This is a genomic window from Cupriavidus ulmosensis (assembly GCF_977008105.1).
Window position 1 is genome coordinate 1362169 of sequence record NZ_CDRMWP010000002.1, and the last position, 55633, is coordinate 1417801.

Below are 55633 nucleotides of genomic sequence, written 5' to 3' on the forward strand. Positions count from 1 at the left end.
CGGGCAGCAGGCCGCGCCAGGCGAGGTAGCCGGCGTAGGACGGCTGCGCGAGCGGCCACAGTTGCCGGCGGATGCGCGAGTTGCCGCCGTCCGCGCCGACCAGCAGGTCGGCGCTTGCCTGCGTGCCGTCCTCGAAGATCGCCATGACGCGCCGGTCGGCAAGCTGGCGGACCTCGGCCAGCGCGCGGCCCTGGTGATAGTGCGCCGCGCCGAACGCCTGGCGCAGCGTCGAATAGATCAGCGACCACGAGGTCTGCGTCTGCGGCGCGTCCCGGCGGCTCTGGACCGAGCCGTCGGGGCGCAGCACCACGCGCGCTTGCGAGCCCACGCCCAGCGCGCTGTCCGGCAGCGTCACGCCGGACAGCCGGAAGGCCTCGACGACCTCGGGCTGCAGCACGATGCCGCCGCCGCGGCTGTCGAGGTCGCGCGGGGAGCGTTCGTAGATGTCGGCCTCCCAGCCGGCGCGGCGCAGCAGGTTGCCGGCGAACAGGCCGCCGAGCGAGCCGCCGACGACGAGCGCGCGCCGCCGGGACGGGGTCTCGGGGCGGGGAGGCTGGGGGCGGGAGGCTGGCATGGTCGGCTCCGGGGTGCGGTGGTGGTGTTGACGCCCTCACTTTAGGCCGTAGCGACGGCGCTGATAATCGGGTAAGGTTCGGCAGGTGCGTTGCGCTGTACGCAACGATAAACCGGACCCCGTGCATGGACACATTCGCTGCCTTGAAGGCTTTCGTGGCGGTCATCGAGGAAGGCGGCTTCGCGCCCGCGGCGCGGCGCATGGGCGTGGCCACGTCGTCGGTCACGCGGCAGGTGGACGCGCTGGAGACCAGCCTCGGCACGCAGCTGCTGAACCGCTCGACGCGCAGCGTGACGCTGACCAGCGTGGGCGAGAGCTACTTGGAGCACGCGGTGCGCATCCTGGGCGACCTGGAGAGCGCCAACCTGGAGGCCGGCGAGGCCGCCGGGCCGCCGCGCGGGCTGCTGCGGGCGAGCCTGCCGGTGGCGTTCGCGCGCTTGCACATCGCGCCGGCGCTGCCCGAGTTTGCGCGCATGTATCCCGGCATCCGGCTCGATCTCACCATGACCGACGACGTGGTCGACCTGGTGGCGCAACGGCTCGACCTGGCGATCCGGCTGGGCAGCGTCGACGCCCCCAGCTTGGTGGCGCGCAGGATGGCGCCGCACCGGCGGCTGGTGTGCGCGAGCCCGGACTTCCTGGCCCGGCGCGGCGAGCCGCAGGCGCCCGCCGAACTGGCCGGGCACGACTGCCTGACCTTCTCCTACGCGCGCGGCAGCAGCATCTGGCGCTTCTCGGGGCGCTCGGACGAGGCGGTGCGCGTCGGCGGCAGCCTGCGCGCGAACAATTCGGAGATGCTGCGGGAGGCCGCCATCGGCGGCATGGGGCTGATCCTGATGCCGAGCTGGCTGGTCGGCGCCGACATCGAGGCCGGCCGGCTGCGCGCCGTGCTGCCGGGCTGGGAGGCGGGGCTGGGCGCGGGCGGGGCGATCCAGGCGGTCTACCTGCCGAACCGGCGCGCCTCGCAGAAGGTGCGCGCGTTCGTGGACTTCTTCATCGAGCGTTTCGGCGCGCCGCCGTACTGGGACCGGCAGGGCAACGCCTGAATGGCGCGGTGGCGGCCGGCTGCGCGCCGCCGCCACTGCGTGACATTCAGGCGCGCCGCGCGGCCGGCAGCCCGGTGTCTCCGCCGGCGCCTTCCTGCGCTTCCCGCACGACTTCCAGCAAGCGCTGCGCCGCCGTCTCCAGCCTGCCGCTGTTGTCGATTTCGGTGAAGCGGCATCCCGCCGGCACGGCAAACGGCTCGGCCGCGCGCGCCAGGCGCCGGGCGATGTCGGCTTCGTCCTCGCGGCCGCGCTGGCGCAGGCGCTGCGCCAGGACCTCGGGCCGCACGCCGACCTGCACCGCGTGCAGGCCGGGGTAGCGCGCGTGCGCCTGCGCGAGGTATTCGCGCGAGCCGTTGACGACCACGCACAGGCCCTGCGCCAGCCAGTGGTCGAGCTCGATGCCGATGCCGTAATGCAGGCCGTGGCTGTCCCACTGCAGCGCGAAGCAGCCCAGCGCCGCGCGGCGCGCGAACTCGGCCGGCGTGATGGCGACGCTGGCCTCGTCGGCGCCGCTGGCGCGCGTGATGTAGCGGTGCGCGATCACCACGCGCTCGCCGGGGCGCAGGCGCTCGTGCAGCGCGCGCAGCAGCGAGTCCTTGCCGCTGCCCGACGGGCCCATCAGGTAGACCAGCTGGCGGCCGGCGTCGCGCGTGACATCGCTCGTGACATCGCTGATGCCGCTGCTCATGCCGCCTCCTCCAGCAGGGCCGCGCCGGCGGCGTCGGCGGTGCTGCCGTCGAAGCCGTAGTGGCGCGCGGCCACGAACGGCGCGTCGGGCGCGGGCTGGACGAACAGGCTCACGTCGCGCACGGGCATCGGCGTGGCCAGCAGGTGGCCGGCGTGCGCCTGCAGCAGCGCGGTGGCGGCGGCCTGGTCGGCCGCGTCGAGCTGGCCGCTGAGCGTGATGTGGAAGATGAAGGTCTCGAACGCATAGGGGTAGCCCCAGGCTTCGAGCATGCGGCGCGCTTCGGGCTGCAGCGCGTCGGGCTCGCGGCGCGCGATTTCCGCGCTGGTGGGCTGGGCGCGGAATGCGTCGAGCTCGCGCACTGCGGCGTCCGCCAGCGCGTGCATGCGCGCGTTGGCGGCGTGGTCGTCGCCCAGGCACCAGGCCAGGAAGCCGCGCAGGTTGCGCAGCGCCAGCGGCACCGCGAACGGATGGCGGTCGAGCGCGAATGCGCGCAGGGCGGCGTCGAGCGCGGTGGGCGTGCGGCCGGGCGCGAGGCGGAACGGCGCCTTGAGCGTGGCGTGCAGGCCGTAGTGCGCGGGCGCCTCGGTCCAGCGCGCGAGGCGCGCATCGCCGGCGAGGCGCTCGACCGGGGCGCCGGTCTCGGCGCTGCGGCCGAGCCAGCGCGCGCCGAGGTCGCGCCACGGCGCCGCGGGAGTGAGGTAGATGGCGTAGCGGTAGGCGGGCGGCTGCATCGGGCTGGGCGGGCGTGGGGTCAAGCGGCGCGGCGCTCGCCGCCGGCTTGCTGCAGCGGGAAGGCGCGCGTGGCGTGGTGCAGGACGCCGCCGACGATGGTGGCGCAGACCTGGGGCAGGGCGGGGTTGCGGTCGTCGACCAGGATGGCGTCGGCGCGCAGGCCGGGGCCGAGCGTGCCGCGGTCGGTCAGGCCGGCGGCGCGGGCCGGGTTGCGCGAGACCAGGTCCCACGCGGCCGGCAGCGGCAGCACGCCGAGCTGGGCGACGCGGAAGGCGGCCTGCAGCGGCGCCGGGTAGTAGTAGTCGGAGGCGAGCACGTCGCACAGGCCCGCGGCGATCATCTCGGTGGCGTCGGGCGCGCCGGTGTGGCTGCCGCCGCGCACCACGTTGGGCGCGCCGAACACGGTCAGGTTGCGCAGCGCGCGCGCCGCGCGGGCCACGTCCACGGTCAGCGGGAACTCGGCGACGAGGCAGCCCTGCTGGTGGAAGCCCTGGCGCGTGGCGGCGTCGCCGTCGTCATGGGAGGCCACCTGCAGGCCGGCCGCGCGCGCCGCGGCGATCAGGCGGGCCACGGTGGCGGGCACCTCGCCGGCGCGCGCGGCGGCCTGCTCCAGGCGAGCGCGGAAGGTGGCCGTGTCGCACTCGGCGCGCTCGGCGTAGCCGGCGAGCTTGCGCGTGTCCTGCATGCGCCGGAGCATCATCGGCAGGTGATCGTTGATGGCCAGGAAGCGCACCTTGCCGCTGGCGATCCACGCCAGCGCGGTGTCCAGCCCGCCCACGTGGTGCGCCTCGAAGCGCAGGTGCACGTGGTGCTGCGCGCCCAGCGCGCCGCGCATGCGCTCCAGCCCGTCGAACATGCGCTCGGCATAGGCCTCGCCGCGCAGTCCGCCTTCCCACGACAGCGTGACGCCGTGCAGCTCGGTGGTGATGCCGTGCGACAGCAGCTGGCGGTCCACGTCGAACAGCGCGCCGGCGTACGGGAAGCTGACGCCGGGGCGCGGCATCACCGCGCGCTCGAAGGCGTCGCCGTGGATGTCGACGATGCCGGGCAGCACCAGCAGGTCGCCGGCGTCGAGCGTGGGGCCGGCGGCGCCGGGCGCGCCGATGCAGCCGTCGCGGAACGCCAGGCTGGCCGGCGCGATGCCGCCGGCGGTGAGGACGCGCCGGCCGCTGAGGCCGGCGAGAGTGGGATGAGGGGCGAGAGTGGTATCCATGCTGGCGACCTTAGCGTGGTCAGATGACAAGCGGATGTCTAGACCAATTTTGTTGCTCGGGCGGCCATCGCATGATGCCGCAATGGCCTGGAAAACGATGCGGCTGCCCGGCGCCCGCGGCGCCGGTTTTCCTGTGCGGGCCTCTCAGTCCTGGTCGGCCACGGTCAGTTGCACCCAGTCGCCGGCGAAGCGCACCACGCTGTAGTGCAGCGGCGTGCCGGCGGTATCGACGTTGAGCGCTTCCACCTGCAGGATGGGCCGCGTCTTGGGCTGGTTGAGCTGGCGCGCCACCGGCGCGGTCGGCATGGCCGCGGTGATGCGCGACCACTTGCGGGTGTAGTCGGCCACGCCGAAATGCGCGAGCGCCTTGGAGATCGACTGGCGCGCGCGCAACTGCGCCTCGAGCTCGGGGAAGCGCGCCGCGTCGAAGTAGTGCTCGGCCACGTCGATGGTGCGCGCCTCGGCCTTGCCGAGCATCTGCACGCGCAGGATCGGGGCGTTGCGCGCCAGGCCCAGGTGCTTGGCGATCTCGGGCGCGCGCAGGGTCTGCGACTCGATCACCTCGACGTGGCCGCGCACGCCCTGGCTGGCCAGGTTCTGCGAGAAGCGCGTGCGCCGCCCGATGGCGTAGTCGATCGCGTGCTCCTGCACGAAGGTGCCGCGGCCCTGCTCGATGCGCACCAGCCCGTTCTGCTCCAGCTCGCCCATCGCGCGGCGGATGGTGTGGCGGTTGACGGCGAAGCGGCTGGCCAGCTCCGGCTCCGGCGGCAGGCGCTCGCCGGGCTCGTAGAGCTTGTTGCGGATGTCGAGCGCAAGGGCCTCGCCGATCTGGCGCCACACCGCGACTCCCGAACCCCGTTCGACTTCCTGTTCCAGCATCGTTTCCCGTCCCTTCGTCATCCAGCGTTCATCATCGGCATGCTTCAATGGAATGCGATTGTGCCTCAACGGCGCGCCGCGTGCGTCGATCCGGACAAGCTGGCGGGCCGTCATGAAAGATTCATCTGCCTGTGGTCTAGTTCGGTCGGTGGATGGTATTCTACATCTAAACGTATAGACGTATAGGGGATGTACAGATGGATCGAACCGATACCGAAGATACCGAACGCACCGCCGGCGCCCCGCGCGGCCTCGCCGCGGAGCAGGCGGCGCGCGCCGCCTGGCTGCGTGAGCTGGCGCTGGCCGCGCCGGAGGCGCTCGAGCGGGCCTTCGGCGAGCTCGGCACGCTGCCCGCCCACCGGCTGCTGCGCAAGCCCGAGAGCGGCATGGCGATGGTGCGCGGCCGTGCCGGCGGCGCCGGAGCGCAGTTCAACCTGGGCGAAGTCAGCGTCACGCGCTGCGCGGTGACGATGGCGTCGGACGAGGGCGGCGTGGTCGGCGTGGGTTATGTGCAGGGCCGCACCCACCGCCAGGCGGAACAGATCGCGGTGCTGGACGCGCTGCTGCAGCTGCCCGGCTGGCACGAGCGCGTGCAGGCCGCGGTGGTCGCCCCGCTGGCGCAGGCGCGCGCGGCGCGCGACGCGCGGCAGGCGGCGGTGGCGGCACAGACCAAGGTGGAGTTTTTTACGATGGTGCGTGGAGAGGATTGAGATGCCAGGCCAAGCGATTGCCGCCCCGGCGGCAGGTAGTGACAACGCGGCCGCGGGCCGTGCCGGCGCGGCGATGCTGCTGCCCGGCTTCGACGACGCGGTGACGTCGGCGCAGCGCACCTTCCGCGCCGCGCTGGACGCGATGTCGCGTCCCGGCAGCGTGCGCGAGCTGCATGAGCCTTGCGGCGTGCCGCACGGCCTGTCGCCGGCGCTGAGCGCGCTGCTGCTGACGCTGGTGGACGCCGACACGCCGCTGTGGCTGCCGCCCGGCACGCCCGCGGCGGTGCGCGCCTTCCTGCGCTTCCATTGCGGCTGCCCGCTGGTGGACGAGGTGGCGCGGGCGGTCTTCGTGGCGGTGCCGGCGGGCCATACCGCGCCGGACCTCGCGGACTGCGCCCAGGGCGATCCGGCCTACCCGGACCGCTCCGCCACGCTGCTGCTGGAAGTGGCCTCGCTGGCTAACGGCCCGGCGGCGACGCTGCGCGGCCCCGGCATCGAGCACGAGGCCACGCTGCGCGCGCAGGGCCTGCCCGCCGCTTTCTGGACCCAGTGGCGGGACAACCACGCGCGTTTCCCGCTCGGCGTCGACGTGCTGCTGACCAGCGGCCACGCCCTGAGCGCGCTGCCGCGCACCACCCAGGTGGAGGCCTGACATGTACGTAGCCGTCAAAGGTGGCGAACGCGCCATCCTGAATTCCTATCGCATGCTCGACGACTACCGCCGCGGCGACCGCGCCGTGCCGGAGCTGACGCTGGCGCAGGTGCGCGAGCAGATGCCGCTGGCGGTGTCGCGCGTGATGGCCGAGGGCTCGCTGTACGACCCGCACCTCGCCGCGCTGGCCATCAAGCAGGCCGCGGGCGACCTGATCGAGGCCGTGTTCCTGCTGCGCGCCTACCGCACCACGCTGCCGCGCTTCGGCTATTGCGCGCCGCTCGATACCGGCACCATGCGCCTGCAGCGCCGGATCTCGTCGACCTTCAAGGACGTGCCGGGCGGGCAGGTGCTCGGGCCGACCTACGACTACACCCAGCGCCTGCTCGACTTCACGCTGGAGGCCGAGCGCGACTCCGCGCCGCTGCCGCCCGCGCAGGCGACGCTGGATGCGCGCATGCCGCGCGTGACCGACCTGCTGCGCCAGGAATCGCTGATCGAGCCGGAGACCGTGCCGGCCGGCGACCCCGCCCCGCCCGACCTGACGCGCGAGCCGCTGGCATTGCCGGCGGCGCGCCCCGCGCGCCTGCAGAACCTGGCGCGCGCCGACGAAGGCTTCCTGCTGTCGATGGGCTATTCCACCCAGCGCGGCTACGGCAACTCGCACCCGTTCGCGGCCGAGATCCGCTACGGCCAGGCGGAGGTGGAGCTGTTCGTGGAGGAGCTTGGCTTTGCCGTGACCATCGGCGAGGTCGAAGTCACCGAGTGCCAGATGGTCAGCCAGTTCGCCGGTAACGCGCAGGAGGGGCCGAGCTTCACGCGCGGCTACGGCCTGGTGTTCGGCTACGGCGAGCGCAAGGCCATGTCGATGGCGCTGGCCGACCGCGCCATGCGCGCCGCCGAACTGGGCGAGGCCGCCGACGCGCCCGCCAACGACATCGAGTTCATGCTCTACCACAGCGACAACGTGGAAGCGTCCGGCTTCACGCAGCATCTGAAGCTGCCGCACTACGTGGACTTCCAGACCAACCTCGAACTGCTGCGCCGGCTGCGCGCCGAGCGCGCCCAGGCCGCGCCGGCCGGGCCCGAAGCGGACGCCCGGCCCGCGCAGGACGGCCCGCAAGCGCAGGAGGCACTCGCATCATGACCAACGCCAGCACGACCCCCAACGAGAATGCCGCGCCCGACGCCGTGGCGCGCGACGAGCACTACAACTTCGGCTACCTCGACGAATCCACCAAGCGCATGCTGCGCCGCGCGCTGCTCAAGGCGGTGGCGATCCCCGGCTACCAGGTGCCGTTCGGCAGCCGCGAGATGCCGCTGCCCTACGGCTGGGGCACCGGCGGCATCCAGGTCACGGCCTCCGTCATCGGCGGCGACGACGTGCTCAAGGTGATCGACCAGGGCTCGGACGACACCACCAACGCCATCAACATCCGCCGCTTCTTCGGCCGCGTCACCGGCGTGCGCACCACCGAGCGCACCGCCGAGGCCAGCATCGTGCAGACCCGCCACCGCATCCCCGAGACGCCGCTGGCGGCCGGGCAGATCATGGTGTTCCAGGTGCCTATCCCTGAGCCGCTGCGCTGGCTGGAGCCGAGCGAGACCGAGACGCGCACCATGCACGCGCTGGCCGAATACGGCGCCATGCACGTCAAGCTGTACGAGGACATCGCGCGCCACGGCCGCATCGCCACCACCTACGACTACCCGGTGATGGTGAACCGGCGCTACATGATGCGGCCCTCGCCGATCCCCAAGTTCGACAACCCCAAGCTGGACCACAGCCCGGCGCTGATGCTGTTCGGCGCGGGGCGCGAGAAGCGCGTCTACGCGGTGCCGCCGTACACCAGCGTCAAGAGCCTGGACTTCGACGACCATCCGTTCGCGGTGGAGACCTGGGCCGGCTGCTGCGAGCTGTGCGGCTCGACCGACAGCTATCTCGACGAGATCATCATCGACGACGCGGGCGGGCGCATGTTCGTCTGCTCCGACACCGAATACTGCGCCACGCGCCAGGAGCAGGGTCTGACCGGCCCGGCCAACGCCGCGGACAGCGCCGGTATCACCAGCACCAGCACCAGCACCAGCAAGGAGCCAGCATGAGCCGCACCGACCAGCCGCTGTTGTCCGTGCGCGGCCTGACCCGCACCTGGGACGGCGTGCACGGCTGCCACGACGTGAGCTTCGACCTGTTCCCCGGCGAGGTGCTGTGCGTGGTGGGCGAATCCGGCTCGGGCAAGAGCACGCTGCTGCAGGCGGTGTCGTGGCAGGCCGCGCCCGAGGCGGGCAGCGTCAGCTACGACACCCGCGAGCAGGGCCTGACCGACCTCGCCACGCTGTCGGACGCGCGCCTGCGGCTGCTGGCGCGCACCGACTGGGGCTTCGTGCGGCAGAACGCGCGCGACGGCCTGCGCATGCGCGTGAGCGCCGGCGCCAACATCGCCGAGCGCCTGATGGCGGTGGGCGGGCGCCACTACGGCGAGCTGCGCCAGGTGGCCGGCACGTGGATAGAGCGCATGGAGCTGGACCTCGGCCGCCTGGACGACGCGCCGGCCAGCTTCTCGGGCGGCATGCAGCAGCGCCTGCAGATCGCCCGCAACCTGGTCACGCATCCGCGCCTGGTGTTCATGGACGAGCCCACCGCCTCGCTCGACGTGTCCGTGCAGGCGCGCCTGCTGGACCTGCTGCGCGGCCTGGTGGCCGACCTGGGACTGGCCGCCATCATCGTCACCCACGACCTCGCGGTGGCGCGCCTGCTGGCGCACCGCACGCTGGTGATGCAGGGCGGGCGCGTGGTGGAAAGCGGCCTGACCGACCAGATCCTCGACGACCCGCACCACCCGTACACCCAGTTGCTGGTGTCCTCCATCCTGCAGAGCTGAACATGACGCAAGACTTCGACACCAATCTCGCCGCCAACGCTGCCGATGCCGGCGACCCGCGCCGCATCGCGGTGCGCGGCCTGGGCAAGACCTTCGTGCTGCACAACCAGGGCGGCACGCGCCTGCCGGTGCTGCAGGCCATCGACTTCGACGCCGCCGCCGGCGAATGCGTGGTGCTGGCCGGCAGCTCCGGCGCGGGCAAGAGCACGCTGCTGCGCTGCCTGTACGGCAACTACCTGGCCACCGAAGGCAGCATCCGCATCCGCGACGACGCCGAGTGGGTGGAACTGACCCGCGCGCCCGAGCAGCGCATCCTGCGGCTGCGGCGCGAGGTGATCGGCTACGTCAGCCAGTTCCTGCGCGTGATTCCGCGCGTGAGCACGCTCGACGTGGTGGCCGAGCCGCTGCAGCAGCGCGGCGCCAGCTTCGAGGAAGCGCGCGAGCGCGCCGCCGTGCTGCTGGCGCGGCTGCAGGTGCCGGGCCGGCTGTGGGCGCTGCCGCCGGCCACCTTCTCGGGCGGCGAGCAGCAGCGCGTGAACATCGCGCGCGGGCTGATCGGCGGCCATCCGGTGCTGCTGCTGGACGAACCCACGGCCTCGCTCGACGCCGACAACCGCGCGGTGGTGGTGGCGCTGATCCGCGAGGCGCTGGCCGAGGGCCGCTGCCTGGTCGGCATCTTCCACGACGAGGCGGTGCGCGATGCCGTGGCCACGCGCCTGCTGCCGCTGCACCCGGTGGCGGGCGCCGACGCGCCGGCCGGCCGGCTGTCCGCCGTGCCGGCCTGAACCTCCCGTTTTTTCCGTGCCTGACCCGTACCCGGAACCGACCATGCTTCCTGCCTACCTGACCCGCGCGCGCATCGTGCTGCCCGACGGCGTGCTGAGCGACAGCGCGCTGCTGATCGAGGACGGCCGCATCGCGGCCATCGAACCCGACGCCGCCGACGTGCCGCGCGCCGCCCAGGTCATCGACCTGCGCGGCCAGACCCTGATGCCCGGCCTGATCGACCTGCACTGCGACGCCATCGAGAAAGAAGCCGAGCCGCGCTCGCGCGTGATGTTCCCGCTGGACTTCGCCGTGGCCCAGGTGGACCGCCGCAACGCCGCGGCCGGCATCACCACGCCGTACCACGCGCTGTCGTTCGCCAGCACGCAGTTCGGCGTGCGCAACAACGAGACCGCCTCGCAGATCGTGCGCACCGTGGCCGCCTTCCGCGCGCACAGCCTGGTGGACAACCGCATCCACTGCCGCTACGAAGTCACCGACGCCAGCGCGCTGCCGGTGCTGGAGACGCTGCTCGAAGCCGGCGTGGTGGACCTGATCTCGGTGATGGACCACTCGCCGGGCCAGGGCCAGTTCAAGACGCTCGAAGCCTACGTGGCCTACATGATCGGCAACCACGACATGAGCCGCGAGGAAGCCGTCGCCGCGGCCGACAGGAAGGCCGCCGCGCAGCAGGGCGCGCTCGCGCGCGTGGAGCATCTGCTGGCGCTGGCCGCGCGTCTGGGCGTGCCGGCCGCCAGCCATGACGACGACTCGGTGCAGCGCATCGCCACCATGCAGGCGCTGGGCGTGCGCATGAGCGAGTTCCCGATCAACCTGGAGACCGCGCAGGCCGCCGTGGCGCGCGGCCTGCCGACCATCCTGGGCGCGCCCAACGTGCTGCGCGGGCAGAGCCAGAGCGGCTCGATGCGCGCCATCGACGCCATCCGCGCCGGCGTGGCCGACTGCCTGTGCTCGGACTACCAGCCCTCCACGCTGATCGCCGCGGCCTTCGCCGCCGAGCGCGAGGCGGAGCTCACGCCGTCGCAGGCGGCCGCGCTGGTCAGCGCCAACCCGGCGCTGGCCTGCGGCCTGTCCGACCGCGGCCGCATCGAGCCCGGGCTGCGCGCCGACCTGGTGGCGGTGGCCACGGTGGCGGGGCAGCCGCTGGTCACGCACACGTGGTCGTGCGGGCGGCTGGTGTTCTCGGCCGGTTATCCGGCCAGCGCCGTGAGCGCGGGCCATGCCGGCGCGGCGCCGGTGCGCGGCGAGGGGCGCGTGGCGGCGTGAGCGCCCGCGCGGGTTGCGGCGCGCGGAAGGCGGGAAAGAAGGCGGGGAGAAGGATGGGGAAGCGGCGCGGACGCTAGCGGCTGGCGGCGCGGCCGGCCGTGTGGCGCGGCGCGTGCCATTCGCCGGGGATGTCCGGCACCACTTCGCATTCGCCGCGCACGATCAGCTCCACCGTGGCGCATACGCCATTGACACCGCGCGGGCCGACGCAGACCAGGCTGCGTGGATGGTCCGAATGGTTGGGGATGGCGTAGACCCGCATCCCTTCCTGGTAGAGGGGATGTTCGGGCAGCCTGGCGTTCAGTATCTCGACGAACCTCGACGGGCTTACGATCGGCTTTTCCATCGCGCTCTCCCAAGGAGCGTGGGCACGGTATCCGGCGGCGCCGGATGGCCCGAAGGTGCCTGGCCGGCGGGAAGCGGGTGCTTTCCGGGCGATCTTGCAGGCACGGACCAGGATATGTGGCCCGGGAGCCGCGGCGGGGGCGGCATTGCGGCTCGGTAGCCGCTCGGCGCGCAGCGCGATGCCGGGGGCCACGCGGTAAGGTTAGGCGATCTGGCGGCAGGATCAAGGATTCTGGCCGTTCGCGACCGAAAGGGGATGCGCGCGGCACTCCGGCGCGCCGGCACCTGGCTGCACCGGCGGCGGCGCGCGCGCGGCCCTGATGTATATTTGCGGCCATAGCAGCATCCGCGCCGCCCCGAGCCGCCGCCGGTGCGCCTTACCGACCCGCCATCCGCATGAATGCCACCCCGAGCCTTGCCCCCGACGATGCCGCGTCCGCCGCTGCGTCCATCGCCGCGTCCGTCGCCGCGCTGCGCGCGCACTACGACGCCGCCGTCCTTCCCCTGTGGCGCGGCCCGGGCTGGAACGCCGCCATGCAACTGCCCTGCGAGGCACTGGGCGGCGCCGACCGGCAGCCGCTGCCGGCGAGCCGCTACCGCGCGATGGCCTGCGCGCGCCAGTTGTACGTGTTCTCGCAAGGCCCCGGCGCCGGAGATGCCGCCCATGCCGGGCAGTTGTTCGACTCGCTGCGCCGGCATTTCGCCGACGCCGCGCGCGGCGGTTTCGTCTACAGCATCGACGCGCAGGGCAAGCCGCTCGACACCACCAAGGATCTCTACACGCACGCCTTCGTGGTGTTTGCGTGCGCGGCCTATGCCGAGCGCACCGGCAGCGCCGCGGCGCGCACGCTGCTGGAGGACACCACGCAGTTGATCGAGGCGCGCTTCGCCACCGCGCACGGCCTCTACCACGCCGCGCTGGCCGAGGATTTCAGCCCCGCCGCCACGCCGGCGCAGAACCCCATCATGCATCTCACCGAAGCCTACCTGGCGGCCCACGCGCTGACCGGCGACAGCTTCTATGCCACGCGCCTGCAGGCGCTCGCCACGGCCGTGCTGGGTGCCTTCGTCGACCCGGCCACCGGCTGCATCGCCGAGCTGCCGCTGGCGCCGGGTGTGGCGGGCGCGGTGGCGCCGGCGGACAACCGCGTGGAGCCCGGCCACCAGTTCGAGTGGTTCTCGCTGCTGGCGTCGGCGCCGGCGCTGTTCGGCGGCTCGGCGCTGGCGCAGTCGCTGGCGCGCGCGTTCGACTTCGCGCTGGCGCACGGCGTGGACCTGGAGACGATGGGCGTGGCCGCCGCGCTGCATCTCGACGGCGCGCAGCGCGACGCCACCCAGCGCATCTGGGCGCAGACCGAGTTCGCGCGCGCGCTCGCGGTGCGCGGCGATGCCGCCGCGCTGGCGCACCTGCGCGCGTGGCTGCGCGCGTTCCCGGCGCGCTTCCTGCACGCCGGCGGCTGGCACGAGTGCCTGGCGCCGGACGGCACGGTGGCGCGCGCGGAGATGCCGTCGACCACGCCTTACCACCTCGCCACGGCGTACCAGGCGCTGGCCGAATCGTGCTGCTGACCGTGCAGTTGACGAGCAACTGACGAGCAACTGACGAGCAACTGACGAGCAGCGCCGCCGGCTACCAGCCGTACTTCAGCTCCACGCCGACGTAGTCGGCATTGCGCCCGCCCAGTTCGCGGATCGAGTCGCCGACCTGGAAATGCACCGCCTCGACCGCGCCGACCAGGTTGGCGGCCAGCGTGACCTCGGTGCGCAATTGCAGGTACATGCCGGTCCAGCGCGAGCCGCGCCCGGCGGTGCCGGGCACGGTGGCGTTGCCCTGCGCGTAGACCGCGTCGCCGGTGGTGGCGCGCCACTGGAAGCCGGCCGCGGCGAGCACCGACAGCTTGCTGGTCGGCTTGACCGTGATCGAGGGCTTGACGTGGATCAGGTTCGAATATCCCGTGTAGCCGGCCAGCGTGAAGTAGTAGCCGTTCGGGAACAGCGGGTTGAAGGTGCCGATGTGGCCGTCGCCGGGATGGCGGTCGCCCGAGGCGGCGTCGACCTGCAGGCCCGCGCGCGGCTTCCACGGCACGGTGGCGAAGGTGTAGCCGCCCAGCGAGCCGAGCGCCCAGGCGTTGATCGTCCGGTTGCCGACGTGCCCGGTCTGGACCATGCCCTCGACGTCCCAGTCGATGTGGTTCGCGTTGCCGGAATAGCGCGCGTCGAAGACGTTGCGGTGCTCGTCGCCGCCGCCGTCGAGGAAGCGCGCGTTGCGGCGGTTGTAGCGCGAGTAATAGGCCGACAGGTCGCCCGGGCCGACGTTCTGCCGCTCCACGCGCACGCCGCTGAAGGTCAGGTCGCGGTTGGACACGTCGTCGAACGACTGGTTGTCGCGGTACTGCACCGGCTGCGTGGCGTAGGCGATCAGCCGCCAGCGGTGGATTTCCCAGTCGGCCCAGAGCGCGTCGAACGCCTGCCGCACGTTCGGGCCGTCGCGCACCGAGACGAAGCGCTGCAAGTCGAACGCCATCTGCTGGCGCCCCACGCGTGCCTTGAACACGCCTTCGCCGAGCGGATGCACGACGGCGATGAAGGCCTGCTCGACGTCCGCCACGTTCTTGTCGGCCGGGCTCACCATGTCCTTGCCGAACGGCCGCGCGTCCTCCAGCTGGACGAACACCTGCACGTACTTGCCCAGGCGCGCGTCGGCGTGTACCTCCGCGCGCTGCAGCAGGTAGGTATTGGCGCGCGCGGCGCCGAGCCCGAACACCGGCGAGTTGTTGACCTCGACACGCTCGCGCAGGTTGGCGCCCAGCGACAGGTAGGTGTCCGGGTCGCCGGAGAACGGGATGTATTTCAGCGCGTCGAACGGCTGGCGCGGCACGCACGGGCTGGCCAGCACGGACCAGTCTTCCTGCCAGCGGTTGAACATGGCCGCGGGCCGCTTTTCGGCGCAGGCGGCGGCTGCGGTGGATGCGGCAGGCGCCTCCTGCGCGCCGGCCCGCTCCGGCAGCGCCGCGCACGCGGCCAGGCACAGCGCGGCGCGGGCGAGCCGCCGCGCATGGCGGTGGCGGGCGGCGCGGTCAGCGGGCGGCATCGCGGCTCTCCGTGGCCGGCGCGCCGGCGCCGGACCTGAACGCCAGCCACACGATCAGCGCCAGCGGCAGCGCCAGCGCGCCGAACGACAGGCGCACGTAGGTCGTGGCCCCGGCGATGGCGCCGATGCCGAAGCCGGCCAGCGGCCCGAGCGTGCGCATCAGGCGCTCGCGCGCGATACGCCGGGCGGCGGCGTCGGGATGCGACAGCAGCGCGTCGAGCGTGTCGAGCACGGCCTGCGTCACGTTGCCGGTCATGACCGTGTTGGGCACGCCCGGGCGGCCGACCAGCCTGGCGTGCGCGTTCTGCACGCCCATCGCCACCGCGCCCAGCAGCCCGCACAGGATGGCGGCGGGTGCCTGCGCGTCGCGCACCGGCGCGGCGTACAGGCCCGCGACGAGGAAGCCGGCCAGCAGCGCCGCCTGCAGCGCGTACAGCGGCCGCGCCGCGGTGGCCGGCGGCTTGCCGCCGCGCGCCCTGACCACGGCGCTGCTGAGCGCCACGCCGGCGATGAAGGCCGGGAACGCCAGCAGCTTCATCAGCACGCCTTGCCCCAGCCCCGCGGCCTCCGCGCCGATCAGCACGAAGTTGCCGGTGACGTGCGCGGTGAACAGGCCGAACAGCGCCACGAAGCCGAGCGTGTCGACGAAGCCGGCGACGACGGCAAGCACGGTGTCTTCATGTTTCATCCGGCGCCTCCCGTTGGCCGGGCCGGTTCAACGGCCGCTGGCCGCGTGGATCTCCGCCACGTAGCCGCCGGGAAAGCGCACGATGGCCGCGTCGCGCCCGTCGGCCGCGTAGGGCGGCACCAGCACCGACACGCCGGCCGCGGCCGCCTTGGCCAGGGTGTCGGCAAGGCTGGGGACCTCGTAGCCGGTCAGCTCGTGCCCATACGGATAGGGCAGGTGGCCGTCCGTCACCAGCACGGTGATCTTGCCGAAGCCGGATTCGATGCGCACGCGGCGGTAGGTATCGTTCGGCCGGCCGATCTCGACGCCGGGCGCGCGCGCGCTGTCCGACACCACCTTGCCGTGCGAGAAGCGCGCGAAGCCGCGGATGAAGGCGTCGGCGCGGTCGGCGGACAGGTAGACGCGGTTCTCGGGAATGGTCGCGAGCTTCGGGTAGTCCGGCGCCGTGGCGTGCCAGTAGAGCTGCATGTTGACGCCGCCCGGCCATTGCACGACGGCGTCGCGGCCGATCGGGTCGGGGAACGCCGAGACGATGACGTCGGCCCCCGCGGCGCGCGCCGCGGCGATGGCCTTGTCCATGTCGGTCACGAGATAGCCGGTGCGCTCCGCGCCGAACGGGTACGGGACGGGCGTCTTGAAGCCGAACACGGACAAGGTGCCGGCCGGCGTCAGCACCAGCTGCGACATGGTCAGGCTGGGCGTGGGCGTGACCGTGAACTCGCCCTCCTTCGAGGTCGTGCCGCCGAAGGTGGCGACGAGACTGTCGACGAAGCGGCTGAAATCGGCCGGGGCGACGTACACGTGGGTGGTGTCGTACTGGGGCCCGACCGAGACGGCCGCCGCCGGGGCCTGGGTCCGGGCGTGCGCCACGCTGGCGGCGGGACCGGCCACGCTGGCCACGACCAGCGCGGCGGCTGTCAGGAAGGTTCGGATCGAACGCATGAAAACCTCTTCTTGTTGAATCTGAATCGACGGGTGAGGAAACACGGGTGGCGCGGCCCGGGCAGCGGCCCGGGGCGGGCGCGTCAGCGCGGCTCGGCGGCGTCCTCGCCGGGCGGCGTCGCGGGCTGGTTCTCGGCCAGCATGCCGGCGGGCGTCGCGGCCGGCGTCGTGGTGGGCGTCCTGGGCGGCGTGCCGGTGATCTTGGGCACGCACTCGGAACTGAACCACGCCGCCGTGACCGGCTCGCCGGCGATCATGCGCTTGATGGGCGGCACCACCTGTTCGCCGATCAGCATGCCCAGCAGGCCGATCAGGGCCACCACCGGCGGCGCCGGCGAGCGGACCTGCAGCAGCGCGTAGATGATGCCGACCAGGATGCCGGCGGCGAGAGAGACGAGATAGAGCTTCATCGGGGGCTCCGGGAAAGGGATTGAGGAGAGGGCATCGGGCCTAGCGCTGCGCCGGCCTGCCACGCCGGATGTCTTCCCACGCCACCAGCAGGAAGCCGCCGGCCAGCCCGACATGCTCGAAGAAGGCATTGGCCATCATGAACTGCTCGGCGGGCGGCGCGGCCCAGAAGCGGTTCGCCAGGAAGCTGGCCATCAGCGTGAAGCCGGCCAGCGCGAGCGCGCCCAGCCAGCGCAGCCAGCCGGTGAGGATCAGCAGCGAGGCGCCCAGCTCCAGCGCGATGGTGGCCGCCGCCAGCGGCGCCGCCGGCGCCAGGCCGAAGTGCTGCATCTCGGCGATGGCGCCGCCGAAGTCGGCGAGCTTGGCCAGCCCGCCCTGCAGGTAGGCCGCGCACAGCGCCAGCAGCGCGAGCCAGCGCACCCAGGCCGGCGCGAGGCGCGCCCGCGCGCCGGCCTGGGCGGGCCCGGCGGCGGCAGTGGTCTTGCTCATGGTTGGCTCCGGTGTCCTGGGCGCGGCGTCCGGGCGCGCATCAGAACGCCCAGCACGAGCAGCCGAGCGAGCCCCAGAAGGTGCTCTCGTCCGCGGCCGGCACGTTCGACGCCCAGGCCCGCGCATGCGCGTGGCCGTGCACGCCGCAGGCGCTGGCGCAGGCGCACGCGGTGCGCAGCGCTGCCTGCGGGCGCGGCTGGTAGCCGCCGTGGTGGCGCGCCGGCGACCAGTCCGGCATGGCCGGCGGCAGCGGCGGGGCGAGCTTGCCGAAGTCGCCGTCGCCGTAGACCGGCTTGCCGCCCAGCAGCGTGAGCACCGAAGTGATGTCCTGGATCTCGTCGCCGGGCACGCTGAAGTAGTCGGCCGACAGCACCACGAGGTCGGCCAGCTGGCCGGCCTTGATCTCGCCCTTCTTGCCTTCTTCGGAGGAGAACCAGGTGTTGGCCTCGGTCCACAGCCGCAGCGCGGTCTCGCGGTCCAGCAGGTTGGCCTGCGGGTACATCGACAGCCCGCCCACGGTCTTGCCGGTGGTCAGCCAGTACAGCGACACCCACGGGTTGTACGATGCCACGCGCGTGGCATCGGTGCCCGCGCCGACCTTGACGCCGCGCTCGAGCATGCGCTTGACCGGCGGCGTGGCCTCGGCCGCGCGCGCGCCGTAGCGCTCCACGAAGTATTCGCCCTGGTAAGCCATGCGGTGCTGCACGGCGATGCCGCCGCCGAGCGCGGCGATGCGGTCGATGTTGCGGTCGGTGATGGTCTCGGCGTGGTCGAAGAACCAGTGCAGGCCGTCGAACGGCACGTCCCTGGCCACCTTTTCGTAGACGTCGAGCGCGCGCGAGATGGTTTCGTCGTAGGTGGCATGCAGCCGCCACGGCCAGCGGTTCTCGGCCAGCAGGCGGATCACGGGCTCGAGGTCGCCTTCCATCGAGGGCGGCATGTCGGGCCGCTCGACGCGGAAGTCCTCGAAGTCGGCCGCGCTGTAGACCAGCATCTCGCCGGCGCCGTTGTGGCGGTACAGGTCGTCGCCCTGGCCGGGCTTGACCTTGCCGGCCCAGTTCTTGAAGTCGTTGAGCTCGTCCTTGGGCTTCTGCGTGAAGAGGTTGTAGGCCAGGCGCACGGTCAGGTCGCCTTCCTTGTGCAGTTCCTCGATGATGCCGTAGTCCTCGGGGTAGTTCTGGTAGCCGCCGCCGGCGTCGATCACGCCGGTCACGCCGAGCCGGTTGACCTCGCGCATGAAATGCCGCGTGGAGTTCTTCTGGTACTCGGGCGGCAGCTTCGGGCCCTTGGCCAGCGTGGCGTAGAGGATGGTGGCGTTGGGCTTGGCCAGCAGCAGGCCGGTCGGGTTGCCGGCGCTGTCGTGCACGATCTCGCCGCCCGGCGGGTTGGGCGTGTCCTTGGTGTAGCCGACCGTGCGCAGCGCGGCGGCGTTGAGGATGGCGCGGTCGTACAGGTGCAGGATGAACACCGGCGTGTCGGGCGCCGCGGCGTTCAGTTCCTCGATGGTGGGCAGGCGCTTTTCGGCGAACTGGTGCTCGGTGAAGCCGCCCACCACGCGCACCCATTGCGGCGCGGGCGTGCGCGCGACCTGCTCCTTGAGCATGCGCATGGCGTCGGCCAGCGAGCGCACGCCGTCCCAGCGCAGTTCCATGTTGTAGTTCAGGCCGCCGCGGATGATGTGCATGTGGCTGTCGATCAGCCCGGGGATGGCGCGGCGGCCTTGCAGGTCGATCACCTTGGTGGCGGGGCCGGCAAGCTGCATGATCTCGTGCCTGCCGCCGACCGCGGCGAACTTGCCGTCGCGGATGGCGACGGCCTCGGCCTGCGGGTTGGCGCGGTCGAGCGTGGCGAACTTGCCGTTGACGAGGATCAGTTCGGGAGTGGCCGGTGCGTTCATGGGAGGCTCCTGCGAATAGGGGGCGCCAGCCGGGGGCGATGGCTGCGGACCGGCGGCGAATCCGCGGCCGCCCCGGCGGGCGGAAAGGACAGGGCGCCGGGACGCGGCCCGGCGCCTGCCCGCGCTGCGTGTTACCTGGCCGGCACCGGCGCCAGCACTTCGTGCGCGCCGGCCGCGCGCTGCGCCGCCTTGTGCACCATCGTGTAGGCGTAGTCGACACCCATGCCGTAGGCGCCGGAGTGCTCCTTCACCAGGGCCATCACGGCATCGTACGTATCGCGGTGCGCCCAGTCGCGCTGCCATTCGAGCAGCACCTGCTGCCACGTCATCGGCACCACGCCGGCCTGGACCATGCGCTGCATGGCGTAGTCGTGGGCCTCCTTGGAGGTGCCGCCCGAGGCGTCGGCCACCATGTAGATCTCATAGTCGCCTTCGGCCATCGCGCACAGCGCGAAGGTGTTGTTGCAGACCTCGGTCCACAGGCCGGCAACCACCACCTTCTTGCGGCCGGCGGCCTTGAGCGAGTCGCGCACCTTCTGGTCGTCCCAGGAGTTCATCGAGGTGCGTTCGAGCAGCTTGTGGCCGGGGAAGACGTCGAGGATCTCCGGGTAGGTGTAGCCGGAGAACGAGGAGGACTCGACGGTGGTGATGGTGGTGGGGATGTTGAAGATCCTGGCGGCCTTGGCCAGGCCCACCACGTTGTTCTTCAGGGCCTGGCGGTCCATGGACTGCACCCCGAAGGCCATCTGCGGCTGATGGTCGATGATGATCAGCTGGCTGTTCTGGGGGGTCAGGACTTCGAGCTTCGGATTGGTCATGGCGATTTCCGGTTGCGCACCATTGCTGGGGCGGGTTCGCAAGAGACAAGGACGACGTCGGGAAGCCGGCATCGGCGATCGACATCGGCTTGCAGCATTGGCGTGCCATGCATGGCGTGAGGCACGTCATTCTCCACGGGGCGGTGGCGAATCTGGTATCAACGAATCTAGTGCAAGCGCTTGCGCTTTACAAAAAAGGAATCAGGAAGCGGTGATGAAAATATTCGACTGCCCCCAGCGGCCCGCGTGGCGGGACCGTGGCAATGCCGCATGCACATATGCCGGCGGCGGGGCGATATATGGGTACGGAGATTATGGGATCGCCTGCGCCGTGTCTTGTACGAAAGGCAGCAAAGTTAGCGAAAAGTGTGGTCGCGTGGTGCGGCGCAGCGGAGGGCGCGGGAAACCGGGCCAGGCCGGACAAGGCCAGACAAGGCCGGCCGCGCGCCGGGGGGCGGGCGCGGCGATGGCCGGCGCGGGCTTGGGCGCGGGTTTCTGCGCCGGTTCGGGCACGCGCGCCGGCATGGCCCGCGCGCGGCCGGGTCACATCGTGGCCGCGATTATTCCGGTGATTATTTCGGGATTATGTCGGTGCCGGTGTCGGGGGAACTTGCCGGCGGCGTGGCGTTTATAGGTCGTTGCGATTCCGCCATTTTGCCGGCGGAATGCCGACCACCGCGCTGAAAATGCGCGTGAAATGGCTCTGGTCGGAAAAGCCGTGCAGCGCGGCGATTTCGGATATCGGCATGCCCTGGCGCAGCGATGCCTTGGATTGCTCGATGCGGTGCTCCAGCAGCCAGCGGTAGGGCGTGACCCCGGTATTCTGCTTGAAGGCCTTGATGAAATAGCTGCGCGACAGGTTGCAGTGCGCGGCCACCATCTCGATCGAGACGTCCTCGCCCGCGTGCGCGACCAGGTATTCCTTCGCCAGCGCTTCCTGCCGGCGCGACAGCATGGCCGTCTTCAGCATGTGCACCGAGGCGCTGCCGTAGTGCGCGACGAGGTGCGCCATCATGGTCGTGGCCAACTGGTCGAGGAACAGCCGCGAGGCCTGTTCCGGCGCCTCCAGCGAGGGCAGCAGCGCGCGCGCGAGCGAGAGCATCACGCCGTCGGCCTCGCCCTCGGGGTTGCGCAGGGAAATCGGCGCGCGCGCGCCGTGCTCGCGCGCGAAGGCCTGCAGTTCGTCGCAACTGACCTGCAGCCGCACGTTGTCGAACGACGCGCGATGATGGCAGCGCCAGCTCTGCTGCAGGCTGGTGATGGCCAGCGCGCCCTCGCCGTGGCCGCCGGCGAACACCTGCCGGCCGTCGCGCCACAGCGTATGGGCGGCGAACGGGCGCAGCTGGACGATGGCGGAAAACGCATCCTGCGAGGGAATGGCGGGCGCCGGCGGCAGCCCGCCGGGCGCGTCGCAGCGCATGCGCGCGATGGTGGCGTGGGTGGTGTCGAGCCGCTCGACGATCAGGGCCGGGGCCGCGGGGGAAGGCGTCCGTGCCGCGCTTTGCGTCATGGGTGTGCAGTGTCCTTGGCGAAGCGTTGCGGGCGGGCGGAAGGCCGCCCGGAAGATGCCAGTGTGCTATCGCCGCGCGCACGGCGCAATGGGCAGCGCGCCGCGCCGGGGCAAAAGACCGAAAAAGCGGCAGGGCGTCCCCTTTGGCCTCTTTGGCCCCTCTTGGCGCTTTTGCGCGGCGCCGGGCCGGGCACATGCGGCCGCCGGCGCGCGCGGGCCCGGCGCCAGCGTCATGCGTCCCAGTCGGGCGCGAACGGCGGCGTGACGTAGCGCAGGTTCTTCGGCAGCGCCGCGATGGCGCGCCGGTCTTCGTCGTCGAGTCGCAGCCCGAGCGCGTCGAGGTTCGCCTGCTGGCTTTCCCGGCGCTGCGCCTTGGGAATCGCCGCCACGCCGTCCTGCTCCAGCAGCCACGCTAGCGCCACCTGCGCGGCGCTCGCGCCATGCCGCGCGCCGATGCCCTGCAGCACCGGGTCGGCGGCGGCGCGGCCCTGCGCGAGCGGCGCGTAGGCAACCAGCGGGATGCCCTTGCCGCGCAGGTAGGCGAGCATGCGCGACTGGTCGAGGAACGGGTGGTACTCCACCTGGTGGCAGGCGATCGGCGCGCCGATATCCTCGATCGCGCTGCGCAGCATGGCCAGGTTGAAGTTGCACACGCCGATGGCGCGCACCGTGCCGGCCTCGAGGAAGCTCTGCATGGTGCCGAGCACGGCGCCGAGGTCCATGTCGCGCGACGGCCAGTGCACCATGTACAGGTCGACGTAGTCGACGCCGAGCTTGCCGAGGCTGGTGTCGAGCGCGTGCCGGATGGCATCGGGCCGCAGGTTCTCGTGCCACACCTTGGTGGTCAGGTGCAGGTCCTGCCGCGCCACGCCGGACGCGGCGATGGCGGCGCCGACGGCCGCTTCGTTCTGGTACATCTCGGCCGTGTCGACGTGGCGGTAGCCGAGCGCCAGCGCGCTCTCCACGACCGGCTGGCAGTCGCCGCCGGGCATGCGGAACGTGCCGAAACCGAGGCGCGGGATGCGGATACCCTGTGTCTGCAAGCATTCCATTTCAATGAACCCCAACTTGGTTGAAGCCTGCGCGCGAGCCCGCCGCAGTGCCGGCATGCAATGTCGCACGGCCGGGTTGCCGGATAAAGCGCGCGCCGCGCATTTCATTCATGATCGCGGGTCCGCATGGCAGGACCGGGGCGCTACTCGTCGAGCGAGGACCCGCGCAGGTCGCTTTTCTGCAGCAGTTGCAGCAGCGTCTCGGCCGGGCGGCTCAGGCGGCCCGCGCGCAGCGAGATGAATTCCACCTCGGGCAGCGCCGGCAGCGCGTCGCTGTTGACCAGCGGCGCGAGGCCGCGCCCGGACAGGTATTGCGCGCGCACCGTGATGCCCAGCCCGCCGCGCGCCGCGGCGATGCAGCCCGAGTGGCTGCTGCTGGTGCAGACGATCTGCCAGCGCGTGCCGGCCTTGGCCAGCGTGTCGAGCACGATGGCGCGCGTGACGCTGGGCTCCGTCACCAGGATCAGCGGCAGCGGCTGGCGCAGGTCGGCCACCGTGCCGGGCCGCGCCAGCCACTCCAGCTTGCCGCGGAACAGCGGCGCGCCGCGGCGGTCGCCTTCGCGGCGCTTGCCGATCATCAGGTCCAGCGCGCCGGCGTCCATCAGCTCGTAGAGCTTGCCGGTCATGCCGATGGTGATCTCCAGCTCCACGTCCGGGTGCGAGTTGCGGAACGCCGCCAGCACATTGGGCATGGTGCCGAGCACGAGATCCTCGGAGGTGCCCAGCCGCACGCGGCCCTGCAGGCGCGGCGCGTTGAACTGCGACTCGGCGCGCGCGATGGCCTCCAGGATCAGGCGGGCGTGCGCCAGCAGCGCCTCGCCGTCGGCGGTCATGGCCAGGGTGTGGGTGTCGCGCACGAACAGGCGGCGCCCCACGTGCTGTTCGAGGCGCCGGATGTGGTCGCTGACGCTGGATTGCGACAGGCCGAGCTGGCGCCCGGCGTCGGTAAAGCTGTGCGCGGCCGCGACGGTGGCGAAGGTCTTGACCCAGACAGGATTGAGCATGCGGCATTGTCATCGGATTGGCCGATGACAGTCAATATATCCAGCGGGGTTCCCGATTGGGCCGCCAGTCATTAACATCGACACATTCGTGGCGTTTTCCTGCGCGCGCCTTTTCCGCGTGCCGCCGGGCGCTGTCCTGCCCGGATGCCACGCCGGCCCCCGCCGGTTCTTCAAGAGATGTACCAGAATGCACAGTCAATCCTCGCAGAAATCGCACACGGCCATGCTGTGGATCGTCGCCGCCGGCTTTTTCATGCAGACGCTCGACACCACCATCGTCAACACGGCCTTGCCCGCGATGGCGCACAGCCTCGGCGAGACGCCGCTCGACATGAAGCCGGTGGTGGTGGCCTACACGCTCACGATGGCCATGCTCACGCCGGCCTCCGGCTGGCTCGCCGACCGCTTCGGCACGCGCCGCGTGTACTTCACGGCCATCCTGATCTTCGTGCTCGGCTCGCTGTTCTGCGCCACCGCGCAGAGCCTGGACCAGCTCGTGGTGGCGCGCGTGGTGCAGGGCATCGGCGGCTCCATGCTGCTGCCGATCGGGCGCCTGGCGGTGCTGCGCAGCGTCACCGGCGAGCAGTACATCGCGGCACTCGCCTTCGTCTCGGTGGCGGGGCAGGTGGGGCCGATCTTCGGCCCGGTGCTGGGCGGCTGGATCGTGCAGACGGTGGCCTGGCACTGGATCTTCCTGATCAACGTGCCGGTCGGCGCGATCGGCCTGCTGGCCGTGCTGCGCTACCTGCCCGACAACGCGCTGGCGCGCCCGCCCGCGTTCGACTTCATCGGCTGCGGGCTGCTGTCGCTGTGCATGGTGGCCTTCTCGCTGGCGCTGGACACCCCGCGCGAGGCCAGCCACGCGGCCTGGAGCGGCAGCCTGTTCGCGCTCAGCCTGCTGTCGGCGCTGCTCTACATCCCCTACGCGCGGCGCCGGACCAATCCGCTGTTCCGGCTGTCGCTGTTCCGCGAGCCCAATTTCAGCGTCGGGCTGGCCGGCAACCTCGTGTGCCGCATCGGCTCGGGCGCGGTGCCGTTCCTGATGCCGCTGCTGCTGCAACTGCAACTCGGCTACACGCCGCTGCATTCGGGGCTGATGCTGCTGCCGGCCGCGCTGGCCGGCGTGGTGGCCAAGCGCGGCATCGTGCCGCTGGTCAAGCGCTTCGGTTACGACAACTTCCTGCTGGTCAACACCGTCCTGGTCGGCGGCTCGATCGCCTCGTTCGCGGCGATCTCGCCGGGCTGGCCGCTGGCGCTGTCGATCGCGCAACTGGCCCTGTTCGGCGCCACCAACTCCATGCAGTTCGCCGCCATGAACAGCGTCACGCTCAAGGGGCTGAGCGTGGAAGACGCGGGCAGCGGCAACAGCCTGTTCTCGATGGTGCAGATGCTGGCCATCGGGCTGGGCGTGACCATCGGCGGCGGTCTGGTGAGCCTGTTCACGGGGCAGTTGGGGGAGGGCGGGACTGCGTACCGGCTGGCCTTTTTCAGCGTGGGGACGATTACGCTGCTGTCGGCGCTGGTGTTTCGGCGGCTCGATGTGGCGCAGTTCGATAAGGGGCGGCCGGCGGTGGGGGTGGCGGGGAGATGAGGAATGGTTGTTTGGGGAAGTCAAGTGGGCCTGTCGCCGTGGGCCAGCACACTTGAATCACTCCATAACCCCATTCTCCCGCAACAACCTCGCACACTCATCCAGCATATCGTGCGCGACCGCGGACTGATAATTGGGGTCAAGCGCTTCCATCATGTCGTGAGACACATACAGCCCCGCCTCGCGCGACAGCGTGCCCGCCAGTTGCCGCGCGAAGTCGTCGCTGAGCTGCGACAGCAGCCGGCGCTCGGCCAGCGCGAGCTGCAGTTTCGAGCGTGACAGCCAGAGCCCGGCCAGGGTCGCGCCCTGGCCATCGGTCATCCACTGGCCGTGTTCGTAATAGGCCGACAGGCGTTCCGCGGTCAGCGCGAACAGCAGCGCCTTGCGCGTATCGAAGTCGATGCGGGGCTGGGGGGGGGCGGGGGCGTCGGTGCCGGGTGGCGTGGTTTTCATCGGGTGGGCAAGAAAGGCAATGGCCGCGAGACTACCACGACGCGGCCGGCGCGGCTCCGGGTCAGGCCGCGGCCGCGGCGAAGCGCGCGTTCAGCCAGGCGCCGATCGCCGCGATCTCTTCCATGCAGACCGTATGCGGCATGGGATAGGCGTGCCATTCGACCGGGCAGCCGTGCTGCCGCACGGTGTCGCGCGCGAGCATGCCGAGCGGCACCGGCACCACGTCGTCCTCGACGCCGTGCGCGGCGAACACGGGCGTGGCGCGGTTGGCTTCGCTGAACTCCGCGGCCAGCAGCGCCGGCGACGGGATGTAGGTGGACAGCGCGATGATGCCGCCGAGCGCCTCGGGATGCGTGAGGCCCGCGGTGTAGGCGATGGCGCCGCCCTGCGAGAAGCCCGCCAGCACCACGCGATGGCTGGGCACGCCGCGCTGGTTCTCGCGCGCGATCAGCGCGCGGACGGCCTCGCGCGAGGCGCGGATGCCGGCCTCGTCGCAGTGGCTGCGCGCGTCGTCGAGCGAGGCGATGTCGTACCACGCGGGCATGACGTAGCCGCCGTTGCAGGTCACGGGGATGGCCGGCGCGTGCGGAAAGACGAAGCGCACCGCGGGGGCGGGGCCGAGTCCGAGGTCGGGCACCACCGGCGCGAAATCGCTGCCGTCGGCGCCCAGCCCGTGCAGCCAGATCACGGACCACGTGGGCGACGGCGCGCTTTCGATTTCAATGGATGGCAGCAGCTCGCTCATGTCGGGATTCCGGTTGGCGCCGCGCGGCGGCGATGGCGCGGCCCCGCCGCGCAAGGCGGCCAGTATCGCATGGCGGCGGCACGCGCCGGCGCGCCGCGCGCGCCATGACGGCACCGCGCACGACAATGCGCGACAACGCACGACGGCGGCGCGCCAGGCGTGGCGCGCGCCGGTGCGGACGCGGCACCGCGCATGCCGGCGCCGGGGCGCCGGCATGCCGCGCGTGTCAGGCTGCCGAAGGAACCGCTGGTATGGTGACGAGGCCCGGCGCGCTGCGCGGGGCCAGCGAGGGCTCGGCGCTGCCGGGGGCGCGCCGCTTGTCCACCACGTTCTCGACGCCGGTGGCGGACACATCTTCGAGGAAGGCGACCAGGTCGCGGTAGTAGTCGACCTGCATCTGTGCTTCGAGCAGGCGACGCTCGGCCTGGAACAACGTCAGGCGCATTTGCTGCAATTCTCTTGCTGCGATTTTCTCCGGGGTGGGCGGACTAAACATGTCTGCAAGCGAACGCATGGCATACCTCCCAAAAAACGGCCTCGAATTGAAGCGCCTGCCATTGCTTCCAATATAGTCAAGAAACACGCATTTCAGGTTTTGTCGCATGCCGTCCACAAGGTCGATTGCGGGCGCCATGCGGCAGGAGTAGATTTATTGGCCGGCTACCCGGGCCCATGTCCGGACGAATCGGGCGGGCTGCCGGCCCCCGCATCGGCCTCCGCATTGGCCTCGCATTGGCCCCGCATCGACTTCATATCGGCCCCGTATCGATCCCCGCATTGTGATCCCCGCATCGGCGCCTACATCGCCAGCGTGCCCGCCTCCGGCCGCGCCAGCCTGGCCAGGTAGGCATGGATCTGCGCCACCACGGCCGCGCCTTCGCCCACCGCCGCGGCCACGCGCTTGGTGGAGTTGGAGCGCACGTCGCCGATCGCGAACACGCCCGGCACGCTGGTCTCCAGCGCCGAGGCCGGCCCCGGCCCTTCATGCGGCGTGTCGGCGCCGGTCAGCACGAATCCCTTCTCGTCCACGCGCACGTTGCAGGTGCGCAGCCATGCGGTGTTGGGATCGGCGCCGATGAACAGGAACAGGTGGCGGATCGGCAGGTGCGTGACCTGGTCCGTGTCGCGCGAGCGGAAGCCGATGCCGGCCAGGCGCTCGTCGCCGGCCAGCGTGGTGATTTCCGCGCCCGTGTGCAGCTCGATGTTGGGCTGGGCCGCGATGCGCTCGATCAGGTAGCGCGACATGCTGGCCTCCAGGCCCGGCCCGCGCACCAGGATGTGCACGCGGCTGGCGTGCGCGGCCAGGAACACCGCGGCCTGCCCGGCGGAATTGCCGCCGCCGACCAGCATCACCTCCTCGCTGTTGCACAGGCGCGCTTCCACCGGCGAGGCCCAGTAGTAGACGCCGCGGCCTTCGAAGCGCTCGAGCGCGGCGATGGACGGATGGCGGTAGGCCGCGCCGCTGGCGATCACCACCGTGCGCGCGGGGATCTGGCGGCCGTCGTCCAGTTCGATGCGCTGCGGGTGTTCTCCGCAATGCAGCGCCACCACCTGCAGCGGGATGGCGAGGTGCGCGCCGAACTTCTGCGCCTGCACGAACGCGCGTCCGGCCAGCGCCTGGCCCGAGATGCCGGTGGGAAAGCCGAGATAGTTCTCGATGCGCGAGCTGGCGCCGGCCTGCCCGCCGGGCGAGAGCGAATCGAACACCGCCACCGAGAGGCCTTCCGAGGCGGCGTACACCGCGGTGGCCAGGCCGGCGGGCCCGGCGCCGACCACCACCACGTCGTAGACATGGTCCGGGTCGAACTCCGGCACCAGCCCGAGGCAGGTGGCAAGCTGGCCCGGGTCGGGCGCGCGCAGCACGGCGCCGCCGGGGCAGATCACGAGCGGGAAATCGCCGGGCGAGGCGCCGCTGAATTCGAGCAGGGCGCCGGCATCGGGATCGGTGTCGGCGTCGACCACGGTGTGCGGATAGCCGTTGCGGCGCAGGAAGGCCTGCAGGTGCAGCAGCTTGGGCTCGCTGCTGCGGCCCAGCAGCGTGGGGCCCTTGCCGCGCTCGATCAGGCCCACGCGGCGCAGGATCAGCGCGCGCATGATGCGCTCGCCCAGCTCGGCCTCGGCCACCAGCAGCGCGCGCAGCCGCTCGGGCGGAATCGCGATGGCCTCGACGTCCTCGATCGCCTCGCCGTCGACGATGGCCGGCTTGCCCGACAACTGGCCCACTTCGGCCAGGAAGTAGCCGGGGCCATGCTCGCCGACCAGGCTGGCGCGGTCCAGCGCGTCGCGCTGCTGGATGCGCACGCGGCCCTTGAGCAGCACCGTCATGCCATGCGCGGACTCGCCGATGCGGAACAGGAATTCGCCGGCGCGCCACTGCCGCACCGTGCCGAACTGATGCAGCCGCGCGATCTCCGCGTCCGTGAGCCGGGGAAACATCTGGTGGCGGCGCGACTCCATCGGGGAAAACGCCGCCGCCGCCGGGTCCGGCTCGAGGGCCTGGCCGGGCGGCGGCATGACCTGCGGATGGTTCGTCCCGATGCTGCCGGTGGAATGCTCTGCGCTCATGACGGTATGGCCTCCCGGGAGCGCCGCGGCATGCGCGGCGCGGATGGATGCGGGTGCTGCAGGTGCGTGGGGCAGTTTGCACGCGATGCCGCACTGCGGCAATCCCCCTTGGCGCCGATGTCTGCCCGCGCGCACCCGGTGCAGGCGGCGGAGGCCGGCGTGTCCGCCCCGGCGCTGCCTCGATGCCGCCCGACATGCCAAGCCTAGTACAAGCGGGCGAGGGCGGCGATGCCAGTTGCGCTGGCGCCGGCCCGGCGGCGAGCGGGAGGCGGGCGGAAGGCGGGCCGGCGCCGGCACTCCGGCCCGGGGCATGCCGGACGCGGCGCACAAAGCGTTGCCGGGCGCACCTGAAAAGGATTTCCAAAACAACCTGGTGAAAACCCTTGACTATCTACCTACAGATAGATAAGATTCGTCTCATGGATGCGGCGCCACGGTAACGGCAGTGCAGCAAGGCCCACCCGGCACCGGCGTCCAGTGCAGCAAACAGCAACAAAGCGGAAGTCATTTTTTTTGCCCTGCTTGTCTACCTATCAATAGATAAAGCGCGAATCGGGCAAGACGGACGGCTTCCCGGATAAATCCCGGTCCCCGCGGCCAGTGCAGACCCCCGGACCCATGCTTCGATTGGAGAACATCATGAACGCCAAGCTTCTTGCCAAGTCCCTGCTCACCGCCGCCACCCTTGCCGCGGCTTTCGCCACCGGCGCCGCGCAGGCCGGCACCGTCCCCGCCGACAAGTACGGCTACAACTACCGCGTGCGCGACGCCTATACCGACGGCGCGCGCAGCGGCAAGTTCGACCCGTTCACCGAAGGCGCCCGCACCGGCAAGTTCGACCCGTTCACGGAAGGCGCGCGCGCCAGCACCGTGGCCGGCCTCGACCGCAGCGGCGTGTCGGCCGAACCGGCCCGCAGCGCTGATCCGTACACCGACGGCGCCCGCATGGTGGCCGGCCTCGATCGCAGCGGCGTATCGGCCGAGCCCGCCCGCAGCGCCGACCTGTACACCGACGGCGCGCGCGGCAACGGCAAGCGCAACCCGTTCTACGACGGCGCCCGCAGCGGCAAGGCCGATCCCTACCTCGACGGCGCCAACGCCTGAGGCACCCGGCGGCAGGCAGGACAGCGCCTGACGCCGACCCCGATTCACCCCGTCGCGCCGCCCTGGCGGCGCGCGGATACCAGGAGCGCATCATGAGCCGTTGGCAGAGTTTCCGTCTGCTGGCAGGCTGGGCCCTGGTCTGTGTCGCCAGTGGCTCGATGGTCACTCTGGTAGCGCAGACTCTTCCCGCCTGACCTGCCTCGCCGCAGTCCCCCGACGGCGTGCCCTTTGCCGGCACGCCGTTTTTCTTGCGCCATTCTTTCGGCGCGGCGAATCCGTCGCGCGTTTTCCCGCCTCCTGGCCTGCGCGGGCCTGCCTCGTGATCCACGGAAGGCGCGTTCCATGCTCCACGCCGGGAACGTGCCCGGCGCGAAACGGCGCGCGCGCGTGACCGCCGTCCCCGGCCGCGGCCGGCCCGCCCCAGGGTAAATTTCCGCGGCGCGCTGCCGTTATCCCCCGTAGGCGACCGGCGCAAAGGCAGCGCCGGCGCGACCCTCCGCCTGCACGCGCAAGGGACTCGTCCCGCCAGGGGCGAGTGCGTGTCCGGGCGGCATAAACAGATAACGCCGACACCATTCATGCCGCCTATCCAAGGTCCGCCCGCCGAGACGGAACTCGTTCGCCTGCTCATCCAGGGCGTGACCGACTACGCGATCTACGCACTCGATCCGTCCGGCAGCGTCAGTAGCTGGAATGCCGGCGCGCAGCGCGCCAAGGGCTATGCGCGCGAGGAAATCCTGGGCAGCCATTTTTCCCGCTTCTACACGCCCGAGGACCGCGCCGCCGGCCTGCCCGGGCAGGCCCTGCAGCGGGCCCGCGAGCTGGGCCGCTGCGAGGTGGCCGGCGCCTGGCGCGTGCGCAAGGACGGCAGCCGCTTCTGGGCGCACGTGCTGCTCACCCCCATCCACGACCGCGCCGGCCGCCTGCTCGGCTACGCCAAGATCACGCGCGACATGACGCAGCAGAAGGCCGACGCCGAGCGCCTGGCCGAGGTCACGCGCAAGCTGGACCTGGCGCTGCAGAACATGTCGCAGGGCCTGTGCATGTTCGACGCGCACGGCACGCTGGTGCTGGCCAACCGGCGCATGGAGGCGATCTTCGGCACGGCCGCCGGCGGGCTGGCGCCCGGCGCCGGTTTCCTCGACGTGTGCCGCGCCATGACCGGCGCGCGCGCGAGCGAGGCCGCCGCGCCCGGCGCGCCGGCGGGCCGGCTGTCCACGCAGTCCACCGCGTCGGCCCAGTCCACCCCGTCCGCCCACGCCGTGCCGCCCGAGGCCCGCGCCGAGCCCTACGCGCAGGCGCTGGCCGAGCGGCACCTCGACATCCTGCGCCGGCAGCCGCGCTGGCGCAGCGTGGAAGCGCTGCCCGACGGGCGCGCTATCGCGCTGTCGCACAGCACGCTGGCCGACGGCGCCTGGGTCACGACCTGCGAGGACATCACCGAGCAGCGCCGCATCGAGGCCACCATCCACCACATGGCCCGCCACGACGGGCTGACCGGCCTGCCCAACCGCAGCTTCTTCATCGACCACCTCGACGAGGAGCTGCCGCGCGCGCGCAAGCAGGGCAGCCGGGTGGCCGTGCTCGGCATCGACCTGGACCGCTTCCGCGAAATCAACGACCTCTATGGACACGCCGCCGGCGACACCGTGCTGCGCGCGGTGTCCGGTCGCATCGCCGCGCAGCTCGACGCGGGCGAGTTCATCGCGCGCGTGGGCGGCGACGAGTTCATGGCCGTCAAGCGCTTCGCGCAGCAGCCCGAGCTGAGCGAGTTCATCGCGCGGCTGGTGACGTGCCTGAGCGAGCCGGTGCGCCTGGACGGCTTCGAGCTGACCGCCGGGGCCAGCATCGGCGTCGCGGTCTTTCCCGGCGACGGCACCCGCGCCGAACAGCTTGCCGCCAACGCCGGGCTGGCCATGCGCCGCGCCAAGGGCAGCCTGTCGGAGTCGATCTGCTTCTACGAAAGTCGCATGGACGAGGCCGAGCGCGAGCGCCGCACGCTCGCCGGCGAGCTGTGGATGGCCATCACCGCCGACCAGTTCGTGCTGGACTACCAGGTGCAGACCGCCATCGCCAGCGGCGCGGCGATCGGCTGCGAGGCCCTGCTGCGCTGGCGGCATCCCGCGCGCGGGCTGATCACGCCGGACAGCTTCATCCCGCTGGCCGAGACCTGCGGCGCCATCCTGCCGATCGGCGAGTGGGTGCTGCGCAGCGCCTGCCGCGCGGCCGCGCACTGGGACGCGCCGCGCAAGATCTCGGTCAACCTGTCGCCGGTGCAGATCATCCACGGCAACCTGGTCCGGCTGGTGACGGGCATCCTGGAAGAAACCGGGCTGGAAGCGGGCCGGCTCGAACTGGAAATCACCGAGTCCACCATCATCGACGACAAGGCGCGCGCGCTGGACATCCTGCGCCGCATCCAGGCGCTGGGCGTGACCATCGCCATCGACGACTTCGGCACCGGTTATTCGTCGCTGGACATCCTGCGCTCGTTCCCGTTCGACAAGATCAAGCTCGACCGCACCTTCATCGCCGAGATCGCCGCCGACCGGCAGGCCCGGGCCATCATCCGCGCCATCCTCGCGCTCGGCCGCAGCCTGGCCATCCCGGTGCTGGCCGAGGGCGTGGAAACCGACGACCAGTTGCGCCTGCTGCGCGCCGAAGGCTGCGACCAGGCGCAGGGCGTGCTGCTCGGCCGGCCGCTGCCGTTCGAGGACTTCCGCCGCGCCCATGCGGCGCGCGCCGGGCAACGCTGACGCGCGAACAGCATGGGAGTGATGCGGGAGTGATGCGCGAGGCGCGCCGCGCCGCCGTGCCTGCCGCGCCCGCCGGCGCGCCGGAACTCGCCCGCCGGGCCGCACTCTGATGCCTTATCGACGGCCGCCCGGGCCGCCGCGCGGACAAGCAGCGGGAGCGGGAATGCCAGCACGGATCACCAGCGCGCCGGAACGCGGCGGCGCAGGCCAGCCATGAAGAACCGTCCCCGCACCGCCGCCGCGGCCGGGCTGCCGCACGCGGGCCGCGTGCGCGAGGTGGCCGACCGCACCGGCGGCCACCATGTCGTCCCGCACCGCCTGCAGGGCTGTCCCCACGCCGATCCGCTCACCCCCGCCGACCGCTACCAGGAACTGTTCGTCGCCGTGCAGACGGGGCGCGTGTTCGACGACAGCAAGACCTTCACCGACGCCATGCCGCGCCAGGACCCGGCCGCGATCCTGGCGGCCTACCGCGCCCGCGCGGGCGCCGCCGGCTTCGACCTCGCGGCGTTCGTGCGGGAGCACTTCGCGCTGCCGCAGGTGCCGCGCAGCAGCTATGTCTCCGACCGGGCGCAGACGCTCGGCGACCATATCGACGGCCTTTGGGAAGTGCTCACGCGCCACCCGTCCGCGCACCCGCCGCAAGGCTCGCTGCTGCCGCTGCCCCATGCCTACGTGGTGCCGGGCGGGCGCTTCGCCGAGCTGTACTACTGGGATTCCTACTTCACCATGCTGGGCCTCGCCGCCAGCGGCCGGCACGGCCTGCTGCACGGCATGGCGGCCAATTTCTCGTACCTGCTCGACACCTACGGCGTGATCCCCAACGGCACGCGCACCTACTACCTGAGCCGCTCGCAGCCGCCCGTGTTCGCGCTGATGGTGGAACTGTTCGAGGACCACGGCGTGCAGCCCGAACTGGCCTACCTGCCGCAGCTGCGCAAGGAACATGCGTTCTGGATGCGCGGCGCCGAGCACCTGGCGCCGGGCCAGGCATGCCGGCGCGTGGTCCGGCTCGCCGACGGCAGCCTGCTCAACCGCTACTGGGACGAGCGTGACACGCCGCGCGAGGAGGCCTACATCGAGGACGTGGCCACCGCCGCGTCGTCGTCGCGCCCCGCGCCCGAGGTCTACCGCGACCTGCGCGCGGCGGCCGAATCGGGCTGGGACTTCAGCTCGCGCTGGCAGGACCCCGGCGGCGGGCTGGAGACGGTGCGCACCACGGCCATCCTGCCGGTCGACCTCAACTGCCTGCTGTACAAGCTGGAAACCAAGCTGGCGGAGCTGGCCGCCGCCGCCGGCGACCCCGACGCGCCGGACTTCCTGGCGCGCGCGCGGGCGCGGCGCGGCGCCATCGACCGCCTGATGTGGAACGAGGCCGCAGGCGCGTGGTTCGATTTCGACTGGCAGCGCCATTGCCCGCGCGCCGGCCTGACCGCGGCCACCGTGATGCCGCTCTACGTGGACGCGGCCAGCCCGGCGCAGGCGGCGCTGCTGGCGCGCACCGTGGCCGCGCGCCTGCTGCTGCCCGGCGGCATCGCCACCACCGAGCGCATCAGCGGCGAGCAGTGGGACCAGCCCAACGGCTGGGCGCCGCTGCAGTGGCTGGCCATCGGCGGGTTTGCGCGCCACGGGCAGCATGCGCTGGCGCGCGAGATCGCGCACCGCTGGCTGCATACCGTGGCCAGCCTCTACCGCCGCGAGTGCAAGCTGGTGGAGAAGTACGCGCTGCGCCCGGCGCCGCACGGCGCGGTGGGCGGCGGGGGCGGCGAGTATCCGCTGCAGGACGGCTTCGGCTGGACCAACGGCGTGGTGCGCCGGCTGATGGCGCAGCATCCCGTCCACGCGGCGTGCACCTCGCGCGCGGGCGAGCACGGTTGACCGGCCGGCGCTAGGCCGCGCCGGTCTCGCCGAGCCAGTGCGCCACGGTGGCGGCCAGCCAGGCCGGGTCGTCGTGCGGCAGGTCGTGGCCGGCCCACGGGTGCCAGCGGTGCCGCACGCCCCACGCCGCCGCCAGCCGCGCCGAGCAGGCCGGGTCCACCAGATGGTCGGCGGTCGACGACACCAGCAGCGTGGGGCAGGACGGCGGCGCCGCGCCGGCGCGGTAGCGCGCCGCCGCCCACAGTTGCCGCAGCGCGTTGCCGCGGCTGACCGGGGCGCTGGCGCGGATCGCGCTCCAGGCGGCCACGTCGGTCTCTCGCGTGGCGACGGCATTGCAGGTGAGGCGATGGATGGCGCGCTCGCAATAGGGGCCGTCATGCCAGCGCAGCGCCATGCCGGCCAGCGCGGGCCAGTTGCGCGGGCGCAGCCGCTGCGCCACGCTGCCGAACGGCCGCATGCTGGTGTTGACCAGCACCAGCGCGCCGATCTCCTGCGGATAGCGCCGTGCCCATTCCGCCGCCACCATCGCGCCCAGCGACATCGCCAGCACGCGGTAGGGCGGCGCCAGCGCCTGCCGGCGCGCGCCGGCGCGCACGTGCTCGACCATCGCCGCCACATCTGGCGGCGCGCGCACCGCCGCCTGCGCGCCGTTGCCGGGCAGGTCCAGCAGCGTCATGCGCGCGATGCCGCAGCGCGCCTGCAGCGCGGCGGGCAGGGCGCCCCAGTGGCGCGCTTCGCGCGTGAGGCCGCGCAGCAGGATCCAGTCGCTCATCGGGGTGGCCTGCCTTGCCATTGCGCGGTGGCCAGCGCCAGCAGCTGCGCGCGCCGCTCGCCCTGCGGCAGCCAGCGCTCGGGCGCGTAGGCCACGCGCCCGAGGAAGTCGAGCAGGTTGGCGTGGCGGCGCAGCACGCGCTCGGTGCGGTGCGCCTTGACCGGGTTGAAGAAGCCGTGGCGCGAGAACAGTTGCCGCGGGTTTTTCTTGATCCACAGCCACGAGCCCAGCTCGAGCGTCATCGGCAGGAAGATGTTGGGCGCCGGGGTGTGGTCGTAGGCCCAGTCCCACAGGTCGCCGTGCAGCAGGTACTGGTGGCTCTGCGGCTCGAAGGCGTAGCCGTGGTGCGGGTGGGCCTGCTCGAACATGGTCTTGAGCGCGAACATCTCCGGCAGGTGCGCCATCGGCGCCGCGGTGCGCGCGTAGGGAAACCAGATGCTGTCGCCCCAGCCGTAGCCCGAGTGGCAGTCCAGCGCGAAGCTCAGCGGGCGCTGCTGCAACTGCTGCGCCACCACGCGCAGCATGGCCTGGCTTTCCTGTTCCATCGGCGCGCCCAGCCTGCCGCGGTACCACGGCAGCCACGCGCCCAGCCGCTGGCCGCCGGCCAGCAGCGGCACGCGGCCATCGGCATCCTGCGGCGCGTTGCGCATCAGGTCCACGCCGTTGGGGTTGGCGCGCCGGTAGGCCCACATGCCGCCGGGATTGACGATGGGCATGAACAGCAGCCGCACCGACTGCAGCTGCCGCTCGAGCAGGTCGTCCCACTCCAGCCGCCACAGCAGCATGCGCATGTAGTCGAGCAGCAGGTGGGTGCCGATGCGCTCCAGGCCGTGGATGCCGGCAAAGAAGCCGATCGCCGGCGCGCGCGGGTCGTCCGAGCCGATGCCGGCGGTGTAGAGGGGGAAGCGCTGCCCGCCCGCGTCGACCTCGCCGACGCGGCAGACATCGAGGCGATGCGCGCCGGCTTCGAGGATGGCTTCCAGTTGCCGCATCTCGGCGAAACCGTCGGCGGCGGGCGGGGGCATGGGCGAGGGCAGATCCGGGTCCAGGCAAGCGGGCGTGCCTCCCATCATCCGCCGCGAATATGAAATCCCCGTGACGCCGCCGCGCGCCGGGCGCGGCGGCGTGCGGGTGGACTAGCCAGCCATTTCTTCCGCGAACAGCTCCAGCACCGCCCAGCCGCGCGCCGCGGCCAGCTCGCCCAGCGCCATGTCCGGGTTGGTGGCGACCGGGTGGCTCACCGCCTCCAGCAGCGGGATGTCGTTGCGGGAGTCGCTGTAGAACGCGGTGCGCTCGAAGCCGTCCCACGACAGCCCGAGCGCGGCCAGCCACTGCGCGACGCGCTCGATCTTGCCCGCGCCGAAGCTCGGCACGCCCTGCACGGCGCCGGTGAACTCGCCGCGCGCGTCGCACGCGGCCTCCACCGCGACCAGGTGCGCGACGCCGAGCGCCGCGGCGATCGGCTCGGTGACGAAGCGGCAGGTCGCGGTGACGATGCAGCACAGGTCGCCGGCCTCGCGGTGGCGCGCCAGCAGCGCGAGCGCTTCGGGGAGGATGGCCGGCGCGATGACCTCGCGCATGAAGCCGTCGCGCAGCGCTTCCAGGCGCGCGCGCGGATGGCGCGCCAGCAGGCCGAGGGCGAAGCCGGCGTGGCGGTGGAAATCGAGCCGCCCGGCGCCGTACTCGGCCAGCCAGAGCGCGTTGTTGGCCTCGACCTCGCGCGCGTCGGCGGCGCCGGCCGCCACCAGGTAGCGCGCCCATTCGTATTCGCTGTCGAGCGGTAGCAGGGTGTGGTCGAGGTCAAACAAGGCAAGGCAGGACATGCGCCGTCTCCGGTCGGAAAACCGGAAAGCATGCGCAGGCGCGGTGACTCGCCGATGATGCGCGGCGCAAGAATTCCGATACGGCTATCGGCGTATTTGCGGCGCGCCGGCCGCGCGTTCGCTCATGCCGCCGCGCGCGGCGCGAGGCACTCCAGGAACGCGCCGATCAGGCGCGTGTGGGTGCGGCCTTGCAGGCAGTACAGGTACTCGTGCAGGATCGGCGGCTGGCTGGAGAAGGGCACCGCGCACAGGCCGGCATCGCGCGGGACTTCGCCCAGCGGCACCACGCTCGCGCCGAGGCCCTGGCGGATGGCTTCGTAGATGGCCTCGCGGCTGCCGATCACGGTGCTCGACGGCAGCCGCAGGCCGGCCTTCTCCAGCGCGGTCTCGACCGCCTTGCGCGTCATCGAGCCGTGCTCGCGGATCAGCAGGTGGCAGGCGGCGATCTGCTCCAGGCTGACGCTGGGCGCGCGCGCCAGCGCGTGGCCGGGGTGGACCACCAGCACCATCGGGTCGGACGCCAGCGTGATGCGGGCCAGGCGCTCGTCGTCCACGGCGTGCGAGGACACCGCGACGTCGATGCGGTACTCGAACAGCGCGTCCAGCATCTGCTGCGAATTGCCGATGTCGAGGCTGATCTCGATGGCCGGATGGCGCTCGCGGAACGCCGTCACGCTGGGCAGGATGTAGTAGGGGCCGGTGGCGCCGATGCGCAGGTTGCCCAGGTGCAGGTTGCCGGCGTTGCGCAGCAGGAAATCCGCGCTGCCTTCGTGCTGCATGAGCTGCTCGACCACCGGCATCAGCGCCACGCCCACGTCGCTGAGGTCGACGCGGCCGGCGCGCCGGTAGAACAGTTCGACGCCGTAGCTCTCCTCGAGCTGGCGGATGCGGCCCGTGACGGTGGGCTGGCTGACGCGCAACTGCTTGGCGGCGGTGGTGATGCTGCCCTGCCGCGCCACTTCATAGAATGTCGTCAACAGGTCGCCGAGCATGGGGGAATCCGTGGGGAATGAGGCAAGCGCGCCAGTCTAGCGGCGCTTTGTGACAGTTCCGTGCAACGCCGCCGGACAGGGCGGCGCCGCACGGCGGGCCGGGGGTGGACCCGATAGGAGTCGCAGGGGGGGGCGGACGCGCGCCGGACGCGGGCCGGGGCGCGCTGCCCCGGCCCGCGCGGCGGGGCTCAGGTCACGATCTGCGCCGGCATGCCCAGCGCGGGATCGGACTTGCCGTCCGCGCCGGTTTCCAGGCGGCCGGCGAAGCGCCGCTGGAAGCCGCCCTGGGGCACCGTGACGACGAAGTCGTACCAGTTGTCCTGCAGGTTCAGCGGCCAGTGCTGGTCGAGCTGCTTGCCGGCCGGGATGTCGAACGACCACGGGCCGTCGGCGCGGTAGGCGCCCGGCTTGACGGTGAAGGTGCAGGGTGCCGCGCCGGTGTTGATCATGGTCAGGTAGACCGCGGCGTTGGCCACGTCGTAGCACACGCGGATTTCCGGCGCGGTGCCGCCGGCGGCCGCCACGGCGCTGACGTTGCCCTTGAAGCTGCGGTGGAAGCCGTTCGGGCCGGTGATCCACAGGTCGTACTTGCCGCCGTCGGCGGCGTAGACGTCCCAACTGTCGTGCAGTTCCTTGCCGGGCTCGACCGCGTAGCGGCGCGGCACGCGGTCCAGGTGCAGGCGGTCGTACACGTGGAACACGGCGGCGGCGGCGCCGCTGTTGCTGAACAGCAGCCACATGGCGCGCGACACCGGGTCCTCGCGCCCGCTCACGTGCAGTTCGTAGGGCAGCGCGCGCGACGGGCGCTGGCCGACTTCCTGGTTGGCCGGCGCGGCTGCCTGCGCGCTCTCGCTGGGCACCGGCACCTGCGCCTGCGCTTCCTGCGCGGTGCGCAGGGCGTCGGCGCCGGCCTTGGTGCTGGCCGGGATGGCCGGCAGCGCCGCGCTGTTCGGGCTGACGAAGTTGAAGGCCGAGAGCAGGTCGCCGCAGACGGCGCGGCGATAGGCGCTGATGTTGGCCTCGGCCACGCCGAAGCGGGCTTCGAGGAAGCGCAGCACCGAGGTGTGGTCGAACACCTGCGAGTTGACCCAGCCGCCGCGGCTCCACGGCGACACCACGTACATCGGCACGCGCGGGCCGGGGCCGTAGGGGTGCTTGTCGGTGTGGTACTCGCCGTCGGTGGCGATGGTGGACTTGCCGGCCAGCACGCCGTTGCTGTCGTAGGCGGGCGCGCACGGCGGCGGCACGTGGTCGAAGAAGCCGTCGTTCTCGTCGAAGTTGATCAGCAGGACGGTGCGGCTCCAGATGTCCGGGTTGGCGGTCAGCGCGTTGAGCACTTCCTGCGTGTACCAGGCGCCTTGCACCGGGCTGGAAGGCCCGGGGTGCTCGGAGTAGTTGGCCGGCGCCACGATCCACGACACCTGCGGCAGCGTGCCGGCGGCGATGTCGTCCTTGAACGACTGCAGGAAGCCGTTGTCGGGCATGGTATTGCCGATGCCCTTGATGAGCGGGTTGATGGCTTCATCGGTGGCCGCGCTGTACGCGGTGTAGGGGCTGCCGTTGGCCGCGTTGCCCTTGGCCTCGTTGGCCTTGCGGTACTGCACGAAGCCGGCCAGCGGGTTGTCGGTGAAGTTGTCCGGCATGTTCTGGTAGAGCTTCCAGCTCACGCCGGCGGCCTGCAGGCGTTCCGGGTAGGTGGTCCAGGTGTAGCCGCTGGTGGAGGCGCCCATCGAGTCGCCGCTGTTGTCGATCACGGGGCCGCCGCGGGCGCCGGTGGGATCGTTGGTGCCGGTCCAGTGGAACAGGCGGTTGGTGTTGGTGCCGCCGTGGAAGCTGCAGTGGTACGCATCGCACAGCGTGAAGGCGTTGGCCAGCGCGAACTGGAAGCCCAGCTCGGCCTCGGTGTAGTAGCCCATCGACTGGGTGTTCTTGTAGGTCGGCCACTTGTTCATGCGGCCCAGGTCCCAGGCGTTCTGCGCGTCGGGATAGCTGTGCGGGGTGCCGTTGACGCGCTGGGCGTTGCCCTGCGTGCTGTCCAGGTGGTACGGGCGCACGATGCGGTTGGTATAGCCCTGCTGCCACACGTCGAGGCCGCCGGCCAGCGGGATCGGGAACCGCTCGCCGAAGCCGCGCACGCCCTTGAACGTGCCGAAGTAGTTGTCGAAGGAACGGTTCTCCTGCATCAGGATCACCACGTACTCCACGTCGCGGATGGTGCCGGTGGCGTTGTTGGCGGGAATCGCCAGCGCGCGGCGGATCGACGGCGGGAAGGCGGCCAGCGCCGCGGCCGCGGCGGTGGTGCCGCTGGCCATCTTGAGGAAGTTGCGTCTGCTGTGAAGGCTCATCGTTGTCTGTTCTGGCTAGGCTGGTTCGGCGGATCGGTGCGTGCGATGGCGGCCCGGCGCGTGGCGCCGGGCAGGCGCATCAGGGCGCGCAGCGCAGTTTCGGCGTGACGGCGGGCTCCTGCCCCGGCTGCGAAGGCTGGGACGGTTGCGCGGGCTGCTGGGCGCCGGCGGGGCTGCTGTCGTCGCCGCCGCAGGCGGTCAGCGCGGCGCACAGCGCCAGGGCCGCCAGCCAGCCGGGCAGGGCGAGGATCGGTTTGGAAGGCTTCATGTGACGGGCTCTCTTGGGGGGAATCAGGGGTTGAGCGTGGACAGCGGCTGGCGCGAGCCGGTGATGGTCTGCAGTTCGGACAGGCTGAGCTGGCGCGTCCACATGGCCAGGTCGTTGAACTCCATCACGCCCTTGAGCGAGCCGCCGTTGTTGGGCACGTAGGCATGCGTGGCATCGTCGTTGATGCCCCACTGCCCGGTCGCCAGGCCACCCAGCTTGGTCACGTCGGTGTTGGCGATGGCCTTGTTCTCGGTCTTCTGCACGCCGAGCACCGGGTCGATGATGTAGGCGCTGAAGGTCTTGGCCGTGGCGTTGACCGACAGGGCCAGGTAGGCCCACTGGTTGGCGCTGAACGTCATGCCCTGGATGTCGTCGCGCTTGCCGCCGCTGCCGATGTTGAAGCGCACCTCGCAACTGCCGAACAGGCCGAAGGCGATGCCCGCGTTGGCGCCGGACACGTAGTTCTTGTTCGACAGGATCGGCTCGCCGGTGCCGTTGCCCTGCGTGCAGTCGGACTTGAACCAGAAGCCGATGGTGAACTGCGGCGACAGCGCGATGTCGGCGCCGCTCTGCTTGAGCACGTAGGCGTCGATGTTGGAGTTGACCTTCAGCGATTTGGCGCCGAAGTTGTCGGTGCCGAGCGAGCCGCCGTCGGTGCCGGCCACCCACGGGCCGATGGTGGTGGTGCCCTTGGCATCGAGCGCGGGCAGCGTCTCGAAGCTGTAGTACGCGGCGAGGTTGTTGCGCAGCGTGTCGGCCAGCACGATCGGCTTGACGTAGTTGATCTGCGCCTGCAGGGACACGGGCACGCCGTTGCGCACCAGCGTGTAGTTGTAGCGGTACAGGCCGCTGTCGGGCGGGTTGAGCTTGGTGTCCTCGTAGCTGGTGGTGCCGGCGGGCAGCGCGGACTCGATCACCACGCCGTCGCGCAGCAGCGTCATGGGGCCGCTCGCGGTGGTGGGGTTCTGCCAGGACAGCACCAGGGTGTTGCTGAACTGGCCGACCACCGAGCTCATGGCGCGCGCGCCGGCCTCGCCGGTCAGCGCGGCGCCGTCGATCTTGTACTGGGCGGCCGGCAGTGCGGTGCCGCTGTGCGCCAGCAGCGTGGGCAGCAGGTCGGCCTCGCTCGGCATGGCCGAGAGCGCGGCGGCGTTGGCCGGCGCCGCGGGCAGGTTGCCGGCGAGCGCGTTGAAGGGCTTGTTCAGCGCGATGAACGCGGTGCGGTTTTCCACCGTGGGCAGCGTGGTGGTGGCGCCGGTGGCGTCGAGCCCGTGGCTGGCGGTCACGGCGACCAGCCAGTCTTCGCCGGGGTTGGCCTGGCGGCGCGCCTGCACGGCGGCCAGCAGCTTGCCGAGCGCCTGGTCGAAGCCGCTCAGCGCGGTGGCGTAGGCGCCGCCGTTGAAGCCCTGGCTCGCAGCGGCCAGGTCGGGCGCGGTGTACTGGGCGAACACCACGTCGTAGCCGGACTGCACCAGCTTCACGCCTTCCTGCGTCACGCAGTTGTCGTCGTAGGCGCAGTCGCGCAGCGAATCGAGGTTGCCGGCGGCGGCGTCCGCCTTGAGCAGCAGCGGCAGCGCCGCCGCGCCGGTGGCCGCGCCCAGGCGCTGCCGGGTCGCGCCGGTGTTGGCCGCGCGCAGGTACTGGAACAGGCTCGGGGCCTTCAGGCCGGCCGCGGCGGCCTGGTCGTCGGTGACGCCGTGGCGGTCCTGCCAGTTGCCGGTCAGCACCGTGGCCCAGCTCGGCGCGTCGAGCGGCGCCTGTTCGCTGATGGTGCCCAGCCTGCCGCCCGTGGACGACGGCGTGATCGCCAGCGTGGCCAGGTTGGGCATGCCGTGCTGGATCAGCGCATTCTGCAACTGGCTGTAGGTGGCGCCGTCCACGCCGACCAGCAGGATCTTCTTGCCGGCCGCGCCCGGCGTGGCGCCGCCGCTGCCGCCCTGGTCCGGGGCCGCCGTCGCCGGCGCATCGCTACCACCGCCGCACGCGGCCACCACGCCCGCCAGGGCCAGGCTGCACGCCATGCGTGCCTGCTGTTTCCATGCCATGTCTGCTTCCCTCTTTTCCGTTGTTTCTCAAGCCGCGCGCCGCCATCGCGGCGCTGCCGATCACGCTCCCCGTGACGCGTTGGCAGAGTAAGAAAAGGGGTTGTCAGCCGGGTGACATGCAGGCAAAGAATGCTGATGCGCCCATTTGTATTCCTGATGGAACAGGCACGGGCCGGGTGCGGAGGCGATCCGGAAAAGCAAAACGCCCGCGCGAAGGCGGGCGTTGGGAGACGTTGGGTGGTGTTCAGGGGAGACCGGGCAAGGCGCCCGGCCCGGTCTCAGGCCTTGGCGGCCTGCACCTGCGCGCCGTCGTCGCGCACGGTGCGGCGCCCGGCGGCGAGCGCCAGCAGGGCCGCCAGCGCGCAGGCGGCGCCGGCCGCGTACAGCGCCGGGGTGTAGGTCAGCAGCAGCGTGCGCGTCAGGCCGGCGCCGAACGCCGCGGTGGCCGCGCCCACCTGGTGCGCGGCGAAGATCCAGCCGAACACCATCGGCGCGCGCTCCTTGCCGAAGGCCGCGCCCGCCAGCCGCACCGTGGGCGGCACCGTGGCGATCCAGTCCAGGCCGTAGAACATGGCGAAGATCGACAGGCCATACAGCGTGAAGGTGGAGTGCGGCAGCCAGAACAGCGACAGCCCGCGCAGGCCGTAGTACCAGAACAGCAGCTTGCGGCAGTCGTAGCGGTCCGACAGCCAGCCCGACAGGATGGTGCCGACGAAGTCGAAGGCGCCCATCATGGCCAGCGCCCCGGCGGCCGGCACCGCGGCCATGCCGAAGTCCGCGCACAGCGCGATGAAGTGGGTCTGGATCAGGCCGTTGGTGCTCAGGCCGCAGATGAAGAAGGTGCCGGCCAGGACCCAGAAGGTCTGGGTGCGGGCGGCGTCGCGCAGCACCACGAAGGGGCCGCGCAGCGTGAGCGGCGCGGGCGGCTGGGCCGGCGCGGCATGCACCTGCTGCGGGACTTCGCCGTAGGCGGCCAGGCCCACGTCGGACGGGCGGTTGCGCATGAAGCAGAACACCAGCGCGGCCAGCGCGGCGCAGGCCAGCAGCACCGGCAGCACGGCGGTGCGCCAGCCCATGTGCTCGATCAGCCAGGCCGCCACCGGCAGGAACGCCAGCTGCCCGGTGGCCGAGCTGGCCGTGAGGATGCCGATCACCAGCCCGCGCCGCGCGCTGAACCAGCGGCTGGCCACCACCGCGGCCAGCACCAGCGCGGTCAGTCCGGAGCCGATGCCCAGCATCAGGCCCCAGGCGATGAACAGTTGCCACAACTGCGTCGCCACCGTGGCCAGCGCCATGCCGCCGGCGATCAGCGCCAGCGCGGCCCAGACCACGTTGCGCACGCCGAAGCGCTCCATCAGGATGGCCGAGAACGGCGCCATCAGGCCGAACAGCGCGAAGCGCACGGCCAGGATCGACGAGATCTGGTCGGTGTCCCAGCCCATTTCGCGGGTGAGCGGCTTGAGGAAGGCGCCGGGCAGGCCGAGCGCGGCCGACGTGGTCAGCATCACGCCGAAGGTGAGGGCGGCGATCAGCCACGCATAGTGGATGCCGCGCCGGTCGAGCCGGCTGGAAAGCGCTTGAGCAAACATGAATGTTCCGGGGGCGGAGTTCGTTGTGGTTCGGGGTGGGTGCGCGCGTTATGGCGCGAGCGGGCCCAGCAGCATCTCGCGCGCCGCGGCGAGGATCTCGTCGGACAGCGCATCGCCGGCGGTGGCCCGCGCCAGCGTCATCGCGCCCAGCAGCATGGACAGCTCGGCCAGCGCCAGCTTGCGGCGCTCGGCCGGGTCGGCGTGCTCGACGGTCTTGATCCAGTCCTCGACCATGACCTTGAGGCCGTCCAGGTAGGCCTGGCGCACCGGCTTGTCCACGGGCTCGCGCGCCACGTCGCTGGCCAGCGCCACCGCCGAGCAGCCTTCGCCGGGCGCGGCGCAGTGCTCCTGCGTCAGGTAGGGCTCGACCAGGTTGGCGCGCATGGCGTGCTTGTCGTCGCCGGCGCGGCCCAGGCGGCGCGCCCAGCGCTGCGCCGATTCCTCGAAGCCGCGCCGGCACGCCAGCGCCACCAGTTCGTCCTTGGAGGCGAAATGCCCGTAGAAGCCGCCGTGGGTCAGCCCGGCCCCGGCCATCAGCTCGGCCACGCTGACGCCGTTGAGTCCGCGTTCGCGGAACAGCCGCGTGGATGCCGCCTCGATCGCTTCGCGGTGCTTTTCCGCCTGTTCTCGTGATGCGCGCGCCATGTTCGTTCTCCTGCCAAAACTTTGCTTGACCGGATTTTATATGACGACCATAATTTATTAAATAGATGTCGACCATCATTTAAGAAGCCGCGGCCCGCCCCCGGGCCGCGGCGCGTGTCCTCACCAAGGAGTGTTTGTCATGCAGAACCTGTTCGATCTCACCGGCCGCGTGGCCGTCGTCACCGGCTCCACCAAGGGCATGGGCCTGGAAATGGCCCGCGCGCTGGGCGCGGCGGGCGCCGCCGTGGTGGTGTCCGGGCGCGACAGCGCCGGCGCCGAAGCGGCCGCCGCCACGCTTGCCGCGGAAGGCATCCAGGCCCAGGGCATCGCCTGCGACATCGCCGACGTGGACAGCGTGCGCGCCTTCGCCGAGCAGGCGCTGGCCGCCTACGGCCGGGTCGACGCGCTGGTGCTCAACGCCGCGGCCGGCGCCACGCCCGGCTCGCTGCTGACGCAGGGGCCGGAGCTGTTCGACCAGGCGATGGGCGGCAACGTGCGCGGCAACCTGATGCTGGTCAACGCGCTGTCGCCGCAGATGATCGCGCGCGGCGACGGCGCCATCGTGTTCACGTCAAGCATCGCCGCCAAGCGCGGCTCGGCCTTCCTCGGCATGTACAGCATCACCAAGGGCGCGACCGACCAGGCCGTGCGCAGCCTGGCGCTGGAGCTCGGCCCGAAGGGCATCAACGTCAATGCCATCAACCCCGGCCCGGTGCGCACCGAGTTCTCGCGCGAGGCGCTGTGGGGCAATCCGGAGCAGGAAGCGCGGCTGGCCGCGGCGATTCCGATGCGGCGCATCGGCGAGGCGAAGGACGTGGCCGGGCTGGCCGTGCTGCTGGCCTCGCCGGCGGGCCGCTTCATCAGCGGGCAGAGCATCGGCGTGGACGGCGCGCTGTCGGTTGCCTGAACGGGTTGCCTGAACGGGTTGCCTGAGCGCGGCGGCGCGTGGCCCGCGCTTTCCTCCGGCCGGCTTCCCAAGCGGCCGCCGATGCGGCAAAGTAGCCGGATTCAAGCTACCGGACCGGACGCACGGGACCACGCCATGACGCAATCCTCATCCCCATCCGCACCCCAGGCCGAAGCCGACCAGGAGCGCATGCAGGCCGCGCTGGCCGAGGTCTTCGCGCTCGCGCGCGCCGGCGACGCGGCCACGCTCGCCGGCCTGCTCGAGCGCGGCCTGTCGCCCGACCTGCGCAACGAGAAGGGCGACAGCCTGCTGATGCTGGCCTGCTACCACGGCCACGCCGAGGCCGCGCGCGTGCTGCTCGCGCGCGGCGCGGCGCCGGACCTGCGCAACGACAACGGCCAGACCCCGCTCGCGGGCGCGGCGTTCAAGGGTTACGCGGAGATTGCCGCGCTGCTGCTGGACCACGGCGCCGACGTCGAGGGCGCCTCGCCCGACGGCCGCACGGCGCTGATGGTGGCGGCGATGTTCGACCGCGCGGCGATCGTCAAGCTGCTGCTCGCGCGTGGCGCCAATGCCGGCGCGCGCGATGCCGGCGGCGCCACCGCCGCGGCGGCCGCGGCCATGATGGGCGCGCGCAATGCCGCGGCGCTGCTGGCGGGGAAGGACGGGCAGTAGCGCGCTATGGCGCGTGTCGGCGCGTGCCGGCGCGCGGCCGTCAGGCGTGCATCCCCGCGAGCCGCATCACGCCCCGCAGCAGCAGCGCGGCCACGCCGAGCGCCGCCACGCTGGCGATCCAGATCGCCAGCAGCCAGCCCACGCGCGCCAGCCAGCCGCGCGGCGCGGGGCCGTCCTCGCGCCGGTTCGCGGCCATCAGTGATACCCCTCGCCGTGCCTGACCTTGCCGCGGAACACGTAATACGCCCACACCGTGTACATCAGGATGAACGGGATGATGAACAGGGCGCCGACCAGCGTGAAGCCCTGGCTCTGCGGCGGCGCGGCGGCGTCCCAGATCGAGATGCTGGGCGGCACGATGTTCGGCCACACGCTGATGGCCAGCCCGCTGTAGCCGAGGAAGACCAGCGCCAGCGTGTAGAGGAACGGCGCGATGCGCGCGTCGGCGCGCAATGAGCGCACCAGCCGGTACATGCACAGCAGCACCAGCAGCGGCACCGGCGCGAACCAGATCAGGTTGGGCAGGCTGAACCAGCGCGCGGCGATGCGCGGCTGCGCCAGCGGCGTCCAGATGCTGATCACGGCGATCACGCCGAGCAGGACCCAGGCCAGTCGGCCGGTGAGATGGAGCATGCGCCGGTGCAGGTCGCCCTCGGTCTTGACGATCAGCCAGGTGCTGCCCAGCACGGTGTAGGCCACCGCCACGCCGACGCCGCAGAACAGCGGGAACGGCTGCAGCCAGTCCAGCGGGCCGCCGGCGAAGACGCGGCCGCTGACGCGGATGCCGTCGATGTACGCGCCCAGCGCCACGCCCTGGAAGAAGGCCGCCGCCAGCGAGCCGCAGATGAAGGCCTTGTCCCACACGTGGCGCTCGCGGTCGTTGGCCTTGAAGCGGAACTCGAACGCCACGCCGCGGAAGATCAGCCCGAGCAGCATCAGGACCAGCGGCAGGTAGAGCGCGCTGAGCACCACCGAGTAGGCCAGCGGGAAGGCGGCCAGCAGGCCGGCGCCGCCGAGCACCAGCCAGGTCTCGTTGCCGTCCCACACCGGTGCCACGGTGTTCATCATCACGTCGCGGTCATGGCGGTCCGGCACGAAGGCATAGAGCATGCCGATGCCGAGGTCGAAGCCGTCCATCACCACGTACATCATCACCCCGAAAAAGATGATGACGGCCCAGATCAAAGAGAGGTCGACACCCATGTTCAGCTCCCGGAAGTGTTGATGGCGGGCACGTCGCCGCGGTCGTCGACGGCGGACAGCGGGCGCGCCGGCGTGTGCGCCGGATGGCCCGGACGGGCGGCGTCCTCGTTCTCATCGTCGTCGCCTTCGTGCATGACCGGGCCCTTGCGCACCAGCCGCATCATGTAGGCGATGCCCACGCCGAACACGAACACATAGGCCACCACGAACAGCGCCAGCGTCAGCGCGAGCTCGGGCGCGCCGTGCGGCGAGACCGCGTCGGCGGTGCGCATCACGCCGTACACCACCCACGGCTGGCGCCCGATCTCGGTGGTGAACCAGCCGGCCAGCAGCGCCACCAGCCCGGCCGGGCCCATCCACAGCGCCACGCGCAGGAACGCGCGGGCGCGGTAGAGCGCCTCGCCGCGGCGCAGCAGCAGGCTCCACAGGCCGAGCAGGATCATCAGCACGCCCAGCCCGACCATCACGCGGAAGCTCCAGAACAGGATGGTGGCGTTGGGCCGGTCCTGCGGCGGGAACGCCTTCAGGCCGGGGATCTGGCCGTCCAGCGTGTGCGTCAGGATGAGGCTGCCCAGGCGCGGGATCTCCAGCGCGAAGCGGGTTTCCTCGCGCGCCATGTCAGGCCAGCCGAACACGATCAGCGGCAGCGGCTCGTTGCCGCGGTTTTCCCAGTGGCCTTCCAGCGCGGCGATCTTGGCCGGCTGGTGGGCGAGCGTGTTGATGCCGTGCATGTCGCCGATCACGGCCTGCACGGGCGCGACCACCAGCAGCATCCACATCGCCATCGACAGCATTTTGCGGATGGCCGGGTTGTCGCGCCCGCGCAGCAGATGCCACGCGGCGGAGGCACCGACGAACAGCGCCGTGGCGAGGAAGGCCGCCACGCTCATGTGCGCCAGCCGGTACGGGAACGACGGATTGAAGATCACGCGCAGCCAGTCCACCGGCACCACGCGGCCGTCGATGATCTCGTAGCCCTGCGGGGTCTGCATCCAGCTGTTGGAAGCGAGGATCCACGTGGCCGAGATCAGCGTGCCGAGCGCGACCATCAGGGTGGCGAAGAAGTGCAGGCCGGGGCCGACCTTCTTCCAGCCGAACAGCATCACGCCGAGGAAGCCCGCCTCGAGGAAGAACGCGGTCAGCACCTCGTAGGTCAGCAGCGGGCCGGTCACGCTGCCGGCGAAGTCGGAAAAGAAGCTCCAGTTGGTGCCGAACTGGTAGGCCATCACCAGCCCGGACACCACGCCCATGCCGAAGTTGACCGCGAAGATCTTGGACCAGAAGTGGTACAGGTCGCGGTAGACCGGGTTCTGCGTGCGCAGCCAGCAGCCTTCCAGCACGGCGAGGTAGCTGGCCATGCCGATGGTGATGGCGGGAAAGATGATGTGGAACGAGATGGTGAACCCGAACTGGATCCGGGCGAGGTCGAGCGCACTCAGGCCGGGCATGGCGTGGTCTCCGTGAGGCGGGGGTGGGCCGGGGTGGCTTGTCCAAGACACCGGACGGCGCGTAGGGATAGCGTAGACCACGGCGCGAGCGCATTGAAGGGCGCTTGCGGGCGGGGGCGCACGCGATGTGGCGCGGATGCCGCGGGCGGGCGGCGGCGGGGGCGGAAGCCTGCCCGGGCGGGCAGGCCTGATGCGGGGTTGTCCATGTGCGGAGGCCGGATATTGGGCTTGCGCCCGGAGCGCGGACCGCGCCCCGGCGCATGCGATGGACCCCATGCTACCGGCGGCCCGGCGTGGATAACAGAAGCAAATGCGCTTAAAAAGACGGTATCAGTCTGCTGCGCTGCGGTATAACGCCGCAGCGCCCGGGCGCGGCCCGCCGTTTCAGCGGCTCAGCCCGCGTGCCGCCACCGGCCACACGCAGGCCACGGTGCCGCCGCGCACGCCGACGATGTCGTCGTACAGGTTGAGGGTGGGATCGCAATGGCCGGGCACCAGCAGCACCTGGCTGCCCAGCGCCGGCAGCAGCGGGGCGGCGCGCGCGCCCGGCGCCGGCAGCGCCTCGACGATGCCGTGCTCGTCGTTGGCGGCCACGTAGGCCAGCGCGAGGTCGTGGCCGTCCGCGCCCCAGACCAGCGGCAGGCCGGAGTCCACCGCCATCGACTTCAGCCCCGCGTCCAGCACCACGCGCGGCGTGGCCGGCGCGGGCGCCGTGGCGGCGGCCACGCTCATGACCGTGCTGGCGATGAACAGGCTGTGCTCGAAGCGCAGCGCGCCGCCGTATTCGTTGCGGCCGTAGTCGCCGTCCATGAAGACGTAGGAGCCGGGCTGGATCTCGGTGTAGACGCCGCTGGCGAGGTCGAACTCCACGCTGCCGCTGCCGCCGCCAGTGACCGTGGCGCAGGCCACGCCGGCTTCCGCCAGCGCGGCCACCACGGCCGCGGTGCGGGCCGCGGCCTCGGCCGCCGCGCGCTTGCGCGCGGCGTACTCGCGCACGTGCTGGATGCCGCCCTGGTAGGCCTGCAGGCCGCGGAACGCCAGCCGCGCATGGGCCTGGACGGCCTGCGCCAGCCGCAGCGCGGCGGCGGCGGCGGCCACGCCGCAGCGGCCCTGGCCCACGTCGATCTCGACGAACACGCCGATGGTGCTGCCGGCGTGCGCGGCGGCTGCGGCCAGCGCCTCGACCTGGCGCGCGTCGTCCACGCACACGCTCATGCGCGCATGCAGGGCGAGCCGCGCCAGCAGCGCGGCCTTGGCCGGCCCGGCGATCTCGTTGCTGATGTGGATGTCGGTCACGCCGGCCCGCACGAACGGCACCGCCTCGCTGACCTTCTGGCAGCAGATGCCGGCCGCGCCGCGCGCGATCTGCGCCAGCGCGATGGCCGGGCATTTGTGCGCCTTGGCATGCGGGCGCAGTTGCACGCCGGCCCGGTCGGCGGCCTGCTGCATGCGCGCGAGGTTGCGCTCGAAGGCGTCCAGGTCGAGCACCAGCGCGGGGGTGTCGATGGCGGTCACGGGCTGGCCGGGCTCGGCGGCGGGCGGCAACGGCAGGTCCGGCAAGGCGAGCGAAGCCGGCGAGGCGGGCGTGGCGTGGGTCATGGGGCGGGCGGTCCTGGGCTGGATGGCAAGGCGGAGCCTGGCCGTGCCTGCGATGATGTGGGGTGCGGGCCGGCGCTGTCAAATCGGCCGGCGGCGCCTCCCATGCGGACCTGTGCCGGCGCCGCCGCCGCGCGCGCCGCCGGCCTGGCGGCGGATGACAAGCGGGCCGATTCGGCGCATAGTTTGCGGCTTTCGCACGATGCGCCTCGCGCACTTGCCGCCAGCGGCATCCTGACTCCCGATGGACTTTCCTCTCCTGATCGTGGCGCTCGGCGCCGTGGTGGCCGGCTTCGTGCAGGGCCTGTCCGGGTTTGCCTTCGGCATGTTGGCGATGTCGTTCTGGGTATGGACGGTGGAGCCGCGGCTGGCGGCGGCGATGGCGGTGTTCGGCTCGCTCACCGGGCAGGTGGTGGCGGCGCTCACGGTGCGGCGCGGCTTCTCGCCGCGGCAGCTGCTGCCGTTCGTGGCCGGCGGCGTGCTCGGCATTCCCATCGGCGTGGCCGTGCTGCCGATGCTCGACGCCAACCTGTTCAAGGCCTGCCTGGGCGCGTTCCTGGTGATCTGGTGCCCGCTCATGCTGTTGTCCGCGCAGCTGCCGCGCGTGCGCTTCGGCGGGCGCCTGGCCGACGGCCTGGCCGGCACCGCCGGCGGCATCATGGGCGGCATCGGCGGCTTCAGCGGCGTGATTCCCACGCTGTGGTGCACGCTGCGCGGGCTGCCCAAGGACGAGCAGCGCGCCATCATCCAGAACTTCAACCTGGCCACGCTGGCGGTGACGATGGCGACCTACGTCGGCACCGGCATCGTCACGCGCGACATGGTGCCGATGTTCCTGGTGGTGGGCCCGGCCATGCTGGTGCCGAGCATCCTCGGCGCGCGGCTGTACATCGGTATCAGCGAGATCGCCTTCCGCCGCATCGTGCTGAGCCTGCTGACGGCCTCGGGCGTGGTGCTGCTGACCGCCTCGCTGCCGCGGCTGCTGGCAGCGGCGCACTAAACGCCGGGCGCCGCGCGCCTTCGGGTATGGAGGATGCCGCTGCCGCTGCGCGCGAACTGGCTCGCGGCGGCATGGCAAAGTCCCGCGCCGGCTAGCCTGCCGCGGCGAACGCCGCCACCGCCGCCATCGTCTCGGGCGCCGGCGACGCGCAGGCCCGCAGCGCGAGCGGGCGCTGTCCGGCCAGCGTCAGTTCGGCGGCCTGCCCGCCGAAGCGCAGCACGCCTTCTTCGAACACGCGCCGCTGCGGCAGCGGCGCACCGGGCTCCTCCGCCATCGACACGAAGCGCAGCGGCTGCGCGCGCGGCGGCGAGTGCGCGCCGTCCAGCCACAGCCACTGGTAGAGGCGCGCGCGCGGCGTGCCGGCGGGCAGGCCGAGCCGCTTGATCTCGAGCACGGTGCCCGCGTCCGCGCCGAACGCGAACAGGATGCGCAAGGCGGGCGCGGCCGGCGGGGAGGGCGGATCTTGTGTCATGGGCGTGGCCGGGTCCGGTGTCGCGGGGAGCGCGATTCTACCGGATTCGTCCGCCGCATCCGGATGCACGGGACGATGCGCGCGGCGACATGCCGCGCATATCGATAGGCGAACACCTTCATTCCGCGCCACAGGGCGCGGCGCTAACATCGCTGCCACGCGAGCCGGCGTCACGAGCGCCGGCCGCGCCCCTCACCACAGCGGCCGCTCCGGCCGCGACCAACCTTCGTGGAGACTGCATGCAGCGCCGTACCCTGTTCAAATCCATCGCCCTGGCCGCCGCCATCGCCGTGCTGCCGGGCTTCGCCGCGCAGTCCGCGCTCGCCGCCGACCAGGTGGTGCGCCTCGGCACCATGAGCGGCCCCGACGCGCAGATCTGGGAAGTCGTGCGCACCGTGGCCAAGCGCAGCGGCCTGGATGTGAAGATCGTCGAGTTCAACGACTACGCCCAGCCCAACGCCGCGCTCGACGCCGGCGACCTCGACGCCAACGGCTTCCAGCACCAGCCTTTCCTCGACAGCCAGATCGAGGCGCGCCACTACAAGATCGCCAACGTGGGCCTGACCTACGTGGCGCCGATGGGTTTCTACTCGAAGAAGTTCAAGTCGCTCAAGGACCTGCCCGAAGGCGCCAAGGTCGGCATCCAGAACGATCCCTCCAACGGCAACCGCGCGCTGCTGCTGTTGCAGAAGGAAGGCCTCATCACGCTGCGCGACGGCGCCGGCAAGAGCGGCAAGAACGCCACGCCGCTCGACATCGCCGCCAATCCGCGCAAGCTCAAGATCGTCGAGCTCGATTCGGCCATCCTGCCGCGCTCGCTCGACGACCTCGCCGCCGCCTCGATCAACACCGACTACGCCGTCAAGGCCGGCCTGAACCCCACGCGCGACGCCATCGCCATCGAAGACCTGCGCGGCCCCTACGCCAACCTGATCGCGGTGCGCACGCAGGACAAGGACAAGCCGTGGGTCAAGCCGCTGGTGTCGGCCTACCAGTCGCAGGAAGTGCGCGACTTCCTCGCCAGGCAGTTCAAGGGCGCGATCCTGCCGGCATTCTGAGCGCCGTTCCCGACTGGCATCCGGGCCGGCGTTCAGCGCCGGTCTTCTTGCCTTCGTTCCCCGGGCGGACCTCATCCGCCCGGCGCTGCCTTCCCGATTTTCCTCCCGCGATTTCCTCGAACCGCCGGCGCGTGTCGCTCCGCGACGGTTCGCTGTCGCCGATGAAGCCCGGCGCCGGATATGCCGCGAGCCGCCGCTTCGGTGGCCATCCCTGAGCGCGGGGTCGCCGCGCCTCTCCTGTTTCCGCTTGTCGTGTCGTGCGGGCGTGGCTCGTCACCCGGCGTGCCGGCGCATGCCGGCGTCAGGCAGGCCGGCCCGGCGCCGCGAATGCCATGACATTTGCATACATTCATGACGCTCTAAAGTGATATTCAAAGCATACATTTAGCCACATCCCTGTCACCTGCGGTGCCTACCATTCGGCGGCTTTCCGGGTCTTGCGCGTCACATGCGCAGGCCATTCCCGACGATTTCCGACGAAAACCACATTGCGAGCCGCCGCATGACATCCACCGCACCGCCTGTCTTCCGACCCGCCCGCCGCCTGCCCAGGCTGCTGGCCGCCTCGCTGTTCGCCTTCCTGGCCGCCTGCGGCAGCGACACCGACAACGGCCAGCCCACCGTGCCGCCCGCGGGCACCACGCCGCCGCCGCCGGCCGCGCCCGCCCAGCCGGCGCCGACGCTGGTCGCCTTCATGCCGGACATCCATTTCCACGATGTCTACGCCACGTTCCAGGACGGCTCGTTCCCGGGCATCCCGAACCAGAAGTCGGGCCGCAACGCCACCATCCGCCTGATGCAGGCGCAGATGACCTCCACGCGCCTGTTCAACGAGAACTACTTCGCCTTCATCGCCGCGCTGGACGACGCGGTGGCGCGCGGCGTCAAGCTGATCGCGCTGCCGGGCGACTTCTCCGACGACGGCCAGCCGGTGCACATCCGCGGCCTGAAGAAGGTGCTGGACGAATACGCCGAGAAATACGGCATCGAGTTCTTCGCCGCCCCGGGCAACCACGATCCCAACAAGCCGTTCGCGCGCGCCGGCGGCAAGAGCGACTACCTCGGCATCGACCCGAACCACGGCGATGTCGGCTTCCCGCAGCCGATCTACAGCCGCGGCGGCAACGGCGACTGCTCCAACCCCTACGCGGGCAGCTGGTCGAAGCAGAACTGGTCCTACTGCACGGAAGAAGTGCTGGAAATGGGCTACGCCGGCGTGACCCAGGCGCTGGAGCAGCACGGCTTCATGCCCAAGGCCAAGTTCCGCTATTTCGAGACGCCGTACAGCACCTACGACGCCAAGAGCTACTCGTTCCAGGTCGCCAAGGACCAGGCCGCGTGGACCAACCGCCAGTACGAGATCTGCAAGGAAGGCACCGGCGGCGCGTACAAGAAGGCCGGCTACACGCTGTGCAAGACCGTGCCGGACACCACCTACCTGGTCGAGCCGGTGGATGGCGTGTGGCTGGTCGGCATCGACGCCAACGTCTACATTCCCACCGGCGCCGGCACCACCGCCGCCGACTTCAACGGCTCGGGCGACGCCGGCTACAACGCCATGCTGACCCACAAGCAGCACGTGATCGCCTGGCTCAAGGACGTGGTCGCGCGCGGCCAGGCCGCCGGCAAGCAGGTGGTGGCGTTCAGCCATTTCCCGATGAGCGAGTTCTTCAACGGCGCCTCCGACGACATCATCGCGCTGCTGGGCGCGGGCAAGATGCAGATGGTGCGCCGCCCCGCCGAGAACGTGACCAAGGCGCTGGCCGAGACCGGGCTCAAGGTGCACGTGGGCGGCCACATGCACTTCAACGACACCGCCATCCGCAACTATGACGGCGGCCAGGCGCTGTTCAACATCCAGGCGCCGTCGATGGCGGCCTACGTGCCGGCCTACAAGCTGATGTCGATCCAGGCCGACGACAAGCTCGAGGTGCAGACCGTGCGCATCGACAACGTGCCGCGCTTCGACGAGCTGTTCGAGCACTACCGCGACGAGCACAAGTACTTCACCACCTACGGCTTCATGAT

The 55633-nt window shown here is 71.6% G+C and carries 52 protein-coding genes (2 of these 52 running past the window's edge); 18 read left to right on the forward strand and 34 right to left on the reverse strand.

Annotated features, from left to right (window positions below; translation table 11 throughout):
* Positions 1-574 carry the beginning of an FAD binding domain-containing protein gene (locus tag ACWTPI_RS25725; RefSeq protein WP_454733122.1) on the reverse strand. Its footprint begins 620 nt before the window's first position, so the window shows 574 of its 1194 coding nt (coding positions 1-574); it begins with the start codon at positions 572-574; its stop codon lies off the left edge, out of view.
* 125 nt (positions 575-699) lie between these two features.
* Between ACWTPI_RS25725 and ACWTPI_RS25730 the strand changes: the two genes are divergently transcribed.
* Positions 700-1620: a LysR family transcriptional regulator gene (locus ACWTPI_RS25730; RefSeq protein ID WP_454733123.1), complete on the forward strand. Its 921-nt coding sequence runs from the start codon at positions 700-702 to the stop codon at positions 1618-1620.
* A gap of 46 nt (positions 1621-1666) precedes the next feature.
* Here ACWTPI_RS25730 and phnN read toward each other — a convergent pair whose 3' ends face one another.
* From phnN to phnF, 4 genes are all read right to left on the reverse strand, one after another.
* Positions 1667-2308, reverse strand: coding sequence for a phosphonate metabolism protein/1,5-bisphosphokinase (PRPP-forming) PhnN (gene phnN, locus ACWTPI_RS25735; RefSeq protein ID WP_454733124.1), 642 nt, complete (start codon positions 2306-2308; stop codon positions 1667-1669).
* Positions 2305-3039, reverse strand: coding sequence for a DUF1045 domain-containing protein (locus ACWTPI_RS25740; protein ID WP_454734018.1), 735 nt, complete (start codon positions 3037-3039; stop codon positions 2305-2307). Before ACWTPI_RS25740 ends, phnN begins: the two co-directional genes overlap by 4 nt.
* A gap of 20 nt (positions 3040-3059) precedes the next feature.
* Positions 3060-4253: an alpha-D-ribose 1-methylphosphonate 5-triphosphate diphosphatase gene (locus ACWTPI_RS25745; protein ID WP_020203582.1), complete on the reverse strand. Its 1194-nt coding sequence runs from the start codon at positions 4251-4253 to the stop codon at positions 3060-3062.
* Between the two features lie 144 nt (positions 4254-4397).
* Positions 4398-5132: a phosphonate metabolism transcriptional regulator PhnF gene (gene phnF, locus ACWTPI_RS25750; protein WP_059414174.1), complete on the reverse strand. Its 735-nt coding sequence runs from the start codon at positions 5130-5132 to the stop codon at positions 4398-4400.
* Positions 5133-5329: 197 nt separating this feature from the next.
* On the opposite strand from phnF, the gene phnG reads away from it, so the two are divergent.
* From phnG to ACWTPI_RS25785, 7 genes are all read left to right on the forward strand, one after another.
* The gene (phnG, locus tag ACWTPI_RS25755) at positions 5330-5842 is read left to right on the forward strand and encodes a phosphonate C-P lyase system protein PhnG (RefSeq protein ID WP_059414176.1); all 513 of its coding nucleotides are present in this window, start codon (positions 5330-5332) and stop codon (positions 5840-5842) included.
* A 73-nt stretch (positions 5843-5915) separates the two neighbouring features.
* Positions 5916-6494 carry a phosphonate C-P lyase system protein PhnH gene (gene phnH, locus ACWTPI_RS25760; RefSeq protein ID WP_454734019.1) on the forward strand — a complete coding sequence of 193 codons (579 nt, stop codon included), beginning with the start codon at positions 5916-5918 and terminating at the stop codon, positions 6492-6494.
* A gap of 1 nt (position 6495) precedes the next feature.
* Positions 6496-7641, forward strand: a complete 1146-nt coding sequence (locus ACWTPI_RS25765; RefSeq protein ID WP_454733125.1) for a carbon-phosphorus lyase complex subunit PhnI — start codon at positions 6496-6498, stop codon at positions 7639-7641.
* On the forward strand, positions 7638-8600 hold the full coding sequence (locus ACWTPI_RS25770) for an alpha-D-ribose 1-methylphosphonate 5-phosphate C-P-lyase PhnJ (RefSeq protein ID WP_454733126.1): 963 nt from the start codon (positions 7638-7640) through the stop codon (positions 8598-8600). The genes ACWTPI_RS25765 and ACWTPI_RS25770 overlap by 4 nt, the downstream gene beginning before the upstream one ends.
* Entirely contained in the window at positions 8597-9379 is a 783-nt protein-coding gene (phnK, locus tag ACWTPI_RS25775; RefSeq protein ID WP_454733127.1) for a phosphonate C-P lyase system protein PhnK, read from the forward strand. Before ACWTPI_RS25770 ends, phnK begins: the two co-directional genes overlap by 4 nt.
* A 2-nt stretch (positions 9380-9381) precedes the next feature.
* Positions 9382-10164 (forward strand): phosphonate C-P lyase system protein PhnL, encoded by a 783-nt coding sequence (gene phnL, locus ACWTPI_RS25780; protein WP_020203575.1) that lies wholly within the window; start codon positions 9382-9384, stop codon positions 10162-10164.
* A 43-nt stretch (positions 10165-10207) separates the two neighbouring features.
* Positions 10208-11431: an alpha-D-ribose 1-methylphosphonate 5-triphosphate diphosphatase gene (locus ACWTPI_RS25785; protein ID WP_020203574.1), complete on the forward strand. Its 1224-nt coding sequence runs from the start codon at positions 10208-10210 to the stop codon at positions 11429-11431.
* Between the two features lie 73 nt (positions 11432-11504).
* On the opposite strand, the gene ACWTPI_RS25790 is transcribed toward ACWTPI_RS25785, so the two are convergent.
* Positions 11505-11777 (reverse strand): hypothetical protein, encoded by a 273-nt coding sequence (locus ACWTPI_RS25790; RefSeq protein WP_029043733.1) that lies wholly within the window; start codon positions 11775-11777, stop codon positions 11505-11507.
* 395 nt (positions 11778-12172) lie between these two features.
* Here ACWTPI_RS25790 and ACWTPI_RS25795 point away from each other — a divergent pair, with 395 nt between their 5' ends.
* On the forward strand, positions 12173-13345 hold the full coding sequence (locus ACWTPI_RS25795) for an AGE family epimerase/isomerase (protein WP_454733128.1): 1173 nt from the start codon (positions 12173-12175) through the stop codon (positions 13343-13345).
* Positions 13346-13406: 61 nt separating this feature from the next.
* On the opposite strand, the gene ACWTPI_RS25800 is transcribed toward ACWTPI_RS25795, so the two are convergent.
* The 10 genes from ACWTPI_RS25800 to ACWTPI_RS25845 all read right to left on the reverse strand — a co-directional run bounded on the left by ACWTPI_RS25800 (position 13407) and on the right by ACWTPI_RS25845 (position 23675).
* A complete protein-coding gene (locus tag ACWTPI_RS25800; protein WP_454733129.1) occupies positions 13407-14867 on the reverse strand; it encodes an alginate export family protein in 1461 nt (486 codons plus the stop codon).
* Entirely contained in the window at positions 14854-15555 is a 702-nt protein-coding gene (locus ACWTPI_RS25805) for a YoaK family protein (RefSeq protein WP_020203570.1), read from the reverse strand. The genes ACWTPI_RS25800 and ACWTPI_RS25805 overlap by 14 nt, the downstream gene beginning before the upstream one ends.
* Positions 15556-15582: 27 nt before the next feature.
* Complete coding sequence (locus tag ACWTPI_RS25810; RefSeq protein WP_454733130.1) at positions 15583-16497, reverse strand: glyoxalase; 915 nt, start codon at positions 16495-16497, stop codon at positions 15583-15585.
* Between the two features lie 83 nt (positions 16498-16580).
* The gene (locus ACWTPI_RS25815; protein WP_454733131.1) at positions 16581-16907 is read right to left on the reverse strand and encodes a XapX domain-containing protein; all 327 of its coding nucleotides are present in this window, start codon (positions 16905-16907) and stop codon (positions 16581-16583) included.
* Positions 16908-16947: 40 nt separating this feature from the next.
* Complete coding sequence (locus tag ACWTPI_RS25820; protein WP_020203567.1) at positions 16948-17394, reverse strand: DoxX family protein; 447 nt, start codon at positions 17392-17394, stop codon at positions 16948-16950.
* A 40-nt stretch (positions 17395-17434) separates the two neighbouring features.
* Positions 17435-19291, reverse strand: a complete 1857-nt coding sequence (locus tag ACWTPI_RS25825; RefSeq protein ID WP_454733132.1) for an amidohydrolase — start codon at positions 19289-19291, stop codon at positions 17435-17437.
* 131 nt (positions 19292-19422) lie between these two features.
* Positions 19423-20109, reverse strand: coding sequence for a hydrolase (locus tag ACWTPI_RS25830; protein WP_020203565.1), 687 nt, complete (start codon positions 20107-20109; stop codon positions 19423-19425).
* 628 nt (positions 20110-20737) lie between these two features.
* Positions 20738-21619: a helix-turn-helix transcriptional regulator gene (locus ACWTPI_RS25835; RefSeq protein WP_454733133.1), complete on the reverse strand. Its 882-nt coding sequence runs from the start codon at positions 21617-21619 to the stop codon at positions 20738-20740.
* Positions 21620-21849: 230 nt separating this feature from the next.
* Positions 21850-22671: an aldo/keto reductase gene (locus tag ACWTPI_RS25840; RefSeq protein ID WP_454733134.1), complete on the reverse strand. Its 822-nt coding sequence runs from the start codon at positions 22669-22671 to the stop codon at positions 21850-21852.
* 143 nt (positions 22672-22814) lie between these two features.
* Positions 22815-23675, reverse strand: a complete 861-nt coding sequence (locus ACWTPI_RS25845; RefSeq protein WP_059414203.1) for a LysR family transcriptional regulator — start codon at positions 23673-23675, stop codon at positions 22815-22817.
* 187 nt (positions 23676-23862) lie between these two features.
* Between ACWTPI_RS25845 and mdtD the strand changes: the two genes are divergently transcribed.
* Complete coding sequence (mdtD, locus tag ACWTPI_RS25850) at positions 23863-25266, forward strand: multidrug transporter subunit MdtD (RefSeq protein ID WP_454733135.1); 1404 nt, start codon at positions 23863-23865, stop codon at positions 25264-25266.
* 57 nt (positions 25267-25323) lie between these two features.
* On the opposite strand, the gene ACWTPI_RS25855 is transcribed toward mdtD, so the two are convergent.
* The 4 genes from ACWTPI_RS25855 to ACWTPI_RS25870 all read right to left on the reverse strand — a co-directional run bounded on the left by ACWTPI_RS25855 (position 25324) and on the right by ACWTPI_RS25870 (position 29029).
* A complete protein-coding gene (locus ACWTPI_RS25855; protein WP_454733136.1) occupies positions 25324-25719 on the reverse strand; it encodes a hypothetical protein in 396 nt (131 codons plus the stop codon).
* Between the two features lie 61 nt (positions 25720-25780).
* On the reverse strand, positions 25781-26464 hold the full coding sequence (locus ACWTPI_RS25860; protein WP_454733137.1) for an alpha/beta hydrolase: 684 nt from the start codon (positions 26462-26464) through the stop codon (positions 25781-25783).
* A 226-nt stretch (positions 26465-26690) separates the two neighbouring features.
* Complete coding sequence (locus ACWTPI_RS25865; RefSeq protein ID WP_029043731.1) at positions 26691-26978, reverse strand: hypothetical protein; 288 nt, start codon at positions 26976-26978, stop codon at positions 26691-26693.
* Between the two features lie 284 nt (positions 26979-27262).
* Positions 27263-29029, reverse strand: coding sequence for an FAD-dependent oxidoreductase (locus ACWTPI_RS25870; protein WP_059411831.1), 1767 nt, complete (start codon positions 29027-29029; stop codon positions 27263-27265).
* A gap of 639 nt (positions 29030-29668) precedes the next feature.
* On the opposite strand from ACWTPI_RS25870, the gene ACWTPI_RS25875 reads away from it, so the two are divergent.
* From ACWTPI_RS25875 to treF, 3 genes are all read left to right on the forward strand, one after another.
* Entirely contained in the window at positions 29669-30133 is a 465-nt protein-coding gene (locus tag ACWTPI_RS25875) for a hypothetical protein (protein ID WP_454733138.1), read from the forward strand.
* Between the two features lie 578 nt (positions 30134-30711).
* Positions 30712-32889, forward strand: coding sequence for an EAL domain-containing protein (locus ACWTPI_RS25880; protein WP_454733139.1), 2178 nt, complete (start codon positions 30712-30714; stop codon positions 32887-32889).
* A gap of 213 nt (positions 32890-33102) precedes the next feature.
* The gene (gene treF / locus ACWTPI_RS25885; RefSeq protein ID WP_454733140.1) at positions 33103-34767 is read left to right on the forward strand and encodes an alpha,alpha-trehalase TreF; all 1665 of its coding nucleotides are present in this window, start codon (positions 33103-33105) and stop codon (positions 34765-34767) included.
* Between the two features lie 10 nt (positions 34768-34777).
* On the opposite strand, the gene ACWTPI_RS25890 is transcribed toward treF, so the two are convergent.
* The 9 genes from ACWTPI_RS25890 to ACWTPI_RS25930 all read right to left on the reverse strand — a co-directional run bounded on the left by ACWTPI_RS25890 (position 34778) and on the right by ACWTPI_RS25930 (position 45246).
* Complete coding sequence (locus ACWTPI_RS25890; RefSeq protein WP_454733141.1) at positions 34778-35539, reverse strand: alpha/beta fold hydrolase; 762 nt, start codon at positions 35537-35539, stop codon at positions 34778-34780.
* A complete protein-coding gene (locus ACWTPI_RS25895) occupies positions 35536-36564 on the reverse strand; it encodes a M14 family zinc carboxypeptidase (RefSeq protein WP_020205748.1) in 1029 nt (342 codons plus the stop codon). Before ACWTPI_RS25895 ends, ACWTPI_RS25890 begins: the two co-directional genes overlap by 4 nt.
* A gap of 111 nt (positions 36565-36675) precedes the next feature.
* Positions 36676-37362, reverse strand: a complete 687-nt coding sequence (locus tag ACWTPI_RS25900) for an HAD family hydrolase (RefSeq protein ID WP_020205749.1) — start codon at positions 37360-37362, stop codon at positions 36676-36678.
* A gap of 122 nt (positions 37363-37484) precedes the next feature.
* Positions 37485-38354 (reverse strand): LysR substrate-binding domain-containing protein, encoded by an 870-nt coding sequence (locus tag ACWTPI_RS25905; protein ID WP_454733142.1) that lies wholly within the window; start codon positions 38352-38354, stop codon positions 37485-37487.
* Positions 38355-38542: 188 nt separating this feature from the next.
* Entirely contained in the window at positions 38543-40699 is a 2157-nt protein-coding gene (locus ACWTPI_RS25910) for a phosphocholine-specific phospholipase C (protein ID WP_454733143.1), read from the reverse strand.
* A 79-nt stretch (positions 40700-40778) separates the two neighbouring features.
* Positions 40779-40967 (reverse strand): hypothetical protein, encoded by a 189-nt coding sequence (locus ACWTPI_RS25915; RefSeq protein ID WP_020205752.1) that lies wholly within the window; start codon positions 40965-40967, stop codon positions 40779-40781.
* A 23-nt stretch (positions 40968-40990) separates the two neighbouring features.
* Positions 40991-43012 (reverse strand): LamG-like jellyroll fold domain-containing protein, encoded by a 2022-nt coding sequence (locus ACWTPI_RS25920; protein WP_029044192.1) that lies wholly within the window; start codon positions 43010-43012, stop codon positions 40991-40993.
* A gap of 278 nt (positions 43013-43290) precedes the next feature.
* Complete coding sequence (locus ACWTPI_RS25925) at positions 43291-44601, reverse strand: MFS transporter (RefSeq protein WP_020205754.1); 1311 nt, start codon at positions 44599-44601, stop codon at positions 43291-43293.
* Positions 44602-44649: 48 nt separating this feature from the next.
* A complete protein-coding gene (locus ACWTPI_RS25930; protein WP_059411825.1) occupies positions 44650-45246 on the reverse strand; it encodes a TetR/AcrR family transcriptional regulator in 597 nt (198 codons plus the stop codon).
* A gap of 139 nt (positions 45247-45385) precedes the next feature.
* Here ACWTPI_RS25930 and ACWTPI_RS25935 point away from each other — a divergent pair, with 139 nt between their 5' ends.
* On the forward strand, positions 45386-46153 hold the full coding sequence (locus tag ACWTPI_RS25935) for an SDR family NAD(P)-dependent oxidoreductase (protein WP_454733144.1): 768 nt from the start codon (positions 45386-45388) through the stop codon (positions 46151-46153).
* Positions 46154-46288: 135 nt separating this feature from the next.
* Positions 46289-46828: an ankyrin repeat domain-containing protein gene (locus tag ACWTPI_RS25940; RefSeq protein WP_454733145.1), complete on the forward strand. Its 540-nt coding sequence runs from the start codon at positions 46289-46291 to the stop codon at positions 46826-46828.
* Between the two features lie 40 nt (positions 46829-46868).
* Here ACWTPI_RS25940 and ACWTPI_RS25945 read toward each other — a convergent pair whose 3' ends face one another.
* From ACWTPI_RS25945 to ACWTPI_RS25960, 4 genes are all read right to left on the reverse strand, one after another.
* Entirely contained in the window at positions 46869-47024 is a 156-nt protein-coding gene (locus tag ACWTPI_RS25945) for a DUF2474 family protein (RefSeq protein ID WP_020205758.1), read from the reverse strand.
* Positions 47024-48031, reverse strand: a complete 1008-nt coding sequence (gene cydB, locus ACWTPI_RS25950) for a cytochrome d ubiquinol oxidase subunit II (protein WP_029044195.1) — start codon at positions 48029-48031, stop codon at positions 47024-47026. Before cydB ends, ACWTPI_RS25945 begins: the two co-directional genes overlap by 1 nt.
* Before the next feature lie 2 nt (positions 48032-48033).
* The gene (locus tag ACWTPI_RS25955) at positions 48034-49479 is read right to left on the reverse strand and encodes a cytochrome ubiquinol oxidase subunit I (RefSeq protein WP_020205760.1); all 1446 of its coding nucleotides are present in this window, start codon (positions 49477-49479) and stop codon (positions 48034-48036) included.
* Positions 49480-49863: 384 nt separating this feature from the next.
* The gene (locus ACWTPI_RS25960) at positions 49864-51078 is read right to left on the reverse strand and encodes a DSD1 family PLP-dependent enzyme (protein WP_454733146.1); all 1215 of its coding nucleotides are present in this window, start codon (positions 51076-51078) and stop codon (positions 49864-49866) included.
* A gap of 241 nt (positions 51079-51319) precedes the next feature.
* Here ACWTPI_RS25960 and ACWTPI_RS25965 point away from each other — a divergent pair, with 241 nt between their 5' ends.
* Positions 51320-52075, forward strand: a complete 756-nt coding sequence (locus tag ACWTPI_RS25965; RefSeq protein WP_454733147.1) for a sulfite exporter TauE/SafE family protein — start codon at positions 51320-51322, stop codon at positions 52073-52075.
* 91 nt (positions 52076-52166) lie between these two features.
* On the opposite strand, the gene ACWTPI_RS25970 is transcribed toward ACWTPI_RS25965, so the two are convergent.
* Positions 52167-52547 carry a hypothetical protein gene (locus tag ACWTPI_RS25970; RefSeq protein ID WP_155888303.1) on the reverse strand — a complete coding sequence of 127 codons (381 nt, stop codon included), beginning with the start codon at positions 52545-52547 and terminating at the stop codon, positions 52167-52169.
* A 239-nt stretch (positions 52548-52786) separates the two neighbouring features.
* On the opposite strand from ACWTPI_RS25970, the gene ACWTPI_RS25975 reads away from it, so the two are divergent.
* On the forward strand, positions 52787-53605 hold the full coding sequence (locus ACWTPI_RS25975) for a MetQ/NlpA family ABC transporter substrate-binding protein (protein WP_059411822.1): 819 nt from the start codon (positions 52787-52789) through the stop codon (positions 53603-53605).
* A 502-nt stretch (positions 53606-54107) separates the two neighbouring features.
* On the forward strand, positions 54108-55633 hold the 5' portion of the coding sequence (locus tag ACWTPI_RS25980) for a metallophosphoesterase (RefSeq protein ID WP_454733148.1). The gene runs 700 nt beyond the window's last position; only the first 1526 of its 2226 coding nucleotides appear in the window; it begins with the start codon at positions 54108-54110; its stop codon lies off the right edge, out of view.

Coding starts and splice junctions, on each gene's coding strand:
- ACWTPI_RS25730 (WP_454733123.1), top strand. CDS start 700: ATGGACACATTCGCTGCCTTGAAGGCTTTCGTGGCGGTCATCGAGGAA.
- phnN (WP_454733124.1), bottom strand. CDS start 2,308: ATGAGCAGCGGCATCAGCGATGTCACGAGCGATGTCACGCGCGACGCC.
- ACWTPI_RS25740 (WP_454734018.1), bottom strand. CDS start 3,039: ATGCAGCCGCCCGCCTACCGCTACGCCATCTACCTCACTCCCGCGGCG.
- ACWTPI_RS25745 (WP_020203582.1), bottom strand. CDS start 4,253: ATGGATACCACTCTCGCCCCTCATCCCACTCTCGCCGGCCTCAGCGGC.
- phnF (WP_059414174.1), bottom strand. CDS start 5,132: ATGCTGGAACAGGAAGTCGAACGGGGTTCGGGAGTCGCGGTGTGGCGC.
- phnG (WP_059414176.1), top strand. CDS start 5,330: ATGGATCGAACCGATACCGAAGATACCGAACGCACCGCCGGCGCCCCG.
- phnH (WP_454734019.1), top strand. CDS start 5,916: ATGCTGCTGCCCGGCTTCGACGACGCGGTGACGTCGGCGCAGCGCACC.
- ACWTPI_RS25765 (WP_454733125.1), top strand. CDS start 6,496: ATGTACGTAGCCGTCAAAGGTGGCGAACGCGCCATCCTGAATTCCTAT.
- ACWTPI_RS25770 (WP_454733126.1), top strand. CDS start 7,638: ATGACCAACGCCAGCACGACCCCCAACGAGAATGCCGCGCCCGACGCC.
- phnK (WP_454733127.1), top strand. CDS start 8,597: ATGAGCCGCACCGACCAGCCGCTGTTGTCCGTGCGCGGCCTGACCCGC.
- phnL (WP_020203575.1), top strand. CDS start 9,382: ATGACGCAAGACTTCGACACCAATCTCGCCGCCAACGCTGCCGATGCC.
- ACWTPI_RS25785 (WP_020203574.1), top strand. CDS start 10,208: ATGCTTCCTGCCTACCTGACCCGCGCGCGCATCGTGCTGCCCGACGGC.
- ACWTPI_RS25790 (WP_029043733.1), bottom strand. CDS start 11,777: ATGGAAAAGCCGATCGTAAGCCCGTCGAGGTTCGTCGAGATACTGAAC.
- ACWTPI_RS25795 (WP_454733128.1), top strand. CDS start 12,173: ATGAATGCCACCCCGAGCCTTGCCCCCGACGATGCCGCGTCCGCCGCT.
- ACWTPI_RS25800 (WP_454733129.1), bottom strand. CDS start 14,867: ATGCCGCCCGCTGACCGCGCCGCCCGCCACCGCCATGCGCGGCGGCTC.
- ACWTPI_RS25805 (WP_020203570.1), bottom strand. CDS start 15,555: ATGAAACATGAAGACACCGTGCTTGCCGTCGTCGCCGGCTTCGTCGAC.
- ACWTPI_RS25810 (WP_454733130.1), bottom strand. CDS start 16,497: ATGCGTTCGATCCGAACCTTCCTGACAGCCGCCGCGCTGGTCGTGGCC.
- ACWTPI_RS25815 (WP_454733131.1), bottom strand. CDS start 16,907: ATGAAGCTCTATCTCGTCTCTCTCGCCGCCGGCATCCTGGTCGGCATC.
- ACWTPI_RS25820 (WP_020203567.1), bottom strand. CDS start 17,394: ATGAGCAAGACCACTGCCGCCGCCGGGCCCGCCCAGGCCGGCGCGCGG.
- ACWTPI_RS25825 (WP_454733132.1), bottom strand. CDS start 19,291: ATGAACGCACCGGCCACTCCCGAACTGATCCTCGTCAACGGCAAGTTC.
- ACWTPI_RS25830 (WP_020203565.1), bottom strand. CDS start 20,109: ATGACCAATCCGAAGCTCGAAGTCCTGACCCCCCAGAACAGCCAGCTG.
- ACWTPI_RS25835 (WP_454733133.1), bottom strand. CDS start 21,619: ATGACGCAAAGCGCGGCACGGACGCCTTCCCCCGCGGCCCCGGCCCTG.
- ACWTPI_RS25840 (WP_454733134.1), bottom strand. CDS start 22,671: ATGGAATGCTTGCAGACACAGGGTATCCGCATCCCGCGCCTCGGTTTC.
- ACWTPI_RS25845 (WP_059414203.1), bottom strand. CDS start 23,675: ATGCTCAATCCTGTCTGGGTCAAGACCTTCGCCACCGTCGCGGCCGCG.
- mdtD (WP_454733135.1), top strand. CDS start 23,863: ATGCACAGTCAATCCTCGCAGAAATCGCACACGGCCATGCTGTGGATC.
- ACWTPI_RS25855 (WP_454733136.1), bottom strand. CDS start 25,719: ATGAAAACCACGCCACCCGGCACCGACGCCCCCGCCCCCCCCCAGCCC.
- ACWTPI_RS25860 (WP_454733137.1), bottom strand. CDS start 26,464: ATGAGCGAGCTGCTGCCATCCATTGAAATCGAAAGCGCGCCGTCGCCC.
- ACWTPI_RS25865 (WP_029043731.1), bottom strand. CDS start 26,978: ATGCGTTCGCTTGCAGACATGTTTAGTCCGCCCACCCCGGAGAAAATC.
- ACWTPI_RS25870 (WP_059411831.1), bottom strand. CDS start 29,029: ATGAGCGCAGAGCATTCCACCGGCAGCATCGGGACGAACCATCCGCAG.
- ACWTPI_RS25875 (WP_454733138.1), top strand. CDS start 29,669: ATGAACGCCAAGCTTCTTGCCAAGTCCCTGCTCACCGCCGCCACCCTT.
- ACWTPI_RS25880 (WP_454733139.1), top strand. CDS start 30,712: ATGCCGCCTATCCAAGGTCCGCCCGCCGAGACGGAACTCGTTCGCCTG.
- treF (WP_454733140.1), top strand. CDS start 33,103: ATGAAGAACCGTCCCCGCACCGCCGCCGCGGCCGGGCTGCCGCACGCG.
- ACWTPI_RS25890 (WP_454733141.1), bottom strand. CDS start 35,539: ATGAGCGACTGGATCCTGCTGCGCGGCCTCACGCGCGAAGCGCGCCAC.
- ACWTPI_RS25895 (WP_020205748.1), bottom strand. CDS start 36,564: ATGCCCCCGCCCGCCGCCGACGGTTTCGCCGAGATGCGGCAACTGGAA.
- ACWTPI_RS25900 (WP_020205749.1), bottom strand. CDS start 37,362: ATGTCCTGCCTTGCCTTGTTTGACCTCGACCACACCCTGCTACCGCTC.
- ACWTPI_RS25905 (WP_454733142.1), bottom strand. CDS start 38,354: ATGCTCGGCGACCTGTTGACGACATTCTATGAAGTGGCGCGGCAGGGC.
- ACWTPI_RS25910 (WP_454733143.1), bottom strand. CDS start 40,699: ATGAGCCTTCACAGCAGACGCAACTTCCTCAAGATGGCCAGCGGCACC.
- ACWTPI_RS25915 (WP_020205752.1), bottom strand. CDS start 40,967: ATGAAGCCTTCCAAACCGATCCTCGCCCTGCCCGGCTGGCTGGCGGCC.
- ACWTPI_RS25920 (WP_029044192.1), bottom strand. CDS start 43,012: ATGGCATGGAAACAGCAGGCACGCATGGCGTGCAGCCTGGCCCTGGCG.
- ACWTPI_RS25925 (WP_020205754.1), bottom strand. CDS start 44,601: ATGTTTGCTCAAGCGCTTTCCAGCCGGCTCGACCGGCGCGGCATCCAC.
- ACWTPI_RS25930 (WP_059411825.1), bottom strand. CDS start 45,246: ATGGCGCGCGCATCACGAGAACAGGCGGAAAAGCACCGCGAAGCGATC.
- ACWTPI_RS25935 (WP_454733144.1), top strand. CDS start 45,386: ATGCAGAACCTGTTCGATCTCACCGGCCGCGTGGCCGTCGTCACCGGC.
- ACWTPI_RS25940 (WP_454733145.1), top strand. CDS start 46,289: ATGACGCAATCCTCATCCCCATCCGCACCCCAGGCCGAAGCCGACCAG.
- ACWTPI_RS25945 (WP_020205758.1), bottom strand. CDS start 47,024: ATGGCCGCGAACCGGCGCGAGGACGGCCCCGCGCCGCGCGGCTGGCTG.
- cydB (WP_029044195.1), bottom strand. CDS start 48,031: ATGGGTGTCGACCTCTCTTTGATCTGGGCCGTCATCATCTTTTTCGGG.
- ACWTPI_RS25955 (WP_020205760.1), bottom strand. CDS start 49,479: ATGCCCGGCCTGAGTGCGCTCGACCTCGCCCGGATCCAGTTCGGGTTC.
- ACWTPI_RS25960 (WP_454733146.1), bottom strand. CDS start 51,078: ATGACCCACGCCACGCCCGCCTCGCCGGCTTCGCTCGCCTTGCCGGAC.
- ACWTPI_RS25965 (WP_454733147.1), top strand. CDS start 51,320: ATGGACTTTCCTCTCCTGATCGTGGCGCTCGGCGCCGTGGTGGCCGGC.
- ACWTPI_RS25970 (WP_155888303.1), bottom strand. CDS start 52,547: ATGACACAAGATCCGCCCTCCCCGCCGGCCGCGCCCGCCTTGCGCATC.
- ACWTPI_RS25975 (WP_059411822.1), top strand. CDS start 52,787: ATGCAGCGCCGTACCCTGTTCAAATCCATCGCCCTGGCCGCCGCCATC.